The 57,671-nt window shown below is 66.4% G+C and carries 49 protein-coding genes, 1 tRNA gene and 1 pseudogene (2 of these 51 running past the window's edge); 25 read left to right on the forward strand and 26 right to left on the reverse strand.

Going from position 1 to position 57,671, the window contains the following annotated elements; genetic code table 11:
• On the forward strand, window positions 1-355 hold the 3' portion of the coding sequence (locus ABQF30_RS12215; RefSeq protein ID WP_448463945.1) for a DUF4334 domain-containing protein. It extends 113 nt beyond the left edge of the window; 355 of the gene's 468 nt are visible here — the last part of the coding sequence; the start codon falls outside the window, past its left edge; its stop codon occupies window positions 353-355.
• Here the strand turns inward: ABQF30_RS12215 and ABQF30_RS12220 are convergent.
• Window positions 352-897, reverse strand: a complete 546-nt coding sequence (locus ABQF30_RS12220) for a TIGR03086 family metal-binding protein (protein WP_448463947.1) — start codon at window positions 895-897, stop codon at window positions 352-354. The genes ABQF30_RS12215 and ABQF30_RS12220 overlap by 4 nt on opposite strands.
• A gap of 19 nt (window positions 898-916) precedes the next feature.
• Here ABQF30_RS12220 and ABQF30_RS12225 point away from each other — a divergent pair, with 19 nt between their 5' ends.
• A complete protein-coding gene (locus tag ABQF30_RS12225) occupies window positions 917-1,732 on the forward strand; it encodes a crotonase/enoyl-CoA hydratase family protein (RefSeq protein ID WP_448463949.1) in 816 nt (271 codons plus the stop codon).
• Here the strand turns inward: ABQF30_RS12225 and ABQF30_RS12230 are convergent.
• The gene (locus ABQF30_RS12230; RefSeq protein WP_448463951.1) at window positions 1,719-2,609 is read right to left on the reverse strand and encodes an NAD-dependent epimerase/dehydratase family protein; all 891 of its coding nucleotides are present in this window, start codon (window positions 2,607-2,609) and stop codon (window positions 1,719-1,721) included. The genes ABQF30_RS12225 and ABQF30_RS12230 overlap by 14 nt on opposite strands.
• On the reverse strand, window positions 2,610-3,026 hold the full coding sequence (locus ABQF30_RS12235; protein ID WP_448463953.1) for a hypothetical protein: 417 nt from the start codon (window positions 3,024-3,026) through the stop codon (window positions 2,610-2,612).
• Between the two features lie 166 nt (window positions 3,027-3,192).
• Here ABQF30_RS12235 and ABQF30_RS12240 point away from each other — a divergent pair.
• The 3 genes and pseudogenes from ABQF30_RS12240 to ABQF30_RS12250 form a co-directional block, all read left to right on the forward strand.
• Window positions 3,193-3,273 (forward strand): annotated as a pseudogene (locus ABQF30_RS12240) (GntR family transcriptional regulator); the annotation flags it as partial.
• A 347-nt stretch (window positions 3,274-3,620) separates the two neighbouring features.
• Entirely contained in the window at window positions 3,621-4,460 is an 840-nt protein-coding gene (locus ABQF30_RS12245; RefSeq protein ID WP_448463955.1) for an aminotransferase-like domain-containing protein, read from the forward strand.
• 95 nt (window positions 4,461-4,555) lie between these two features.
• Window positions 4,556-5,275 carry a cutinase family protein gene (locus ABQF30_RS12250; protein WP_448463957.1) on the forward strand — a complete coding sequence of 240 codons (720 nt, stop codon included), beginning with the start codon at window positions 4,556-4,558 and terminating at the stop codon, window positions 5,273-5,275.
• Between the two features lie 167 nt (window positions 5,276-5,442).
• On the opposite strand, the gene ABQF30_RS12255 is transcribed toward ABQF30_RS12250, so the two are convergent.
• Both ABQF30_RS12255 and ABQF30_RS12260 read right to left on the reverse strand, forming a co-directional pair.
• On the reverse strand, window positions 5,443-6,309 hold the full coding sequence (locus ABQF30_RS12255; RefSeq protein ID WP_448463959.1) for an MbnB/TglH/ChrH family RiPP precursor modification enzyme: 867 nt from the start codon (window positions 6,307-6,309) through the stop codon (window positions 5,443-5,445).
• Window positions 6,306-7,214, reverse strand: a complete 909-nt coding sequence (locus ABQF30_RS12260; RefSeq protein WP_448463961.1) for a TIGR04222 domain-containing membrane protein — start codon at window positions 7,212-7,214, stop codon at window positions 6,306-6,308. Before ABQF30_RS12260 ends, ABQF30_RS12255 begins: the two co-directional genes overlap by 4 nt.
• A gap of 129 nt (window positions 7,215-7,343) precedes the next feature.
• On the opposite strand from ABQF30_RS12260, the gene ABQF30_RS12265 reads away from it, so the two are divergent.
• On the forward strand, window positions 7,344-8,423 hold the full coding sequence (locus ABQF30_RS12265) for a bile salt hydrolase (protein ID WP_448463963.1): 1,080 nt from the start codon (window positions 7,344-7,346) through the stop codon (window positions 8,421-8,423).
• Between the two features lie 4 nt (window positions 8,424-8,427).
• Here ABQF30_RS12265 and ABQF30_RS12270 read toward each other — a convergent pair.
• Together ABQF30_RS12270 and ABQF30_RS12275 are read right to left on the reverse strand one after the other, a co-directional pair.
• Window positions 8,428-8,514: transfer RNA gene (locus tag ABQF30_RS12270), tRNA-Ser, on the reverse strand.
• Between the two features lie 19 nt (window positions 8,515-8,533).
• Window positions 8,534-9,046: a MarR family winged helix-turn-helix transcriptional regulator gene (locus ABQF30_RS12275; protein ID WP_448463965.1), complete on the reverse strand. Its 513-nt coding sequence runs from the start codon at window positions 9,044-9,046 to the stop codon at window positions 8,534-8,536.
• A gap of 67 nt (window positions 9,047-9,113) precedes the next feature.
• Here ABQF30_RS12275 and ABQF30_RS12280 point away from each other — a divergent pair, with 67 nt between their 5' ends.
• The gene (locus ABQF30_RS12280) at window positions 9,114-10,082 is read left to right on the forward strand and encodes an NAD(P)H-quinone oxidoreductase (RefSeq protein WP_448463967.1); all 969 of its coding nucleotides are present in this window, start codon (window positions 9,114-9,116) and stop codon (window positions 10,080-10,082) included.
• Here the strand turns inward: ABQF30_RS12280 and ABQF30_RS12285 are convergent.
• Window positions 10,079-11,275: a cysteine desulfurase-like protein gene (locus ABQF30_RS12285; RefSeq protein ID WP_448463969.1), complete on the reverse strand. Its 1,197-nt coding sequence runs from the start codon at window positions 11,273-11,275 to the stop codon at window positions 10,079-10,081. The two genes, ABQF30_RS12280 and ABQF30_RS12285, sit on opposite strands and share 4 nt — an antisense overlap.
• Window positions 11,276-11,730: 455 nt before the next feature.
• On the opposite strand from ABQF30_RS12285, the gene ABQF30_RS12290 reads away from it, so the two are divergent.
• The 4 genes from ABQF30_RS12290 to wzm are packed head-to-tail and all read left to right on the forward strand — an operon-like array spanning window position 11,731 to window position 14,769.
• Complete coding sequence (locus ABQF30_RS12290) at window positions 11,731-12,249, forward strand: bacterial proteasome activator family protein (RefSeq protein WP_448463971.1); 519 nt, start codon at window positions 11,731-11,733, stop codon at window positions 12,247-12,249.
• Window positions 12,250-12,255: 6 nt separating this feature from the next.
• Window positions 12,256-13,053, forward strand: a complete 798-nt coding sequence (gene wzt / locus ABQF30_RS12295) for a galactan export ABC transporter ATP-binding subunit Wzt/RfbE (protein ID WP_448463973.1) — start codon at window positions 12,256-12,258, stop codon at window positions 13,051-13,053.
• Window positions 13,043-13,942 (forward strand): galactofuranosyltransferase GlfT1, encoded by a 900-nt coding sequence (glfT1, locus tag ABQF30_RS12300; protein ID WP_448463975.1) that lies wholly within the window; start codon window positions 13,043-13,045, stop codon window positions 13,940-13,942. The genes wzt and glfT1 overlap by 11 nt, the downstream gene beginning before the upstream one ends.
• Window positions 13,939-14,769, forward strand: a complete 831-nt coding sequence (gene wzm / locus ABQF30_RS12305) for a galactan export ABC transporter permease subunit Wzm/RfbD (RefSeq protein ID WP_448463977.1) — start codon at window positions 13,939-13,941, stop codon at window positions 14,767-14,769. The genes glfT1 and wzm overlap by 4 nt, the downstream gene beginning before the upstream one ends.
• Here wzm and ABQF30_RS12310 read toward each other — a convergent pair.
• Window positions 14,757-15,167 (reverse strand): pyridoxamine 5'-phosphate oxidase family protein, encoded by a 411-nt coding sequence (locus tag ABQF30_RS12310; RefSeq protein ID WP_448463979.1) that lies wholly within the window; start codon window positions 15,165-15,167, stop codon window positions 14,757-14,759. The genes wzm and ABQF30_RS12310 overlap by 13 nt on opposite strands.
• Window positions 15,168-15,236: 69 nt before the next feature.
• Here ABQF30_RS12310 and ABQF30_RS12315 point away from each other — a divergent pair, with 69 nt between their 5' ends.
• The 4 genes from ABQF30_RS12315 (at window position 15,237) to ABQF30_RS12330 (ending at window position 18,553) form a co-directional block, all read left to right on the forward strand.
• Complete coding sequence (locus ABQF30_RS12315; RefSeq protein WP_448463981.1) at window positions 15,237-16,637, forward strand: HNH endonuclease signature motif containing protein; 1,401 nt, start codon at window positions 15,237-15,239, stop codon at window positions 16,635-16,637.
• Window positions 16,638-16,678: 41 nt separating this feature from the next.
• A complete protein-coding gene (locus tag ABQF30_RS12320) occupies window positions 16,679-17,020 on the forward strand; it encodes a TFIIB-type zinc ribbon-containing protein (RefSeq protein ID WP_448463983.1) in 342 nt (113 codons plus the stop codon).
• Window positions 17,021-17,109: 89 nt separating this feature from the next.
• Entirely contained in the window at window positions 17,110-17,718 is a 609-nt protein-coding gene (locus ABQF30_RS12325) for a gamma carbonic anhydrase family protein (protein ID WP_448463985.1), read from the forward strand.
• Window positions 17,719-17,734: 16 nt separating this feature from the next.
• Window positions 17,735-18,553 (forward strand): alpha/beta fold hydrolase, encoded by an 819-nt coding sequence (locus ABQF30_RS12330; protein WP_448463987.1) that lies wholly within the window; start codon window positions 17,735-17,737, stop codon window positions 18,551-18,553.
• Window positions 18,554-18,573: 20 nt separating this feature from the next.
• Here the strand turns inward: ABQF30_RS12330 and ABQF30_RS12335 are convergent, their stop codons facing one another.
• Together ABQF30_RS12335 and ABQF30_RS12340 are read right to left on the reverse strand one after the other, a co-directional pair.
• On the reverse strand, window positions 18,574-19,326 hold the full coding sequence (locus ABQF30_RS12335; RefSeq protein ID WP_448463989.1) for a phosphotransferase family protein: 753 nt from the start codon (window positions 19,324-19,326) through the stop codon (window positions 18,574-18,576).
• Window positions 19,327-19,344: 18 nt separating this feature from the next.
• The gene (locus ABQF30_RS12340; protein ID WP_448463991.1) at window positions 19,345-19,815 is read right to left on the reverse strand and encodes a carboxymuconolactone decarboxylase family protein; all 471 of its coding nucleotides are present in this window, start codon (window positions 19,813-19,815) and stop codon (window positions 19,345-19,347) included.
• 49 nt (window positions 19,816-19,864) lie between these two features.
• Between ABQF30_RS12340 and pdxR the strand changes: the two genes are divergently transcribed.
• Window positions 19,865-21,277, forward strand: coding sequence for a MocR-like pyridoxine biosynthesis transcription factor PdxR (gene pdxR, locus ABQF30_RS12345; protein ID WP_448463993.1), 1,413 nt, complete (start codon window positions 19,865-19,867; stop codon window positions 21,275-21,277).
• On the opposite strand, the gene ABQF30_RS12350 is transcribed toward pdxR, so the two are convergent.
• Genes ABQF30_RS12350 through ABQF30_RS12360 form a run of 3 tightly spaced genes read right to left on the reverse strand, consistent with a single transcriptional unit; the run spans window position 21,274 to window position 22,772 of the window.
• Window positions 21,274-21,918 (reverse strand): disulfide bond formation protein B, encoded by a 645-nt coding sequence (locus ABQF30_RS12350; protein ID WP_448463995.1) that lies wholly within the window; start codon window positions 21,916-21,918, stop codon window positions 21,274-21,276. The two genes, pdxR and ABQF30_RS12350, sit on opposite strands and share 4 nt — an antisense overlap.
• A gap of 4 nt (window positions 21,919-21,922) precedes the next feature.
• Window positions 21,923-22,087, reverse strand: coding sequence for a DUF5993 family protein (locus ABQF30_RS12355; protein WP_448463997.1), 165 nt, complete (start codon window positions 22,085-22,087; stop codon window positions 21,923-21,925).
• Window positions 22,088-22,145: 58 nt separating this feature from the next.
• On the reverse strand, window positions 22,146-22,772 hold the full coding sequence (locus ABQF30_RS12360) for a trimeric intracellular cation channel family protein (protein WP_448463999.1): 627 nt from the start codon (window positions 22,770-22,772) through the stop codon (window positions 22,146-22,148).
• A gap of 48 nt (window positions 22,773-22,820) precedes the next feature.
• Between ABQF30_RS12360 and ABQF30_RS12365 the strand changes: the two genes are divergently transcribed.
• The 9 genes from ABQF30_RS12365 (at window position 22,821) to ABQF30_RS12405 (ending at window position 39,912) form a co-directional block, all read left to right on the forward strand.
• Window positions 22,821-23,216, forward strand: a complete 396-nt coding sequence (locus tag ABQF30_RS12365; protein ID WP_448464944.1) for a GtrA family protein — start codon at window positions 22,821-22,823, stop codon at window positions 23,214-23,216.
• 24 nt (window positions 23,217-23,240) lie between these two features.
• Window positions 23,241-24,623 (forward strand): decaprenylphosphoryl-beta-D-ribose oxidase, encoded by a 1,383-nt coding sequence (locus ABQF30_RS12370; RefSeq protein WP_448464001.1) that lies wholly within the window; start codon window positions 23,241-23,243, stop codon window positions 24,621-24,623.
• A gap of 100 nt (window positions 24,624-24,723) precedes the next feature.
• Window positions 24,724-25,128: a Fur family transcriptional regulator gene (locus ABQF30_RS12375; RefSeq protein ID WP_448464946.1), complete on the forward strand. Its 405-nt coding sequence runs from the start codon at window positions 24,724-24,726 to the stop codon at window positions 25,126-25,128.
• A 34-nt stretch (window positions 25,129-25,162) separates the two neighbouring features.
• Window positions 25,163-27,370 (forward strand): catalase/peroxidase HPI, encoded by a 2,208-nt coding sequence (gene katG / locus ABQF30_RS12380; RefSeq protein WP_448464003.1) that lies wholly within the window; start codon window positions 25,163-25,165, stop codon window positions 27,368-27,370.
• A gap of 124 nt (window positions 27,371-27,494) precedes the next feature.
• Complete coding sequence (locus ABQF30_RS12385) at window positions 27,495-28,286, forward strand: decaprenylphospho-beta-D-erythro-pentofuranosid-2-ulose 2-reductase (protein ID WP_448464005.1); 792 nt, start codon at window positions 27,495-27,497, stop codon at window positions 28,284-28,286.
• A complete protein-coding gene (locus ABQF30_RS12390) occupies window positions 28,286-30,154 on the forward strand; it encodes a galactan 5-O-arabinofuranosyltransferase (RefSeq protein WP_448464007.1) in 1,869 nt (622 codons plus the stop codon). The genes ABQF30_RS12385 and ABQF30_RS12390 overlap by 1 nt, the downstream gene beginning before the upstream one ends.
• Window positions 30,144-33,410 carry an arabinosyltransferase domain-containing protein gene (locus ABQF30_RS12395; RefSeq protein ID WP_448464009.1) on the forward strand — a complete coding sequence of 1,089 codons (3,267 nt, stop codon included), beginning with the start codon at window positions 30,144-30,146 and terminating at the stop codon, window positions 33,408-33,410. The genes ABQF30_RS12390 and ABQF30_RS12395 overlap by 11 nt, the downstream gene beginning before the upstream one ends.
• 56 nt (window positions 33,411-33,466) lie before the next feature.
• Window positions 33,467-36,733, forward strand: a complete 3,267-nt coding sequence (locus ABQF30_RS12400; protein WP_448464011.1) for an arabinosyltransferase domain-containing protein — start codon at window positions 33,467-33,469, stop codon at window positions 36,731-36,733.
• Entirely contained in the window at window positions 36,730-39,912 is a 3,183-nt protein-coding gene (locus ABQF30_RS12405; protein WP_448464013.1) for an arabinosyltransferase domain-containing protein, read from the forward strand. Before ABQF30_RS12400 ends, ABQF30_RS12405 begins: the two co-directional genes overlap by 4 nt.
• 92 nt (window positions 39,913-40,004) lie before the next feature.
• Here the strand turns inward: ABQF30_RS12405 and ABQF30_RS12410 are convergent, their stop codons facing one another.
• The 12 genes from ABQF30_RS12410 to ABQF30_RS12465 all read right to left on the reverse strand — a co-directional run.
• Window positions 40,005-40,601: a dihydrofolate reductase family protein gene (locus ABQF30_RS12410; protein ID WP_448464015.1), complete on the reverse strand. Its 597-nt coding sequence runs from the start codon at window positions 40,599-40,601 to the stop codon at window positions 40,005-40,007.
• Window positions 40,602-40,876: 275 nt separating this feature from the next.
• Entirely contained in the window at window positions 40,877-42,454 is a 1,578-nt protein-coding gene (locus ABQF30_RS12415) for an acyl-CoA carboxylase subunit beta (RefSeq protein ID WP_448464017.1), read from the reverse strand.
• Window positions 42,451-47,829, reverse strand: coding sequence for a polyketide synthase Pks13 (gene pks13, locus ABQF30_RS12420; RefSeq protein WP_448464019.1), 5,379 nt, complete (start codon window positions 47,827-47,829; stop codon window positions 42,451-42,453). Before pks13 ends, ABQF30_RS12415 begins: the two co-directional genes overlap by 4 nt.
• A gap of 56 nt (window positions 47,830-47,885) precedes the next feature.
• Window positions 47,886-49,778: a long-chain-fatty-acid--AMP ligase FadD32 gene (gene fadD32 / locus ABQF30_RS12425; protein WP_448464021.1), complete on the reverse strand. Its 1,893-nt coding sequence runs from the start codon at window positions 49,776-49,778 to the stop codon at window positions 47,886-47,888.
• Between the two features lie 192 nt (window positions 49,779-49,970).
• The gene (culp6, locus tag ABQF30_RS12430) at window positions 49,971-50,981 is read right to left on the reverse strand and encodes a carboxylesterase Culp6 (RefSeq protein ID WP_448464023.1); all 1,011 of its coding nucleotides are present in this window, start codon (window positions 50,979-50,981) and stop codon (window positions 49,971-49,973) included.
• Window positions 50,982-50,999: 18 nt separating this feature from the next.
• Window positions 51,000-51,473 (reverse strand): DUF732 domain-containing protein, encoded by a 474-nt coding sequence (locus tag ABQF30_RS12435; protein WP_448464025.1) that lies wholly within the window; start codon window positions 51,471-51,473, stop codon window positions 51,000-51,002.
• Between the two features lie 54 nt (window positions 51,474-51,527).
• Window positions 51,528-52,430 carry an alpha/beta hydrolase-fold protein gene (locus tag ABQF30_RS12440; protein WP_448464027.1) on the reverse strand — a complete coding sequence of 301 codons (903 nt, stop codon included), beginning with the start codon at window positions 52,428-52,430 and terminating at the stop codon, window positions 51,528-51,530.
• Window positions 52,431-52,595: 165 nt separating this feature from the next.
• The gene (locus ABQF30_RS12445; RefSeq protein ID WP_448464029.1) at window positions 52,596-53,597 is read right to left on the reverse strand and encodes an esterase family protein; all 1,002 of its coding nucleotides are present in this window, start codon (window positions 53,595-53,597) and stop codon (window positions 52,596-52,598) included.
• A gap of 452 nt (window positions 53,598-54,049) precedes the next feature.
• Window positions 54,050-56,107, reverse strand: coding sequence for a terminal beta-(1->2)-arabinofuranosyltransferase (gene zomB, locus ABQF30_RS12450; protein WP_448464031.1), 2,058 nt, complete (start codon window positions 56,105-56,107; stop codon window positions 54,050-54,052).
• Complete coding sequence (locus ABQF30_RS12455) at window positions 56,085-57,026, reverse strand: decaprenyl-phosphate phosphoribosyltransferase (protein ID WP_448464948.1); 942 nt, start codon at window positions 57,024-57,026, stop codon at window positions 56,085-56,087. Before ABQF30_RS12455 ends, zomB begins: the two co-directional genes overlap by 23 nt.
• 54 nt (window positions 57,027-57,080) lie before the next feature.
• Complete coding sequence (locus ABQF30_RS12460; RefSeq protein ID WP_448464033.1) at window positions 57,081-57,641, reverse strand: phosphatase PAP2 family protein; 561 nt, start codon at window positions 57,639-57,641, stop codon at window positions 57,081-57,083.
• A gap of 1 nt (window position 57,642) precedes the next feature.
• Window positions 57,643-57,671 carry the 3' portion of a glycosyltransferase gene (locus ABQF30_RS12465; protein WP_448464035.1) on the reverse strand. Its footprint extends 1,909 nt past the window's final position, so 29 of the gene's 1,938 nt are visible here — the last part of the coding sequence; the start codon falls outside the window, past its right edge; it ends in the stop codon at window positions 57,643-57,645.

Below are 57,671 nucleotides of genomic sequence, written 5' to 3' on the forward strand. Positions count from 1 at the left end.
GATCGGTGAATGGCAGGGCGGCGAGTTTCAGACCGGGCACCCGGCCAACGGATTCATGAAGCGGCTCAACTGGTTCGGCAAGACCTTCAACTCGGCCACCGACGCCAAACCGCTTGTGTGCCTGGATGGCGACGGCAACAAGTTCTCCAACACCGAGGCCATGAACGGCGAGGCAAGCCTGTGGCTCGAGGAGTTCCGCGGCCAGGTGACGGCGACCATGGTCTACGACGGCAGGCCCGTGCACGACCACTTCAAGAAGGTCGACGACAACACCGTGATCGGCATCATGAACGGCAAGGGCGCCGTTGTAGACGGACGCTACCTGTACTTCTACCTGCAGCGGGTCAACTCTTAGCCCGTCGGCCGGCGACCGGTGAACGCCACCAACCGGTCCAGCGGCGACGCGTCGTCCGCGACCTCGACCGGGTCGTCGAAGCCGGCGCGCACGCGTCCCTCGGGCGTGATGATCTCGCGCACCCAACCCAATACGCATTCCGAATGCTCGTCGGGCACGTCCATCGGCTGCCCGGTGGCCTCGGCGTAATCCCAGGCGTGCACGAGGAATTCCAGCGACATGATCCGGGCCATCATCGCCGCCGGTGCCTCACCCGGCCCGAACGGCACAGTGCCCTCCAGCCCACGTCGTCGCCATGCCGCCACAGCGGGCCGCGCCGCGCTGATCACTTGATCCTCGACCGACGCGTCGCGGTCTCGTTCGGGGATCTCAGCTCCGGCCGCAGTGCCGATCAGGGTGATGGAGTTCATCAGGTGGTCCGTCAACGCGGCCACGTCGAATTGACTGCAGGGCGTCTGACTGGGCAGATCGTCAGCAGTGATGCCGTGCAGCACGCGTTGCAGCACGTCGAGGGTCGCCTCGGCGCTATCGAGTTCGTCCATACTCGGTAGTGTCCCCTGCATGTCTGACACGTACGAGTCCGTCACCGTCGAAACCAAGGATCAAGTCGCGCAAGTGACCCTGATCGGGCCTGGTAAAGGGAATGCGATGGGGCCGGCGTTCTGGGCGGAGCTGCCCGACGTGTTCGGCACACTGGACGCCGATCCCGACGTTCGGGCGATCGTGCTCACCGGGTCCGGGAAGAACTTCAGCTACGGCCTCGATCTGCCGGCGATGGGCGGTGAGATGCCGGGCCTGGACGCCGGCGCCAAGGCCCGTGCCGAGTTCCACAAGAGGCTGCAGAAGATGCAGGGTGCGATCACCGCGGTCGCCGACTGCCGCACGCCCACCATCGCGTCGATCCACGGCTGGTGCATCGGCGGCGGAGTGGACCTGATCAGCGCGGTGGACATCCGCTACGCGAGCGCCGACGCGAAGTTCTCGGTGCGTGAGGTGAAGTTGGCCATCGTCGCCGACGTCGGCAGCCTGGCCCGGCTGCCGCTGATCCTGACCGACGGCCACCTGCGCGAGCTGACGTTGACGGGCAAGGACATCAATGCGGCACGGGCCGAGAAGATCGGTCTGGTCAACGACGTCTACGACGACGCCGAGGCCTGCCTGGCCGCCGCACATGCCACCGCCACGGAGATCGCCGCCAACCCGCCGCTGACCGTCGCCGGTGTGAAGGACGTGCTCGATCAGCAGCGCATCGCCCGGGTGTCGGAGAGCCTGCGCTACGTGGCCGCGTGGAACTCGGCGTTCCTCCCGTCGAAGGATCTGGCCGAGGCGGTCACCGCGATGTTCCAGAAGCGGCCGCCGCAGTTCACCGGGGAATAGGCGTCCAGCCGAGTTCGGCCTTGGCTTTCGCGTTCGACAGCGGCAGCCAAGCCGTCCCGAATGCCGTTGCCGCATACGGTGCGACCAGCCCGGCCAGCCGCCGTGGCATCGGCCAGGGCCGCGGCCGGCTCAACTTCGCGTTGAGTTCTCGGATGTAGCCGCCGAAGGACTGGGGCCGGTCGTCGACGATGTTGTACATCTCACCGCCCCGGCCCTTTTCGAGTGCATCCGCCGTCGCGCGGGCGACGTCGTCGATGTGCACCCAGGAGAGAATCCCTGTGCCGGTCATCGCGGGCACCAGCCACCACTTCGCGAGCCGGCGGAACAGGTCGTCGTGCGTGACACCGGGTCCGTAGAAGACGCCGTAGCGCAACACGATTCCGCCGGCATTGAGCACGTTGCGCTCCATACCGCGCAGCGCGGCGAGCATCTCATCGCCACCGGGTGGCGGTGGACCCGGATACGGGTCGGTTTCGTCCATCACGTCCGGTCCGCTCGGACCGTAGCCGTAACCGAAGATCACCGATTCCGCGACCACCCGACGCACGCCGGCGCGTTGGGCGGCGGCGACCAAGTTCCCCGCCCCGCGGCTCCACAACTCCTTGGCCGGCTCGAAATCCTTGATCCGCGTGGGCCCCAGCTTCGGCAGCGTGGTCAGCAGACTCACCACCGCCTCGGGCCTGAACTCGCCCACGACGGCGTCGATCTGGCCGGCGTCGAGCACATCGGCTACCACCGGCTTTGCGCCGGCCCCGGAAATCTGCGCGGTCTTGGCTGCCGAGCGGGTCACGCCGATCACCTCGTGGCCCCGCGCATTGAGCTCCCGCAGCAGCGGGATTCCCGGAACACTGGTCGCCCCTGCCACCAGAACACGCATCTATCTGACTCCTGCCTTCTCGTCGGACATGCTCCCGCGCAATGCAATTGCGAGCAGCACGGTGGTGACCACCAACCCGCCCGCCTCCAACCAACCGATCCAGCTGCCGGCTGCGTGGTTGGTGTCAACCAGGTGGCTCAGGGCATGCAGAGCCCAGTGCGCGGTCGCGAAAGCCAGCGCGGGCACCCGCCAGCCCTGCCGACGGACCGAAGCAAGCAGCAGCAGACCCAGCGGCAGTTCGAAGGAGGCGTTGTCGAATATGTAGTGGTCGTTCCGGACACCAAAGGCGCCAAGGGTTTCGAAGAACGTGCCTGGTGCCACCAACATGAACAGCCCGAGGCACACCGAGTAGATGCCGAACACCACCAGCACCACCTCGGCGTAGCGCGAGCGTGTCTGCGTCGCCCTGATCGCCATATCTCCACGCTAGACCACCAGTGGACTCCGAGTAGGCTCCACTTTTGTGACAATTTCGGGTACCACTTCGGGTCCGGAACTACTGGTCGAACTGGACCGCAATCGTCGGGATCCGTTGCACCGCCAACTGGCCGACGGACTGCGCGACGCCATCCGCTCCGGCCGAATGTCACCCGGCGCCCGTCTGCCGTCCACGCGAGTGCTGGCCGCCGATCTCGGGGTGTCGCGCCGACTGGTGGTCGAGGCATACGGACAGCTCACCGCCGAAGGATTCCTGCACAGCACGCAGGGTGGCGGCACCCGCGTCGCTGCGGTGGCCGCCGCACCGGGATCGTCGCGCAGTGCGTCCGAGGTTCATCCTCGTTTCCTCATCGATTTCGGCCCTGGCTCACCGGATCTCGCCAGCTTTCCCCGGCAGGCGTGGCTACGGGCGCTGCGCCAGGGTTTGGCCGAGATCGAATCGAGCGCGTTCGGATACGTGGCGCCGCACGGCCTGCCGACGACGCGCGCCGCGGTTGCCGATTACCTGCGGCGCACCAGGGCGTCGTCGCCGATCCGAGACGCATCGTGCTGTGCTCGGGCGCCACCCAAGCTGTGGCACTGCTCGGTCGGTGCGCAGACGGGCCGCTGGCCATGGAGGACCCCGGCTTCTGGTTACATCGGAAGGTGCTGCAGCACAACGCCGTCGAGCCACTCCCCGTTCCCGTCGACGTCGATGGGCTTGATGTCCGGACACTTGCCATGAGCAAAGCTGCCACGGTGCTCACCACGCCGGCCCATCAATCACCGACCGGCGTGGTGTTGTCCGCCTCCCGTCGGACCGCGCTGTTGGAGTGGGCACGCGCCGGGCGACTGATCATCGAGGACGACTACGACGCCGAGTATCGCTACGACCGGGCACCGGTGGGCGCGTTGCAGGGCCTTGCACCCGACCGCGTCGTCTACGTCGGATCGACGAGCAAGACGCTGGCACCCGGCCTGCGGATCGGCTGGATGGTGCTGCCCGAGCATCTCGTCGCGCCGGTCCGGGCCGCCAAAGCCCTTGCCGATACCGGGAGTTCGGTGATGGATCAGATCGCGTTCAGTCAGTTTCTGACGTCGGGTGCCTACGACCGGCACCTGCGCCAGATGCGACGACGCTATCTGACCCGACGCAACCTCCTGCTCAGCGCGCTGTCGCGGGACCTACCCCAGGCGACGGTGCTGGGCGCAGCCGCCGGAGTGCACCTCACCGTGCGGTTCCCGGCCGGGTTTCCGGTCGACGAACTGGTGCGCCGAGCGACCGACATGCGCCTGCGGGTCGAACCGTTGGCACCGTGCTACGCCGATCCGGCCGCCGCACCGCCGGGGCTGATTCTCGGCTACGCCAATCTCACCGAAGCACAGATCCAGACCGGGGTGCAGATGCTGAGCCAGGCGGTTCCGCGACTGTAAGGTAAGCCACACCGACGACCGGTTTCAGATGATGCGGACCGTGGAAAATGTGCCTACGGTTAGTGGAGCTAGAGATTCCGAACGAGGCTGAGGGGTTGACATTGGGTGCCTTCAGGGCGGGACCGCTGCGACTTGCCGCAGCGATTGCGACGGTTGTATCGGCATCGACGGCGTTCAGTTCATTGATCGCCGCTCCCATCGCAGGTGCTGCGCCGCCCTGTCCGGATGTGCAGGTGGTGTTCGCGCGCGGCACCTTCGAACCGCCCGGTGTCGGCGGAACCGGACAGGCGTTCGTGGATGCCCTGCGCAACAAGCTCGGCGATAAGACGGTCGATGTCTACCCAGTGAATTACCCTGCGTCCCTGGACTTTCCGCGAGCCGCCGACGGTGTCATCGATGCCAGCAACAAGATCCGTGACACGGCGGCACAGTGCCCCGATACCAACACCGTGCTCGGCGGTTTCTCGCAGGGCGCCGCAGTGGCGGCATACATCACCGCCGACACCGTGCCCGCGAACTTCGTCCTGCCGCCGGGGATCACTGGTCCGATGCCGACCGAGGTGGCCGATCACGTCGCAGCGGTGACACTGTTCGGAAAGCCGTCGAACGGCTTCATGAACACGATCCAATCCACCGCACCGCCGATCAACATCGGCCCCCTGTACGCGGACAAGACGGTGGACCTGTGCATCGACCAGGATCCGGTCTGCTCACCGACCGGTGGCGACGGAGGCGCGCACAGCCTCTACGCAACCAACGGCATGGTGGATGAAGCCGCGGCCTTCGTCGCGCAACGGGTGCAGGAACCGGCGTAGCCAACCGGGCCGACGGGCCGCGGCAGCCGAATGCGCGTCGCGCTTGTGCCGGCATACCTCGCTGGCCGCGGCCACTGCCGCTGGATCGAAGCCCGGCGGGACCGGGCCGCCTGCCACCAACGCCCGCACCAGCGCCTCCTGGCTCCGCGCCAACGCGTCGTGCTCCGTCATGTCCATACCGCCCGTGCCCCGCTGGTGATCGCCGCGGCTCCCGCAGCCGCGGCGATCGCATCGAGCTCGTCGAACAGTTCGGCAGCAGGCGGGTAGCGTCCGTCGCGCTCCAGCATGACCGGGGTGTCAGCCCGCTCCCGCAGCGCCGTGACCAGTTCCAGCACCTCAGGCGGAGTCCGAGCGGTGTGGGTGTCGTGGTAGAAGTCGTCTCCCTCCCGACCGCCCGCGACGTGGCAGTAGGCCACCTGTTCCGCCGGTAGCCGCGCCAACTCACCTTGCGGATCACGCCCACGGTTGCGGGCGTTGGCGTACACGTTCGCCACATCCAGCACCAGCAGCACGCCGGTACGGTCCACCAACTCCGTGAGGAACTCGGACTCGGTGAGATCCGACTCCGGCCACTCCAGGAAAGAGGCGATGTTCTCCACCGCCAGGGGCACCGCCAATTCGCGTCGGGTGCGGTCGATGTTCGCCGTCAACACGTCGAGGGCCTCCCGGGTACGCGGTACCGGTAGCAGGTGCCCGGCCTCGATCCCGCCTGCCCGGACGAAGGCGATGTGTTCGCTGACGACCGGTGCGCCGAGAGCTTCGGCACAGGCCGCCAACCGCCGTACCCGCTTGGGCTGCACCGGTTCGGCACCGCCCAGCGAGAGCGCGACACCGTGCGGGATCACCGGTACGCCGCGGGGCGCCAGCTCGGCCAGTGCCGGATCGGGTCGGGCTTGTCGGCGGCGGACGGGTATCGACTCGGCGATCACCTCGCAGAACCCGGGCCGCAGATCAGCGATCACTCCGGCGATCTCACGTCGCCAGCCGATGCCGACATCGCCCAGCGCGGGCACAGTGCGGCTCGCGGTGATCATCCGCCGCACCCGCCGCAACCTCCGCAGCCGCCACCACAACCGCCACCCCCGTCGCCGCCGCACGACGCGCCACATCCGGTGCCGTCGGTGCCGCCATCGGATGAGCCCCCGGCCAGTTGCACCGAGGTCGAGTACTCGGCGTCAATCGCCCACAGTGCACCGGTACCGAACAAAGCCACCGACAGCGCCACAGCAGCAGGACCGTAGGTGTCGAAGGCGGGCTGCTTCGTCGGCTCCAGATACGCCAGTCGCTTCTGCTCGGCGGTGAGCAGCCGACGACCCGCACGGGTGAGTCGATCCACTTTGAGCAGGCGGGGAAGCACCAGAAACCCGTACAGCAGCGTGACGATCACCATGACCACGATCTGCGCCAAGAGATCCAGGTCTTCGGACACCCCGGTTGCCAAGTACACGCAGTAGCCGATGCCGAGCACCATGACCACGATCGACGGCGCGGCGCCCCAGCGCATGCGTGTTCGCTCGGCCCCGGTCCGCACCAGCCCGCGCTCGCTCAGTTGGTCTTCGAGGGCGGCGAGCTCGTCCCGGGATGACGCGAACACCCCCGGCACGGTGTGCTTCGGATCGTCAGCGACCGATTTCAGCACCTGCCCGCTGAACCGGTCGATCTGCGGGCTGTGCACCGCGCGGTCCACCCGCCCGTTGCGGGTAATCCGGCCGCTGGCCCGCAGACCCGCCAGCGCGGCCACCACCGTGGCGACCTCCGACCGCAGGAAGGCGAGTTCAGTCGGGTTGATCGGTTCGGTCACCGCTCGTCGCCGCGGTGTGGTGGCGATCCGCCAGATCGCCCCGAAGACCGCTGTCGCCGCCAACGCGATCAGATACCTGTACCCCGCCCCGGTCAGCGCCGCGGCGTACCAATCGATCAGCTCCTCGATCCACAACACATTTACCTCCCGGTGTTCAGGTCGGATCATCGTGCTGGGGGCCGGCCGCTACCGGTCACAAGTTTCGAGTGGGTCGCAGGCATCGTCGAGCAAGACCGACCGGTCCCCGACATCGATAGGGTCACTCGCATGTGCACGCGAGTCATCTGGCCGGACACCGGCGACAAGACGGGGAACTCGGTCCTTGTCGGCAGGAACATGGACTTCCACAAGGACCTGATGACCAACCTGTGGAAGCAGCCTCGCGGCGTCGAGCGCGACGATGCGGATTCGGGGAAGCTCACCTGGACCTCGAAGTACGGCAGCGTGGTGGCGACGGCCTTCGACATCACGTCCGTGGACGGGATGAACGAGGCGGGTCTGGCGGGGCACATCCTGTGGCTGGCCGAGTCCACCTACGGTGAGCCGGACGACTCGCGTCTGCAGCTCGGTCAGGCCATCTGGCTGCAGTACTTCCTGGACAACTTCGCCACCGTCGCAGAGGCCGTCGCCTGGGTCGCGGAGACCCATGTCCAGGTCGTGCAGATGGACGATCCCACGGGCGGTGTCCGCCCAGGCCTGCACCTGGCACTCGACGACGCGACCGGCGATTCGGCGATCATCGAATACGTCGACGGGCACGCCCGGGTGTATCACTCGAAGGACTACAGGGTGATGACCAACTCACCGACGTTCGATCGTCAGCTGGAGCTGGTGAAGTCGTTCACCGGCCTCGGCGGCGACCTGCCGATCCCGGGCTCCACCCTGGCCAGTGACCGCTTCGCCCGGGCCACCTACTACGCCGGGCGCCTGCCCACCCCGAACACCCAGGTGGAGGCGATCGCGGCCATGTTCTCGGTGATCCGCAACGCCGCGCAACCCTTCCGCATCCCCGACCCGGGCAAGCCCGACGCCTCACAGACCATCTGGCAGACCGTGCTGGACCTGACCAGCAAACGGTATGTGTACGAGTCCACCACCCGGCCCAACATCGTGTGGGTCGACCTGGCGGACCTCGACTTCTCCGCGGGCAGCCCGCAGCTCAAGCTCGACCTCACCGGCGAGCTCGCGATCGAGGGCGGCATCGCCGGCAACGTCGCAGGCAAGTTCGAGGACAAGGGTCCGATGACGTTCTTGTCCGTGAAGACAATAGAGGCACTCGAAGCGACCGCAGCGAAGCCGGAGGGCACAACGGCCACCTCAGCGCCTGGTTCCCGAAACCGCCTGTGAACAGCGGTGGCGGAGGGATTTGAACCCCCGGACGGTGTTAGCCGTCTCTCGCTTTCAAGGCGAGTGCATTAGGCCGCTCTGCCACGCCACCGCCGACAAGAGTACGGCCTTCACACCCGGCCGAGCTTGGCGGGCGGGGCTCCATTCTTCAACGCGGTACTGATACGACGGCAGTTCTCGCCCATCGCGGCGATCTGCGGACGCGACAACCGGCCGAGAAAGTGTGCACGCACGCCCTGCCCATAGGTCACCATGGCCTCGCGCACCGCGGTCCTACCGTCGTCGGTGATCGTGGCGATGACTCCGCGACCGTCATCGGGGCTGGCGCACCGGGTCACCAGATTCTGCACTTCGAGCCGGCGGATCTGCCGGGTGACCCGGCTCGGCAAGGACATCAACCGCTCCGCAAGATCGCCCATCCGCGCCGCACCGGTCGGTGACTTGTCGAGGATGTCCAGCAGCCGTACGTCGTTGAGCGTCAGGTGATGCGCGTCAACCAGTGTCCTGTTCAACGTCGCATACAAGCGCAACGCCGAGTCGAGGTAGTTCTGCCATGACCTCTCCTCGGCGATATCGAGACCCGGCATATCCCCTGCCGTACGCCCCGCAATCATCCCCACCATGCGCGCAATCGTAAGGGACAGCAGTGTTGCTGCGCGGGGGAAATCCCAGGGTTGTAGCGTGCGATAAATGCATGCAATCGCAGTGGCCGCTGATGGCCGGCTGACCTGGGAAAATGCCGCCGACGTCAATACAGCAAACGGCGAGATACTGATCAAGGTTGACACCGCTGGAGTCAACCGCGCGGACTTGCTCCAGGCCGCCGGAAAATACCCACCCCCACCGGGGACGAGCGACGTCATAGGTCTTGAGGTTTCAGGCACGGTTGCCGAGCTGGGCGGAGGCGTCACCGGTTGGTCAGTCGGGCAACCAGTGTGCGCATTGCTGGCCGGTGGTGGCTATGCCGAGTACGTGGCGGTGCCTGCCGCACAGGTGCTGCCGGTACCCGAAGGCGTCAGTCTTCGCGACGCCGCCGGCCTACCCGAGGTCGCCTGCACGGTGTGGTCCAACGTCGTGATGACAGCCGGGTTGTCGGCCGGGCAGCTCGTGTTGCTGCATGGTGGCGGGAGCGGTATCGGCACCCACGCCATCCAGGTCGCCCGTGCGATCGGCGCCCGGGTCGCGGTGACCGCCGGCTCCGCCGAAAAGCTCGATGTGTGCCGCGAGCTCGGCGCCGACATCGCCATCAACTACCGCGAAGACGATTTCGTCGAGCGCGTGCGGGCGGAGAACGGCGCGGACGTGATCCTCGACATCATGGGCGCGGCGTACCTGGACCGCAATGTCGACGCCCTCGCTGTCGGCGGGCGACTGGTGATCATCGGCATGCAGGGCGGCGTCAAGGCTGAGCTGAACATCGGAAAGCTCCTCGGCAAGCGTGCCGGAGTCATCGCCACCTCGCTGCGGTACCGCCCGGTCGACGGACCGGGCGGCAAGGGCGAGATCGTCCGGGCAGTCCTCGACAATGTCTGGCCCATGATCGCCGACAACCGCGTCAAGCCGATCATCGGCGCGGAGCTGCCCATCGAGCAGGCCCAACGGGCTCACGAACTGCTTGAGTCGGGTGAGGTGTCGGGCAAGATCCTGCTGAGTGTCTAACCCAACGACGCCAGCGCGCGCACCAACTGGTCCACCTCGGCGGTGGTCGAATAGTGCGCGAGCCCAACGGTGACCGCGCCGCCGATGTCGTTGACACCGATGACGTCGAGCACGCGGGAACTGGCGTTGGAGATCGCCAGGATGCCGTTGTCGGCCAGGCGCTGCACCACCCGCTCGGCCGGCACGTCGCGCACCGCGAAGCTCAGCACCGGAATCCCCGCTTCGGGACTGCCGATCACCATCACCAGCGGCAGCGAGCGCAACGCGGACAACAGGTACTCGAACAGCCGGGTCATGTAAGCCCCCGCCGATTGCATTGAGACAGCAAGCTTTTCGCGTCGGCTGCCGTAAGCCGCCTCGTCGAGGGTCGAGAGGTATTCGATGCTGGCCACCACCCCGGCCAGCAGGCCGAACTGGTGCACGCCCACCTCAAGGCGCGCCGGGCCGGTCGCATACGGATTCAACGACACCGACCCGAACGAGTCGATGAGCGACGGATCCCGGAAGACGAGGGCACCGATCGGCGGGCCGCCCCACACCACGGTGTTCAGCGCAACCACGTCGGCGTCGATCTCGTCGAGGTCGAGTAGCCGGTACGGGGCCCCGGCCGAATGATCGACCACCACCAGCCCACCCACCTCGTGAGTGAGTTTTGTGACCTCACGCAAGTCTGTGACGGTGCCGAGGGTCGATGACGCCGATGCGATTGCCACGAGCCGGGTCGGCTTGTCGATCAGCCCTTCCCACTGCCATGCCGGCAGCTCACCGGTCTCGATGTCGACCTCGGCCCACTTCACCTTGGCGCCGTATCGATTCGCGGCGCGCAGCCACGGGGCGATATTCGCCTCGTCGTCAAGCCGCGTCACCACCACCTCGTAGCCCAGCCCGACCCGCGCCGAGGATGCCTCGGCCAGTGAAGTCAGCAGGTGGGCCCGGTCCGGCCCGAGGACAACGCCGCGCGGATCCCCGTTGACCAGATCGGCGACGGCCTTGCGGGCAGCGGTGAGGACGGCAGCGCTGCGGCGTGCCGACGGATGCGGGCCGATAGTCGTCGAAACCGATCCACGGAAGGCGGTCGAGACCGTCGTAGCGACCGAGTCGGGAACCAACATGCCGTTCTGCGCATCGAAATGCACCCACCCATCGCCCAAAGATGGGTGCAAGCCGCGCACCCGGGCGACGTCGTATGCCATGCCAGCCACCTTAGAGCGTCCGCGAATATCACAAACCGAAGCGATTTGGTGAGCGCCCGATCGCGCGTTTCCGCAACCGAGGCATTGCTCGGAACCGGGTCGCCCTGGGCAGCCATACTAGTCCAGTGGGCTTCGGGTTCGGAGTGCTAATCGCACTGATGTTGCTGATTCTCCCGGAATGCTCCTCGCACGGCCGGTAGCGCTGTTGAACTCGTGGCCTGCATTGTTTGCCGCTCCAGCGCTCAGCGGGTTGGCGGCCGGGCTGCGGAGGGTGTTTGCCCGCAACGGGCGGCCGCCGCAGGGGCCGGACTGTCGCCGGTTCGTCTTCTGGGCCTACGCTGACGACGCCGACGCCGATCCTCGGATCGCCCACGGTCGTGGGAGAAGATCTACGACAAGGGTGCGGACTGCACTTACCGCTGATGCGGTGACAAACACGAGACGACTGGAAGGCCATGACCATCAACCCGGACGACGACAACATCGAGATCCTGACCGACGCGGCTGGTGAGAACGCTATCGACGCCGATGCCGACGGCAAGTCGCTGACCGACCTCGTCGAGCAGCCGGCGAAGGTGATGCGCATCGGGACCATGATCAAGCAGCTGCTGGAGGAGGTCCGGGCCGCGCCGCTGGACGAGGCCAGCCGCAACCGGTTGCGCGACATCCACCGGACCAGCATCAGCGAGCTCGAGGAGGGCCTGGCGCCCGAGCTGCGTGAGGAGCTGGAGCGGCTGACGCTGCCGTTCACCGAAGACAGCGTCCCGTCCGACGCCGAGCTGCGCATCGCCCAAGCCCAGCTGGTCGGCTGGCTGGAGGGCCTGTTCCACGGCATCCAGACCGCCCTGTTCGCCCAGCAGATGGCCGCGCGCGCCCAGTTGGAGCAGATGCGCCAGGGAGCGCTGCCACCCGGACTGCAGGCACCGGGCGGTCAGCGCGGACCGACGCATCCCGGCACCGGGCAGTACCTGTAGGTCGTAGTGTCTGACCCCCACATCTCGACACGCAACGCGTGGGTCGAGTTCCCCATCTTCGACGCCAAGTCGCGCTCCTTGAAGAAGGCGTTCCTCGGCAAGGCGGGCGGCGCCATCGGGCGCAATGAGTCCAACGTCGTCGTCATCGAGGCACTGCGCGACATCACCATGTCGTTGGAGATGGGCGACCGGGTCGGCCTGGTCGGGCACAACGGCGCGGGGAAGTCGACGCTGCTGCGGCTGCTGTCGGGTATCTACGAGCCCACCCGCGGCTCGGCCACCGTGACCGGCAGGGTGGCACCGGTGTTCGATCTCGGTGTCGGCATGGACCCCGAGATCTCCGGATTCGAGAACATCGTCATCCGCGGGCTGTTCCTCGGGCAGACCCGCAAGCAGATGATGGCCAAGGTCGACGAGATCGCCGAGTTCACCGAACTCGGCGACTACCTGGCGATGCCGCTGCGCACGTACTCCACCGGTATGCGCGTGCGGCTGGCGATGGGCGTGGTCACCAGCATTGACCCGGAGATCCTGCTGCTCGACGAGGGCATCGGTGCGGTTGACGCGGAGTTTCTCAAGAAAGCGCAGACGCGATTACAGAGCCTGGTCGAACGATCCGGAATCCTGGTGTTCGCAAGCCATTCCAACGAGTTCCTGGCCCGGCTGTGCAAGACCGCGATGTGGATAGACCACGGCACCATCAAGATGACCGGTGGGATCGAGGACGTCGTCCGCGCCTATGAGGGCGATGACGCCGCGCGTCATGTCCGTGAGGTGCTGGAGGAAAACACGCGTGGGGCCTGACGTGGTCTGCGCTGTGGTGGTCACCCACCGGCGTCCCGAGCTGCTCGCCAAATCGCTGGACGCGGTGGTGGCCCAAGAGCGCAGACCCGACCACCTGATAGTCGTCGACAACGACAACGACTCTGCGGTGCGCGACCTGGTCGAAGGCCAGCCGGTGCCGTCGACGTATTTCGGATCGCGTCGAAACCTCGGCGGTGCAGGCGGTTTCGCGCTCGGCATGCTGCACGCGCTGGCCTTGGGCGCCGACTGGATCTGGTTGGCCGACGACGACGGCCGACCCGCCGACGCGACTGTTCTGGGCACGCTGCTGGCCTGCGCCGAGCAGTACAGCTTGGCTGAAGTATCGCCCATGGTGTGCAACCTCGACGATCCCAAACGGCTGGCGTTCCCGCTGCGCCGCGGCCTGGTATGGCGCCGGCTGGTCAGCGAGTTGCGCACCGAGAGTGACGGAGATCTGCTGCCAGGCATTGCCTCGCTGTTCAACGGGGCACTGTTCCGCGCCGCGACCGTGGAGGCCGTCGGGGTTCCGGATCTGCGGCTGTTCGTCCGCGGCGACGAGGTGGAGCTGCATCGCAGGTTGGCCCGCTCCGGGCTGCCGTTCGGAACCTGTTTGAGCGCAAGCTATCTGCATCCGTGCGGCACCGACGAGTTCAAACCGATCCTCGGCGGGCGGATGCACACCCAGTACCCAGACGACGAGACCAAACGTTTTTATACCTACCGCAACCGCGGGTATCTGCTGTCCCAACCGGGGATGCGCAAGCTGCTGCCGCAGGAATGGATCAGGTTCGGCTGGTACTTTCTGGTGTCCCGCCGCGATCCCGCCGGGCTGCGCGAATGGATTCGCTTGCGGCGGTTGGGTAGACGCGAGAGGTTCTTCACAAAATGACCTTCACTGACGCGGCCGCGCAGTCCAGAACGATGAGCCGGGCTTGGCGCGATCTGTCCGAGGGCTTCGGCAAACGCGAGCTATGGCTGCATCTCGGCTGGCAGGACATCAAGCAGCGCTACCGTCGCAGCGTTCTCGGACCGTTCTGGATCACCATCGCCACCGGCGCGACGGCCGTGGCGATGGGCGTGCTGTACTCCAAACTCTTCAAGCTGGAACTGTCCGAACATCTGCCCTATGTGACGCTCGGCCTGATCGTGTGGAACCTGATCAACGCCTCCATCCTCGAGGGCGCCGAGGTGTTCATCGCCAACGAGGGGTTGATCAAGCAACTGCCGACGCCGCTGTCGGTCCACGTCTACCGGCTGGTGTGGCGGCAGATGATCCTGTTCGGCCACAACATCATCATCTTCGTGATCATCGCGATGATCTATCCCAAACCGTGGAAATGGACCGATCTCGCGGTCATCCCGGCGCTGGGACTGATCATGCTGAACTGCGTGTGGGTGGCGTTGTGCTTCGGCATTCTGGCCACCCGCTACCGCGACATCGGTCCGCTGCTCGCCTCGCTCGTGCAGCTGCTGTTCTTCATGACGCCGATCATTTGGAACGAGTCCACGCTGCAGCAGCAGGGTGCGGGATCCTGGGCCAAGATCGTCGAACTCAACCCGCTGCTGCATTACCTCGACATCGTGCGGGCTCCGCTGTTGGGTGCCGACCAGGAACTGCGGCATTGGCTGGTGGTGTTGGCACTGACGGTGATCGGCTGGACCCTGGCCGCGCTGGCGATGAAGCAATACCGGGCCCGCGTGCCCTACTGGGTCTGAACCGGCCCGAATGTGAAGTAGCGGCCGGAGATCTCCTTCGGCGTGATTCGCACGTAGCGCCGCTTCTCGTTCGCCGTCCAGGGCAGCAACTGCGCCCGCTCCGCGTCGGCGATCTCCTCCGGTGTCTCGAGCATCTCCGCGGTGCCGCGCACGATCACACTCCAGCCGTTGAGGATGTTGTGGTCATCGGCTTCGAACAGCACCTTGTCACTCATCAACGCGGTGATCAGCTTGGTGCCCTCCGCCGTCCGGAACAACACCGTGCGGTGCTGTACGACGAAGTTGACCGGGAAGATCTCGATCCGGGTACCGATCGTGGCGACGAAGCGGCCCAGCGCGACGCTCGAGAGCAGATGCCAGCTCTCATCCTCCCCCAGGACCGACGCGGGGCTCGTCATGGGCCAACACTAGCTGCGCGACGCTTCCTTTGCTGGACATACTTCGTTTCGTGAGGTAGATTCGAACATATGTTCGATGTTTCGAGCACGCCACACTTGCTCGACATAGCCAGTGACGAGCAACGCGCTGAACGGTCGAGCGCGGCACGGAAGCTGATCGCAGTGGGCCGGTTCGCCTTGCAGCGCATGAACGAACAGTCGGATGATCAGGGTCTTTGGTGCGTTGACGGCTGGGACGTGATTGCCGCCGAGGTCGGTGCCGAACTGGGCATCAGTCGTGGGCGCGCGTCCTCGCAGATGGGGTACGGCAAGACGCTCATCGAACGCCTGCCGCGGCTCGCGGAGGTATTCGTGGCCGGCGACGTCGATTTCCGGGTGTTTGCCATCATCGACTACCGCACTGCGCTGATCACCGATCGCGACGTTCTCGCCCGGATTGACGCCGCAGTCGCCCGCCGCGCGCCCAACTGGAACAAGCAATCTGATGAGAAGGTGGCCCAGGCTGTCGACTGGCTGGTGATTGAACACGACCCCGATGCCATCAGGGTCGCCCGCCAGTCCGACGCTAACCGGCACATTGAGATGGGCGAGCCCCAGAACGGAATGGTCGAAATCTGGGGCAGCGTGCGCGCATCCGACGCCGCCGCCATGGATCGACGGCTCAACGAGGTTGCCATTACTGTGTGCGGCGACGACCCCAGAACCAAGCGGCAACGTCGGTCCGATGCGATGGGTGCGGTGGCCACTGGCCAGTCGTCGCTGGCCTGCAACTGTGGATCCGCGGACTGCGCTGCCGCCGCCACCTCCGCCAGCTCCACCGGAGCGATCGTCATCCATGTGCTCAGCGAGGCAGCCACCATCGAGGGGCACAGTGACCAGCCGGGGTTCGCTCCCGGGCTCGGCACGGTGCCCGCCGAGACGGTCCGAGAGTTCGCGAAGCACGCCAAGGTCAAGCCGGTTGTCCACCCCGGCGATTCTCCGGCTGAACCGCAGTACCGGCCGTCGGCGGCACTGGCCGAATTCGTGCGTTTCCGGGATTTGACATGCCGGTTCCCCGGCTGCAACTGCCCGGCAGAGTTCGCCGACATCGACCACACTGTGCCATACCCGTTTGGGCCCACGCATCCGTCAAACCTCAAGCTACTCTGCCGTTTTCATCATCTGATGAAAACCTTTCACACCGGTCGCAACGCGTGGGGCGACAGTCAACTGCCCGACGGCACAGTCATTTGGAAGTCGCCCGGCGGTCGGACGTATACGACCCAGCCGCACGGCGCGCTGTTCTTCCCGCAGTTGGCCGTACCCACCGGCGAGCTGATCCTTCCGGCTGCGCCCAATCTGTCCGATCCTGCGAGGGGGTTGGCAATGCCGACCCGGCGAAGAACCCGGGCACAGGAGCGGGCGGCGCGCATCCAGTGGGAGCGCGGGTTGAACCGCGCCCGACAGGAAGCGGACCCCCCGCCCTTCTAACTCACCGGCACTTCATCGGGGGTTCGTGCGTTAATGGCGATATGAGCATCCCGCCATACGAACCGCCGAAGCCGCCCTCGAAGCACGGCAGCGCGAACACTCTCCTGTGTCCGAAGTGCGCCGGCGTCATGAAGACCTATGAACGCAACGGCATCCACCTGGAGCAGTGCGACACGTGCCGCGGCATCTTCCTGGACTTCGGTGAGCTTGAGTCGCTCACCCAGATGGAGAGCCGGTTCGTGCAGGCCGCTCCCCCGCCGCCGCCGGTCCAGCAGGGCTACGGACATTCGGGCGGCTACTCGGACTACGGGCCGGGCTGGGGCCACCGCGGCAACAAGCATTACCGCAAGCAGGGCTTCGGCCGGCTGTTCTTCTCCAGCTGAGGCTGCGAACCGACCGACGCAGACGCCTCCTCGTATGGTGGAAAACAGCCCCGCTCAGATATGAAGCCATACGTCGAGAGGCGCTGTTCATGCTGCTCGAACACCAAGGCAAACGCCCCAGCATCGATCCGACCGCGTATGTTGCGCCGACAGCAGTCGTCTGCGGAGATGTGACGATCGGTGCCAGAACACACGTCTCCTATGGCGCGGTGATCGAGGCACACGGTGCGCCGGTGCGCATCGGCGCACAGTGTGTGGTTCGCGAGAACCTCAACATCCGCAGCACGAGCCGGGACCCGGTCGAGATCGGCGACTATGTCCTGATCGGACCGCATTCGTCGCTCAAGGGCTGCACGGTCGAGAACGAGTGCTTCATCGCAACGGGCGCCAAGATCTATCAGGGAGCAAGCGTCGGACGGCACACAGAGATCCGGATCGACGGCGTCGTCCACGTTCGCACTGTCCTGCCGCCCACTTCGCTCGTTCCGATCAAATGGATCGCCGTCGGTGACCCCGCCCAGATCTTCCCGCCCGACAAACATGACGAGGTCGACGCGATCCTCAGCAGGATGGACTTCTCCCAACAGGTCTACGGGATGGAACGCCAGCCAGGCGGTGGTGTCGACATGGACATGAAGGAGCTCACCCGACGCGAGACAACCGGCCTCGCCGATCACCGCGACGATCGGCAGTTGTAGCGCGTGACATCCACTGATGATCCCGGATCTGCCCGAACCTAGGTACATCGTCGTGAACGGGATCCGTCTGGCCTACACAGACACGGGCGATGGGCCGGCCATCCTGTTCATCCACGGGTTCATGTTCAACCATTCGATGTGGCGTCATCAGGTCGCCGCGCTCGACGGTTGGCGACGGATCGCACCCGACATACGCGGCATGGGACTGAGTGACGCTCCGATCGGCGGCTACGGCATGGACCTCTACGCCGACGACCTCGCGGCCCTGCTCGACGCACTCGATGTCGACCGCACCGTGCTCTGCGGCCTCAGCATGGGCGGCTACGTCGCCTTGGAATTCCTTCGCCGCCATCGCGAGCGGGTGACGGCGCTCATCCTTCTTGACGCGCGGGCGGAAGCCGATACAGCGGAACGGAAGTCGAGCCGAAATGACATGATCGCCCGAGTACGAAACGGCGATACCGACTCGCTACCGCAAGAACTCGCATCGGAGTTCCTGGCAGACAGCGCGCCGGCCGAGGTCAGACGGCAGCTTGAAGAGATGATGGACCGCACGCCGGCGGCAGGGATCGTTGGAGCGCTCGAGGCCATGCGCGACCGCCCTGACAGTCGGTCGTTGCTTCAGTCGATCGTGAACCTGCCGACGCTGCTCCTGATGGGCAGCAACGACAGGCGAACACCGCGGGGCTCGGTACGTGCGCTAGCCGATCAGATTCCGAACGCAATGTTCACGGTGATCCCGGGCGCAGGTCACGTCCCTCCGCTCGAGAACGCGGAGGAGACAACGGAAAGCCTCCGTCGTTTTCTCACCGGGCTCAACGCCACGGAGCTCTGACTTCGGGCAAGGCAGCACCATCAGGCCATGCGCGCACAAGCCGCCAGCAGCAGGTCGTCGTCGGGATCGTTGGCGGCGGCCTGGATGACGGCGGCACGCGCGAACGGTTCCAGGACCGGCCAGGGATCGCCGGCCGGCACTGCCGGGCCGCCCGCTGTGCGATAGGCGTCGAGAAACGTTTCCCAGTCCGTATCGGGGATCAACCCAGCCGCCCAGAACCCGGCCGGCCTGGCCAGGTCCCAGGCCGGATCCCCGATGCCGAGGTCGTCGACATCGATCAGTTGCCAGGCCTGGGACGGCGACAGCCGGCCCAGTTGGCCCAGATGGAAGTCGCCATGCACGAGAGTGCGGGGCCGGTCGGGCGAACCTGCCCGCCACAGCTGATCGGGCAAGCCGGCTGCGGCGCGCAGGATCACGTCGTTCCCCCGCGCCCGTTCGACGGCACGCCGGAGGCGGGCCGGCCACCCGTGGGGTGGCAGCCGTTCGGTGACAGGGAACTTGTGCAGCCTCGCCAGCAGCCGTGCGATGTCCGCCCACGGCACCGAATCCGGCTGTTGGGCAAGAGTTTCCACCAGTGGCCATCGAGTGCGTGAGCGGTCGCCCACCGGTTCTGGCGTGCGCGACAACGGGGTGAGCAAGACGTCGAGCTCCACAGCCATCCGTAACCGGGCGCGAAGAGCGCGCGGATCGGTACCCGGCCGGTGAAGTTTGTGCACGACGCCGTTCACGCCGTCGCCGTGCACCGTGATCTCTGCACCGGACCGGGTCTGCACCCTTCTAGTTTCTCGCGCTCAGCGCCGCGGCGGCGCCATCTTGATGGCCGCGTTGATGCGGTTCCAGGCGTTGATCGTGACAGCCATCGAAATGGCCTGCCCGAGCTCTCGGTCGGTGAACGCCGCGGCTGCCCGCGCATACACCGCGTCGGAAACCGCGCCGTGGCTCAAGTCGGTGATGGCTTCGGTCAGTGCCAGTGCGGCCTGCTCACGTTCGGTGAACAGGTCACCGGCCTCTGCCCAGACCGCGATCAGGGCCAGCCGCTGCTCGCTCTCGCCCTGCTTGCGCGCATCGTGGGTGTGCATGTCGAGGCAGAACGCGCAGTGGTTGAGTTGAGAGGCGCGGATCTTGATGAGCTCGCCGATGGTCGGGTCGAGATCCTTCGCCGCGGCGTTGGACAGCGTCATCATCGCGTCGTAGAGCTCCGGCGACGCCTTGTAGATCTTGAGCCGGTCATCGGTCTTGGCGGGTTCCAGGGTCTGTGTCATACCGACAACCCTAGACAGAAAAGTACCGTCTAGATGGTTCAATCCAGAGGTGACTTCACGGGCCAATTCCGGCAGTCGGGACCTGCACCTCGAATTGCGCACGGTCATCGAGCCGGGCAGCCGGACTGCCCGCGAGCAGCTCATCACGGCATTGCGAGAGGGTATCCGGTCCGGCCGCCTGAGCACCGACACGGCGCTGCCGCCGTCCCGCGTCCTGGCCGCCGACCTCGGACTGGCCCGCAACACGGTCGCCGAGGCGTACGCCGAACTCGTCGCCGAGGGCTGGCTGGCCTCTCGTCAGGGCGCGGGCACCTGGGTCGCCAGAAACGTTGCGCCCCAGCAAATCCCGAGGCCACGTCGGATACCTGGCGTCCCGAAACACAACTTGATGCCCGGTTCCCCCGACGTGTCGGAGTTTCCGCGTGCGGCCTGGCTGGCCTCGGCTCGCCGCGCCTTGACGAACGCGCCGGTGACCGCGTTGCGGATGGGCGACCCGCGCGGCCACCTCGAACTGCGCGAGGCGCTTGCCGAGTATCTCGGCCGGGTCCGGGGCGTGCGCACCACACCGGAGTCGATCGTCATCTGTGCCGGCGTGCGCGACGGCGTCGAACTGCTCGGCAAGGTCTTCGGCGGCGACCGGCCCATCGCCGTAGAAGCCTACGGGCTCTTCATCTTTCGCGACGCGCTGGCCGGACTGGCTGTCGGAACGGTGCCGATAGGGCTGGACGACGACGGTGCCAGCGTCAGCGATCTCGATGGCCTGGACACCCCGGCCGTGCTGCTCACCCCGGCACACCAGAACCCCAACGGCATGGCGCTGCACCCCGCGCGGCGCGCCGCCGTCGTCGAATGGGCGCTGCGCACCGACGGATACGTACTCGACGACGACTATGACGGCGAATTCCGCTATGACCGGCAACCCATCGGTGCGCTGCAGCCCCTGGATCCTGAGCGGGTGGTCTACCTCGGCTCGGCGAGCAAGAGCATGGCCCAGACGCTGCGGGTGGGCTGGATGGTGTTGCCGGAGGCGTTGATCGACCCGGTGATCGCCGCCGCAGGCGGGCAGCAGTATCACGTCGATGCCATCACCGCCCTGACCCTTGCCGACTTCATCAAGACCGGCGGCTACGACCGACACATCCGGCGTATGCGCAACCGGTACCGGCGTCGGCGTGACTATCTGGTGGCCGCACTGGCGGGGTTCGACGTAGGAATCCGCGGCCTGGCCGCTGGCGTCAACATGCTGCTCACGCTGCCCGACGGAGCCGAGCCCGAAGTGCTGCGCAGGGCCGGCGAGGCAGGGATCGCGCTGATGGGGCTGTCGATCATGCGGCACCCGCTCGCCGGACCCGAGGTTCCCGACCCCGACGGAGTCATCGTCGGCTTCGGAGGCCCAGCCGAGCATGCCTTCACTCCCGCCGTCGAGGCATTACTCAACGTGCTACGAGCTACCGCGATCTAGCCGGGCAGTATGCAACCCTCGTTCAGGATGCCGAGGTCGTAGAAAATCTGATAGCACGCCGGGTCGTCCGGCAGTTTCCAATGGAAGCCCTCCAAAAGGAAGACCGCCACCAAATTGATGACGATCACCGCGCCACAGAACCAGATCGCCAGTTTGCCGACGGTCCGATAGGACGCCGGAATGTGTGTTGCCGCGGTCGAATACGAGAACGTGAACACCACACCGATAACCGCCACGGCAGCCGTGAATAACACCCACGACCAGACGTATAGATGTAACCCCAAAAATGCGCCGGCGTAGCCGGGATCACCGGGCAGAATATGCAGCATGGTCTGGCGCCATGCAGTGAATCCGCCACCAATGCTGGCAACAATCGCCATGCCCCAACCGACCATGTAATCGCGCGGCTCGATCACGCCGTCCATGCCTTTGCGCACAATGTAGACGCCGCCGAGTGCTGCCAGCGTCATGAACATTCGCTGCAGCATGCACAGAGGACACGGATACTCCCAGGCAAAGAACTGGAAGGCGAGCCCGCCGCAGATGACGCCTGTCCAGCCGATGATGAAAACGACCGCAAGCCAGTACTGAATACTGCCGAGGGCATTACGACTTACTTCGGTTTCCGGAAGACTCGTCATGGTGTCACCACGTCAGTCCGAGGCCGAGACTGCTCGTGATGTGGACTTTCAAGAATGCGCAACACACGATCATGACGATCCACCAAGAAGCGATGATCACCCTGCGAGACCGCTGTTTATACATCAGCACCAACGCGCCCAACATTCCGGCGAATATAATGGTGTCCATACGCCAGGATGCTACGACGGTTTTTCGGTAATCATCTGCATTTGCACGCTGAGAAAATTCAGGAATCCCAACCCGCGATTAGGTCGGAAGGACCGGTGGGCAGCCGCCAGTGGAAATACAGCCCGGCCAGCCGCAGCAGCGTAGCCAGTGCCGTACCCACGGCCAAACCGACCCATTGCGGGCCGAAGTAATCAATAACGGCGTACGCCGTCGCCCCGATCATCGCCGGAACCGCGTACAGATCGTCCGGTCCCATCAACAGTGGAATCTCCCGGGCCAGCACGTCGCGGATGATGCCGCCGCCGATCGCCGTGGTCATGCCGATCAGCACTGCCGCAAACCAACTGGCGTCGTGGTCAACCGCAATCGCGGCGCCGGAGGTGGCGAAGAACCCCATGCCGACAGCATCCAACGAAAGCACGATCCGCCTCAGCCTGACGAAAATCCTCGCGATGAGGGTGGCCACCGCCGTGGCGATCAACGCCACAGTGATGTTGTGCCATTGCTGAATCGAGGTGGGCGGATGGATGCCGAGGAACAGGTCGCGCACCACCCCGCCACCGACACCCGTCATCACACCGAGCGCGGCGATACCGAACAGGTCGAAACCCTTGCGGATCGCGACCATCGCGCCCGATGACGCGAACACCGCGATACCGAGGTAGTTGAGCACCAACTGCAGCACACTCGCACGGTAGGCGCTCGCTAAGCTGCCCGGGTGGCCGAACCTGTCATGTCGCCGAACCTGAGTTTGAAGACTCAGGCGTTCCGGTTCCTTGTGACCGGCGGATTGGCGGCGATCGTCGACTTCGGCCTGTATGTGGCGCTGCTCGCGGCGGGTCTGCATGTCAACGTCGCCAAGACGATCAGCTTCATCGCCGGGACCACCACGGCCTACCTCATCAATCGGCGCTGGACGTTCCAGGCACCGCCGAGCAAGGCCAGGTTCATCGCGGTCTGCGTGCTGTACGCGCTGACCTACGCCGTGCAGGTCGGCATCAACTACCTGTTGTACATGGCACTGGACGAGAAACCGTGGCGGGTGCCGGTGGCATTCGTCATCGCCCAGGGGACCGCGACCGTCATCAACTTCGTGGTGCAGCGCGCGGTCATTTTCCGGTTGCGCTGAGCTGGCGCGGTACCCTTTCTGACGATGCCGAACACCGAGATCCCGACCACCACCAAACGCCTGACGGGCTGGGCCCGCACCGCGCCCACCGTCGCGCAGGTGCTGTCGACCGATGACCCTGAGACGGTCGTGAAAGCCGTTACGCGAGCGGCAGAGAGTGGCGGCCGCGGTGTGATCGCCCGCGGTCTCGGACGGTCCTACGGCGACAACGCCCAGAACGGCGGCGGCCTGGTCATCGATATGACCAAGCTGAACGTGATTCATTCGATGGATACAGACAGCCACCTGGCCGAGGTCGACGCCGGCGTCGACCTCGACTTTCTGCTGCGGTCGGCCTTGCCCAAGGGTTTGTGGGTGCCGGTCCTGCCTGGCACGCGCCAGGTGACGGTCGGGGGCGCGATCGCCTGCGACATCCACGGCAAGAATCACCACAGCGCAGGCAGTTTCGGCAACCACGTGCGATCGATGGAGTTGCTCACCGCCAGGGGCGAGGTGCTCCACCTGACCCCGGACGGCGAGAATTCGGACATCTTCTGGGCCACGGTCGGAGGCAACGGACTGACGGGCATCATCCTGCGGGCCACCATCGCGATGACCCCGACGGAGACGGCCTACTTCATTGCCGACGGCGATGTGACGGAGACCGGTGACGAAACGATCGCCTTCCACAGTGACGGCAGCGAGTCCAACTACACCTACTCCAGCGCGTGGTTCGACGCGATGAGCGGTCCGCCCAAGCTCGGACGGGCGGTCATCTCGCGTGGGTGCCTGGCCAAAGTCGACCAACTCCCAACCAAGCTGCAGAAGCAACCGCTGAAATTCGATGCGCCGCAATACTTCACGGCGCCCGACATCTTCCCCAACGGCCTCGCCAACAAGTTCACCTTCGGGACGATGACCAAGCTGTGGTTCAAGATGGGCAAGACGTATCGCGGCCAGGTCCAGAACCTGACGCAGTTCTACCATCCGCTCGACATGATCGGCGAGTGGAATCGGGCCTACGGCACAGCGGGTTTCACTCAGTACCAGGTGGTGGTGCCCACCGATGCACTCGATGAATTCCGCTACATCATCAAGGCCATCCAGGCCAGCGGTCATGTGTCATTCCTCAACGTGTTCAAGCTCTTCGGCCCAGGCAACCGGGCTCCGTTGAGTTACCCGATGGCGGGCTGGAACATCTGCGTCGACTTCCCGATCAAGGCTGGGCTCAACGAGTTCCTCAGTGACATGGACCGCAGGGTCCTGGAGTTCGGCGGCCGGCTGTACACCGCCAAGGATGCCCGGACCACCGCCGAGACGTTCCACGCCATGTACCCGCGCATCGATGAGTGGATCGCGGTACGGCGCAAGGTCGACCCCGACGGTGTCTTCGCCTCTGATATGGCCCGCCGGCTGGAGCTGCTCTAGCGTCTGACCTGCGCTGGAAGCGGCGAGAACTTTATTCTTGACTAATTCCAGAAAAGCAGTAAGACTTCTTTCCGTGACCACGACTGCGGACCTCCAGCACATGCTGAGAGGCGCCGACATGCGTGTGACCCGCCCTCGGGTGGCAGTACTCGGTGCGGTGCACGCGCATCCGCACGCCGACACGGATTCGATCATCCGTGCCGTACGGGAAGAACTGCCCGAGGTGTCGCATCAGGCCGTGTACGACTCGCTGCATGCGTTGACCGCAGCGCGCCTGGTGCGGCGCATCCAGCCGTCAGGCTCCGTGGCTCGTTATGAGTCACGGATCGGCGACAACCACCACCACGTCGTATGCCGATCGTGCGGTGCCATCGCCGACGTCGACTGCGCGGTCGGGGCAGCCCCCTGCCTGACCGCGTCCGAGGATCACGGCTTCTCGATCGACGAAGCCGAGGTCGTCTACTGGGGCACCTGCCCCGAATGCTCCACCGCGCCAAGAAGATAACAACCCTTAACCGACAGCCCCGGAAAGGATTTCCATGGCCGAAACACACCCCCCGATTGGTGAGGCCCAAACCGAGCCCGCCGAAACCGGCGGTTGCCCGATGCGCATCAAGCCGCCCGTCGAGGGTGGCAGCAACCGGGATTGGTGGCCCAATGCGGTCAATCTGAAGATCCTGCAGAAGGATCCCGAGGCCATCAATCCGATGGACGAGGGATATGACTACCGCGAAGCCGTGCAGACGCTCGACTTCGAGCAGTTCCAAAAGGATTTCGACGAGCTGTTGACGAACTCGCAGGACTGGTGGCCCGCCGACTTCGGCCACTACGGTCCGCTGTTCGTCCGGATGTCATGGCATTCCGCGGGCACGTATCGCGTCGAGGACGGCCGCGGCGGCGGTGGCAAGGGCATGCAGCGCTTCGCCCCGCTGAACAGCTGGCCGGACAACGTCAGCCTGGACAAGGCCCGCCGCCTGCTGTGGCCGCTGAAGAAGAAGTACGGCAAGAAGATCTCGTGGTCTGACCTCATCGTCTACGCAGGCAACCGGGCGATGGAGCACATGGGCTTCAAGACCGCGGGCTTCGCGTTCGGCCGCCCGGATTACTGGGAGCCCGAGGAGGACATCTACTGGGGCGCCGAGGCGGAGTGGCTCGGCTCGCAGGATCGGTACGCCGGGGCCAACGGTGACCGGACCAAGCTGGAGAACCCGCTGGGCGCCAGCCACATGGGCCTGATCTACGTGAATCCGGAAGGCCCCGAAGGCAATCCGGATCCGGTCGCCGCGGCAATCGACATCCGCGAGACCTTCGGCCGGATGGCGATGAACGACATCGAGACCGCCGCGCTGATCGTCGGTGGCCACACCTTCGGCAAGACCCACGGTGCCACCGAGGTCGAGAATGGCGTGGAGCCCGAAGCGGCACCGCTCGAGCAGATGGGCCTGGGCTGGAGCAACTCCGGCGTCGGCAACGACACCGTCAGCAGCGGCCTCGAGGTGACCTGGACCCACACTCCGACCAAGTGGGACAACTCCTTCCTGGAAATCCTCTACGGCAACGAGTGGGAGCTGTTCAAGAGCCCGGCCGGCGCCAACCAGTGGAAGCCCAAGGACAACGGCTGGGCCAACTCGGTTCCGATGGCGCAGGGCACCGGCAAGACGCACCCGTCGATGCTGACCACCGACCTGTCGATGCGGATGGACCCGATCTACGGTGAGATCACCCGCCGCTGGCTGGATCACCCCGAAGAGCTGGCCGAGGAGTACGCCAAGGCCTGGTTCAAGCTGCTGCACCGCGACATGGGACCCGTCACTCGTTACCTCGGTCCGCTGGTGCCCCAGCAGACCTGGCAGTGGCAGGACGTCACCCCCGCCGGCAACGCCAACCTGTCCGCCGCTGACGTCGCCACCCTCAAGGCTGCGATCGCGGAGTCGGGTCTGACTGTGCCGCAGCTGGTTTCGACCGCGTGGAAGGCTGCGTCGTCGTACCGCGACAGCGACATGCGTGGCGGTGCCAACGGTGGCCGCATTCGGCTGCAGCCGCAGCTGGGCTGGGAGGCCAACGAGCCCGACGAGCTGGCTCAGGTGATCAGCAAGCTCGAGGAGATCCAAACGTCGTCGGGCATCAACGTGTCGTTCGCCGACATCGTCGTGCTCGCCGGCAACGTGGGTATCGAAACCGCCGCCAAGGCAGCAGGTTTCGACGTCGAGGTGCCGTTCACCCCGGGTCGTGGCGACGCCACTCAGGAGCAGACCGACGTCGAGTCGTTCTCCTACCTGGAGCCCAAGGCCGACGGCTTCCGCAACTATGCGGGCAAGGGCCTGCAGTTCCCGGCCGAGTACCACCTCATCGACCGGGCCAACCTGCTGAACCTGTCGGCGCCCGAGATGACGGTGCTGGTCGGTGGCCTGCGGGCGCTTGACACCAACTTCGGCGGCACCAAGCTCGGTGTGCTCACCGACAAGCCGGGGCAGCTGACGAACGACTTCTTCGTCAACCTGACCGACATGGGCGTCAAGTGGGAGCCTTCGCCGGCTGACGACGGCACCTACGTCGGCAAGGACCGTGCCACCGGCGAGCAGAAGTACACGGCCAGCCGTGTCGACCTGCTGTTCGGCTCGAACTCGCAGTTGCGGGCACTGGCCGAGGTGTACGCGGAGGACGACGCGAAGGAGAAGTTCGTCAAGGACTTCGTCGCGGCCTGGGTCAAGGTGTCCGACGCCGACCGCTTCGACGTCAAGAAGTGACAGCCTGACGCTGAATTACCTGGACGCCCAGGTCGGCCTGTTGGCCGGCCTGGGCGTTCGGCCGTTGCAGGAGTGCCACACGGTACCCTCGTCACGATGTCCCCGAGGCTTGGAGCTGCGCTAGATGGTGTTCGACGCCGTAGGTAACCCCCAGACGATTCTGCTGCTCGGCGGCACCTCTGAGATCGGGCTGGCGATCTGTGAGCGCTATCTGCGCAATGCCTCGGCCAAGGTGATCCTGGCCGCACTGCCCGATGACCCGGGCCGCGACGACGCCGCGGCCCAGATGCGCAAAGCCGGTGCCAGTTCGGTGGAGGTCATCGACTTCGACGCCGTTGACACCGCAAGCCATCCCGCGGTGATCGACAAGGCCTTCGCCGGCGGTGCCGGCAATTCAGCATCAGCCGAGAAAGACGTGGATGTGGCCATCGTCGCATTCGGCCTGCTCGGCGACGCCGAGGAGCTGTGGCAGAACCAGCGCAAGGCCGTTCAGATCGCCCAGATCAATTACACCGCAGCGGTTTCCGTAGGTGTCCTGCTCGGCGAGAAGATGCGTGCGCAGGGCTGGGGCCAGATCATCGCGATGAGCTCGGCCGCCGGTGAGCGGGTACGACGGTCCAACTTCGTCTACGGCTCCACCAAGGCCGGCCTCGACGGCTTCTACCTGGGCCTCGGTGAAGCCCTGAAAGAGTACGGGGTTCGGGTCTTGGTCATCCGGCCCGGCCAGGTGCGCACCCGGATGAGTGCCCACGTCAAAGAAGCACCGCTGACCGTCGACAAGGAGTACGTCGCCGATCTGGCGGTCACCGCGTCGGCGAAGGGCAAGGATCTGGTCTGGGCGCCCGGTGCGTTCCGGTACGTGATGATGGTGTTGCGGCATATCCCGCGGCCCATCTTCCGCAAGCTCCCCATCTGATGCCTGCGGCGTCCCGCGTACTCGGCCAGATGCTGATCGCCGTGCTGATCGCCTCGGCGGTGGCCGGGATCGCGATCGCGGCGATCGCCCGGGTGGAATGGCCGGCGTACAACACCTCCAACCAACTGCACGCGCTCACCACGGTGGGGCAATTCGGTTGCCTGGCAGGGCTTTTCGCGGCGGGCCTGATCTGGCGGCGGGGGCGCCGGACGCTGGCCCGGTTGGCCGCGCTGATATTCGTGTCCGCGTTCTCGGTGGTGACGCTGGCGATGCCGCTGGGCGCCACCAAGCTGTACCTGTTCGGGGTTTCGGTCGACCAGCAGTTCCGCACCGAGTACCTGACCCGGTTCGCCGATACCCCCGGCCTGCACGACATGACCTATATCGGGCTGCCACCGTTCTACCCGGCAGGCTGGTTCTGGATGGGCGGCAGGATCGCCGCGGCGACCGGCACGCCGGCGTGGGAGATGTTCAAGCCGTGGGCCATCGTCTCCATCACCATTGCCGTGGCGCTCGCACTCGTGTTGTGGGCGGCCATGATCCGTTTCGAGTACGCGCTCATCGTCACAACGGCGAGCACCGCGGCGATGCTGGCGTACGCCTCGGCCGAGCCGTACGCCGCCATCATCACCGTGCTGTTGCCGCCCATTTTCGTGTTGGCCTGGTCGGGCTTGCGCGGGCATACGCGCGCGGGTGGGTGGGCGGCGATCGTCGGCGTCGGGATCTTCCTCGGGATCGCCGCACTGTTCTACACGCTGCTGCTGGCCTACTGCGCCTTCACGCTGACGATCATGGCGGTGGGCCTGGCCGTCGCCCGCCGGCATTGGGACCCGCTGCTGCGCCTGGCTGTCATCGCGGTGATCTCCGGAGCGATAGCACTGCTCACCTGGGCCCCGTACCTGCTGGCCGCGCTGCGCGGCGAACCGGCCGAATCCGGCACCGCCCAGCACTATCTGCCCGACGCGGGTGCGTCACTCGAGTTCCCGATGCTGCGGTTCACCCTTCTCGGTGCCCTGTGCATGGTGGGCACCTTGTGGCTGGTGGTGCGCGCGCGGTCGTCGACGCGGGCGGGCGCGCTGGCCATCGCCGTGCTTGCCGTCTACGCCTGGTCGCTGCTGTCCATGCTCACCACGCTCGCAGGCACCACGTTGTTGTCGTTCCGCTTGCAGCCCACGCTCACCGTGCTGCTGACCACCGCAGGCGCGTTCGGGTTCGTCGAGGCGACGCTGGCGATCGCGCGGCGCTACCAGCCTTCCAGCGGGCATCGAGTCGTCGTCGCGGCGACTGCGCTCGGAGTGATCGGAGCCGTCACCTTCAGCCAGGACATCCCCGACGTGCTGCGGCCCGACATCAATGTGGCCTACACCGACACCGACGGCACCGGCCAACGAGCGGATCGCCGACCTCCGGGGGCCGAGAGGTACTACCGCGAGATCGACGCCAAGATCCTCGACGTCACCGGCGTGCCCCGCAATCAGACCGTGGTGCTCACCGCCGACTACAGCTTCCTGTCCTACTACCCCTATTACGGGTTCCAGGGGTTGACGTCGCACTACGCCAACCCGCTGGCACAGTTCGACAAGCGGGCCGAGGCCATCGAATCGTGGGCCACGCTGACCAGTGCGGACCAGTTCATCAAAGCGCTCGACGAACTGCCGTGGGAACCGCCCGAGGTGTTCTTGATGCGGCACGGCGCGAACGACACCTACACACTGCGGTTGGCGTCCGACGTGTACCCGAACCAGCCCAATGTGCGGCGCTATCACATCCAATTGGACTCGGCGCTGTTCGACGATCCCCGGTTCGAGGTGTCCGACGTCGGACCGTTCGTGCTCGCGATCAGGAAGCCGACACCCGATGGCCATTAGTTCCGACGCAGATGCGCCGTTAGCATCAAAGCCCGTGACCGCTGTGGGCCGCAACCACCACACCGCGCGTTTCATCGCGATCGTCGCGGGCTTGCTCGGTGTCTTGATGGCCGTGGCGACTCCGCTGCTCCCGGTGAAGCAGACCACTGCCGAACTCAACTGGCCACAGAACGGCGTCTGGCAGAGCGTCAACGCACCGCTGATCGGCTACGTGGCCACCGACCTGACCATCACGGTGCCGTGCCAGGCGGCCGCCGGCCTGGCCGATCCCCGGGATCGGGGCCGTTCGGTACTGCTGTCGACCGTGCCCAAACAGGCCCCGAAAGCCATCGACCGCGGCCTGCTGATCGAGCGCGTCAACGACGATCTGCTGGTCATCGTCCGCAACACCCCGGTGGTCAGTGCGCCGCTGGACCAGGTGCTCAGCCCGGCCTGCCAGTCGCTGACGTTCACCGCACACGCCGACAAGGTGACGGGCGAGTTCGTCGGCCTCACCCAGGGCCCCGACGACGAGAACCCGGGGGAACCGTTGCGCGGCGAGCGCGGCGGCTACGACTTCCGCCCCCAGATCGTCGGCGTCTTCACCGACTTGTCCGGGCCGGCCCCGGAGGGCTTGAACCTCTCGGCCACCATCGACTCGCGGTACAGCACCGCTCCCACGCTGCTCAAGATGCTGGCGATGATCATCGGGGTGGCGATGACCATCATCGCGCTCGGCGCTCTGCACGTGCTGGACTCCGCCGACGGAGTGCGGCACCGCCGCTTCCTGCCGCCGCGCTGGTGGTCGCTGACGCCACTGGACGGGCTCGTCACGGCGGTGCTCGTGTGGTGGCACTTCGTCGGCTCCAACACCGCCGACGACGGCTACATCCTGACCATGGCCAGGGTGTCCGAGCACGCCGGCTACATGGCCAACTACTACCGGTGGTTCGGCACACCGGAAGCGCCGTTCGGTTGGTACTACGACCTGCTGGCGCTGTGGGCGCACGTGTCGACCGCGAGTGTGTGGATGCGGTTGCCGACGCTACTGATGGGTCTGGCGTGTTGGTGGGTGATCAGCCGCGAGGTCCTCCCCCGCCTCGGTCACGCGGTGAAGACCAACCGAGCCGCGGCGTGGACAGCGGCAGGCATGTTCCTGGCATTCTGGTTGCCGCTGAACAACGGGCTGCGCCCAGAGCCGATCATCGCGCTGGGCATCCTGTTGACCTGGTGTTCGGTGGAGCGCGGAGTGGCCACCAACCGCATGCTGCCGGTGGCCATCGCGATCATCATCGGCGCGCTGACGCTGTTCTCCGGCCCCACCGGCATCGCCGCGGTGGGTGCCTTGCTTGTGGCCGTGGGACCACTGAAAACCATTGTGGCCCGGCATACTTCGCGATTCGGCCATCTCGCACTGCTGGCCCCGATTCTGGCGGCCTGCACGGTGACCATCGTGCTGATCTTCCGCGATCAGACCCTGGCCAGCGAGCTGCAGGCCAGCACCTTCAAGTCCGCGGTCGGTCCGAGCCTGGCCTGGTTCGACGAGCACATCCGCTACTCACGGTTGTTCACCACCAGCCCGGACGGCTCGGTCGCGCGCCGGTTCGCTGTCCTGACTCTGCTTCTGGCACTGGTGGTTTCGGTGGCGATGGCGCTGCGTAAGGGCCGCATCCCAGGCACCGCGGCCGGGCCGAGCCGACGCATCGTCGGTATCACGATCATCTCGTTCTTCGCCATGATGTTCACCCCCACCAAGTGGACCCACCACTTCGGCGTGTTCGCCGGCCTGGCCGGATCGCTCGGTGCGCTCGCCGCCGTCGCAGTCACCGCGGCGGCCATGAAATCCCGGCGCAACCGGGCGATGTTCGCTGCTGCCGTGCTGTTCGTGATGGCACTCTCGTTCGCCACCGTCAACGGCTGGTGGTACGTGTCCAACTTCGGCGTGCCTTGGTCGAATTCCTTCCCGGAGTGGAAGTTCGGGTTCACCACGGTCCTGCTGGCGCTCGCGGTGCTGGCCCTGCTGGGAGCGGCCTGGTTCCACTTCAGCGGCCGCGACAAGTCTCCGGACGGCCCGCAGCGCCGATGGCAACGGATCGTGCAGTCACCGCTGGCCATCGCGGCGTGGGCGCTGGTGATGTTCGAAGTGCTGTCGCTGACGCTGGCCATGACCGACCAGTACCCGGCCTGGTCCGTCGGGCGCTCCAATCTTGAGGCGCTCGCCGGCAAAGGCTGCGGGCTGGCCAACGACGTCATGGTCGAGGAGAACGCGAACGCCGGCATGCTGACACCCGTCGGCGAGCCACCCGGCGAGGCACTCGGCGCGGTCACCTCGCAGGGCTTCGGACCCAACGGCATCCCGTCGGACGTCTCCGCCGACCCGGTGATGGATCAGCCCGGCTCCGACAACTTCGCCGACTCCGACTCCGAGACCGCGAACGGGGCCAACGGCACCGAAGTCGGCACCGAGGGCGGAACCACCGCAGCAGCAGGCGTCAACGGATCCCGGGCGAGGCTCCCGTACGGACTCAATCCCGCCAGCACCCCGGTGCTCGGGAGTTGGCGCGCCGGCACGCAACAACCCGCGGTCATGCGCTCGGCCTGGTATCGGCTACCCGACCGCGATCAGGCCGGCCCGTTGCTCGTGGTGTCCGCGGCGGGACGGTTCGATCCCGGCGAGGTCGTGGTCCAGTGGGCCGACGATGACGGGGTCGCCGCCGACGAGCCCGGCGGCGGCATCGGCTTCGCCGACGTCGGCGCGGCTCCGGCGTGGCGCAACCTGCGCGCGCCGCTGGCGGCCATCCCGCGCGAAGCCACCCACATCCGCCTGGTGGCCTCCGACGACGACCTTTCGCCGCAACACTGGATCGCGCTGACCCCGCCGCGTATCCCGGAGCTGCGCACCCTGCAACAAGTGGTCGGTTCGCAGGATCCGGTGCTGCTCGACTGGCTCGTCGGCCTGGCCTTCCCCTGCCAGCGACCATTCGGGCATCAGTACGGCGTCACCGAGGTGCCCAAGTGGCGGATCCTTCCGGACAGGTTCGGCGCTGAAGCCAACTCTCCGGTGATGGACTACCTCGGCGGCGGACCGCTCGGAATCTCCGAGCTGCTGCTGCGCCCATCTTCGGTGCCGACCTATCTCAAGGACGACTGGTTCCGTGACTGGGGATCTCTGCAGCGGTTGACGCCCTGGTATCCGAATGCCGAACCGGCCCGCCTGGACCTCGGGACCACGACGCGCAGTGGGCTGTGGAGCCCGGCGCCGCTGCGGCTGAGCTGAGGTAGGTCGGCAGGGGAAACCGGCCTTCACATCGTGGTCGCATAACATCGAGCCTCGTGCCATCCCGTGAACCAAACGATCGAGTTGTCGGCATCGCACGCCTGATCGCCGTCCTCGCAGGTATCGCGGGTGTGGTGTTGTGCGGGCTCGTGCCGCTGTTGCCGGTCCAACAGACCACCGCGACCATCCAGTGGCCGCAAGGCACCGGCACCGACGGCAACGTCACCGAGGTGACCGCCCCGCTGGTAGCGGGTGCGCCCAAATCACTCGACGTCACGATCCCGTGCCGCACCGTCGCCACGATGCCTCCCGACGGCGGGGTGGTGTTCTCCACGAACCCCGCGGGCGGCATCGAAGCCGGCCGCAACGGCATGTTCGTTCGCGCCAACGCCGACGTCGTCTACGTGGCGTTCCGCGACACCGTCGCCGCCGTCGCCCCCAGAGACGCAGTGAACTCCGGCGCCTGCAGCGAGATCCGCGTGTGGGCCAACGTCGGTGCGGTCGGCGCCGACTTCGTCGGCATTCCCGGCGCCACCGGCACCGTGTCACTCGACAAGCGGCCCCAGGTCACTGGCGCATTCACCGACCTTGAGGTCGCGCCGCAGCCGGGTCTTTCCGCGCGGGTGGACGTCGACACCCGGTTCATCACCTCCCCGAGCCCGCTGAAGCTGCTCGTGATGGTGCTCGGCGTCCTGTGCGTGGTGGCATCGATCGTCGCGCTGATCCTGCTCGACCGTGTCGGCGGCCGGCGGCCCCCGCGCAGCCGTGGCCGCGTCGGGTTGTGGACCTGGCTGACCGACGCAGGCGTGATCGGCGGTCTGCTCGTCTGGCACGTCGTCGGCGCCCTGTCCTCCGATGACGGCTACAACCTCACCATCGCCCGGGTGTCCTCGGAGGCGGGCTACTCCGCCAACTACTACCGCTACTTCGGTGCCACCGAAGCACCGTTCGACTGGTATCAGAGCGTCCTGGCCCAGTTGGCGGCGTTCAGCACCGACAGCGTCTGGATGCGGGTGCCCGCAACGGCAGCGGCGATCGGGACGTGGCTCATCATCAGCCGCGCCATCCTGCCAAGGATCGGCAGGCGCGTGGCGGCCAACCGGGTGGCGGTATTGACCGCGGCCGCGACGTTCCTCGCGGCGTGGCTGCCTTTCAACAACGGATTGCGGCCCGAACCGCTCATCGCGTTCGCGGTCGTCGCGGTGTGGATGCTGGTCGAGAACGCCATCGGGACGCGGCGGTTGTGGCCCGCGGCCGTCGCGATCGTCATCGCGATGTTCTCCGTCACGCTCGCCCCGCAGGGCCTGATCGCGTTGGCCCCGCTGCTCGTCGGCGCCCGCGCCATCGGACGCATCGTGGCCGCGCGCCGCGGCAGCGACGGCATCCTGGCCTCGCTGGCCCCGCTCGCCGCATCCGCTGCGCTGGTCTTCGTCATCGTGTTCCGTGACCAGACGCTGGCCACAGTCGCCGAGGCGGTGCGCATCAAATACGAGGTGGGGCCGACCATCCCCTGGTACCAGGAGTTCCTGCGGTACTACTTCCTCACTGTCGAGGACAGTGTCGACGGCTCACTGACCCGCCGGTTCGCGGTACTGGTTCTGCTGCTCTGCGTGGTCGGGCTGATCATGGTGCTCCTGCGACGCGGTCGGGTGCCCGGCGCCGTCAGCGGACCCGTCTGGCGGCTGGCGGGTTCGACGGCCATCGGACTGCTGCTGCTGACGCTCACGCCGACGAAGTGGGCCGTGCAGTTCGGCGCATTCGCCGGCCTGGCGGGAGCCATCGGCGGGGTCACGGCATTCGCGTTCGCGCGCGTCGGACTGCACAGCCGCCGCAACCTGGCGCTGTACGTGACCGCGCTGCTGTTCATCCTGGCCTGGTCGACGTCGGGCATCAACGGCTGGTTCTACACCGGCAACTACGGCGTTCCGTGGTTCGACAAGCAACCGGTCATCATCGGCTTCCCGGTCACCACGATCTTCCTGGTGTTGGCCATCGCGGGCGGCCTGCTCACCGGCTGGTTGCACTTCCGGATCGACTACTCCGGCCACACCCAGGTCGCCGACACCGGCCGCAACCGCGCGCTCGCGTCGACTCCGCTTCTCATCGTCGCCACCATCATGGTGGTGCTGTCGGTGGGTTCGATGCTCAAGGCGACGGCCGGCCGCTACCCCACCTACACCACCGGCGCGGCCAACCTTGCGGCGCTGCGGTCCGGGCTCTCCGAGGACAGTTGCGCCATGGCCGACGCCGTTCTCGTCGAGGCCGACCCCAACGCAGGCATGCTGCAACCGGTCCCCGGTCAGAGCTTCGGCGAGTACGGCCCGCTCGGCGGCGAGGATCCCGTCGGATTCAATCCGAACGGCGTCAGCGACACCCTCGAGCCCGCAGAACCGGTGGCGGCCAATCCCGGCACCGTCAACTCCGACGGCCCCGTCGACAAACCCAACATCGGTGTCGGCTACACCGCAGGCACCGGCGGCGGCTACGGCCCCGAGGGCGTCAACGGATCCCGGGTGTTCTTGCCCTTCGGCCTCGACCCCGAGCGGACTCCGGTGATGGGCAGCTTCGACGAGAACACGACGGCTGCCGAGGCCACCTCGGCCTGGTACCAGCTGCCGCCACGCACGCCCGACCGGCCGCTGGTAACCGTCGCCGCCGCAGGCGCCATCTGGTACTACGAGGAAGATGGGTCGTTCAATTACGGCCAGTCGCTCAAGCTGCAATGGGGTGTGACGCGGCCAGACGGCACGTATCAGGCACTCAATGAGGTGCAGCCGATCGACATCTTCCAGCAGAAGGCGTGGCGCAACCTGCGCTTCCCTTTGACCACGGCACCGCCCGAGGCCAACGTCGCGCGCATCGTCGCCGATGACCCGAACCTGTCGGAAGACCAGTGGTTCGCCTTCACGCCGCCGCGAGCGCCGGTGCTGCAGACCGCCCAGCAGTTCCTCGGCAGCCAGACCCCGGTGCTGATGGACATCGCCACCGCCGCGAACTTCCCGTGCCAGCGGCCGTTCGCCGAACGTCTCGGCATCGCGGAGGTGCCGGAGTACCGCATCATCCCGAACTTCAAGCAGATGGTGGCGTCGTCGAATCAGTGGCAGTCCGCCGCCGACGGCGGGCCGTTCCTGTTCATCCAGGCGCTGTTGCGGACCGAGGCGATCCCGACGTACCTGCGCGACGACTGGTACCGGGACTGGGGCTCGCTTGAGCGCTACATCAGGGTGGTGCCGCAGAATCAGGCGCCCGACGCCGTCATCGAGGAAGGGTCGACGCGAGTGTTCGGTTGGAGTCGCGGCGGACCGATCAGGGCCCTCCCATGAGCGGCGACGTCAGGATCGCGCGCTGGGTCGCCACGATCGCCGGTCTGCTCGGTTTCGTGGCCGCCGTGGCGACGCCGCTGCTGCCCGTCACGCAGACGACGGCCACGCTGAACTGGCCCCAGCAGGGCCAGCTGACCAATGTCACCGCGCCGCTCATCACGCAGGCCCCGGTGAGCCTCACTGCGACGGTCCCCTGCGCGGTCGTGCGCGACATGCCGGCCGACGGTGGCCTGGTGTTCGGCACCGCACCCGCCGAAGGCCGTGACGCCGCGCTCAACGCGATGCTCGTCAACGTCACGCAGTCACGCGTCGACGTCATCGTGCGCAACGTCGTCGTCGCCAGCGTGAACCGGGACCGGGTCGCCGGTCCCGACTGTCAGCGCATCGAGATCACGTCGACGACCGACGGCACCTTCGCCGATTTCGTCGGACTGACTCAGGTTTCCGGCGACGACGCCGGTCAACCGCAGCTCACCGGCTACGACGACCCGAACCTGCGCCCCGCCATCGTCGGGGTGTTCACCGACCTGACCGGGCCTGCGCCGCAAGGGCTGTCGATGTCGGCGGTCATCGACACACGGTTCACCACCCATCCGACGGCCCTCAAGCTCGCGGCGATGCTGCTGTCGATCGTCTCGACCGTCGTCGCCCTGCTCGCGCTGTGGCGTCTGGACCGGCTGGACGGCCGGCGCATGCACCGCCTGATCCCGACCCGCTGGCGCACGTTCACGCCCGTTGACGTCGTCGTTGTCGGTGGTTCGGTGCTCTGGTACATCATCGGCGCGAACTCCTCCGATGACGGCTACCAGATGCAGATGGCCCGCACCGCCGACCACGCCGGCTACATGGCCAACTACTTCCGGTGGTTCGGCAGTCCAGAAGATCCGTTCGGCTGGTACTACAACCTGCTGGCGCTGATGACGCACGTCAGCGACGCCAGCATCTGGATCCGCCTGCCGGATCTGGTGTGCGCGTTGATCTGCTGGCTGCTGCTGTCGCGAGAGGTGCTGCCTCGACTCGGGCCCGCCGTGGCGGCCAGCAGGCCCGCACTGTGGGCGGCCGGGCTGGTGCTGCTGGCGGCGTGGATGCCGTTCAACAACGGCCTGCGCCCAGAAGGCCAGATCGCCACCGGTGCGCTGATCACCTACGTGTTGATCGAACGGGCCATCGTCTCCGGCCGCATGACACCGGCCGCGCTGGCCACGCTGACCGCGGCGTTCACCCTCGGGATCCAGCCGACCGGCCTGATCGCGGTGGCCGCGCTGCTCGCCGGCGGCCGACCGATCCTGCGCATCGTGATGCGCCGCCGCCGCGTCGTCGGGACGTGGCCGCTCATCGCGCCGCTGCTGGCTGCAGGCACGGTGATCCTGGCCGTGGTGTTCGCCGACCAGACATTCGCAACGGTGCTGGAGGCCACCAGGATTCGCACGGCAATCGGCCCCGCTCAGGAGTGGTGGACCGAGAACCTGCGCTACTACTACCTGATCCTGCCGACCACCGATGGCGCGATTTCGCGACGCGTGGCATTCGTGTTCACCGCGATGTGCCTGTTCCCGGCGCTGTTCATGATGTTGCGGCGCAAGCGCGTCGCGGGGGTGGCACGGGGCCCGGCCTGGCGACTGATGGGCATCATCTTCGCCACCATGTTCTTCCTGATGTTCACGCCCACCAAGTGGATTCACCACTTCGGGCTGTTCGCCGCCGTGGGCGGTGCGATGGCCGCGCTCACGACCGTCCTGGTGTCACCGGCGGTGCTGCGGTCGGCGCGTAACCGGATGGCGTTCCTGTCGCTGGTGTTGTTCGTGCTGGCGTTCTGCCTCGCGTCGACCAACGGTTGGTGGTACGTCTCGAACTTCGGTGTGCCGTTCAACAATTCGGTGCCCGAAATCGGTGGTGTCACGGTCAGTGCGGTGTTCTTCGCGCTGTCGGTGATCGCCGCACTGTGGGCGTTCTGGTTACACGTGTCGGGACGCGGTGAGTCTCGTGTCGCCGATCGGTTGACCGCAGCACCCGTCCCGTGGGCTGCCGGTTTCATGGTTCTCGTCTTCATCGCGTCCATGGTGATCGGTGTGGTGCGCCAGTATCCGACGTACTCCAACGGGTGGGCCAATGCTCGCGCATTCGCCGGCGGCTGCGGCCTGGCCGACGACGTCCTGGTCGAACCCGACTCCAACGCAGGCTTCCTGGCCGCCCTGCCCGGCAATTACGGGCCGCTCGGCCCGCTGGGTGGAGAAGGCCCGACGGGCTTCTCCCCCAACGGCGTTCCCGACCGCATCATCGCCGAAGCCATCAGGCTCAACAACCCGCAGCCGGGAACCGACTACGACTGGACTCAGTCCGTCAAGCTGGACCGGCCCGGCATCAACGGCTCCACCGTGCCACTGCCCTATGGCCTTGACCCGGCGCGCGTCCCGATCGCCGGCACGTATTCGCTTGAGGCACAGCAGGAGAGCAAGCTGGCATCGGCGTGGTATGAGCTGCCCGCCGCCGACGATGCTCATCCCCTTGTGGTCATCACGGCCGCGGGCACGATCACGGGAACCAGTGTCGCCGAAGGCCTGACGACCGGCCAGACCGTCGAACTCGAGTACGCGCGTCGCGGACCTGACGGCGCACCCGTGCCGGCAGGACGGGTCAAGCCGTACGACGTCGGCCCGACGCCGTCGTGGCGCAACCTGCGCTACCCGCGCGCGGAAATCCCCGCCGATGCCGTGGCAGTACGGGTGATCGCCGAGGACCTGTCGCTGAGCCAGGGCGACTGGATCGCCGTCACGCCGCCGCGCGTGCCCGAGGTCCGGTCCGTGCAGGAGTATGTCGGATCCTCCCAGCCCGTCCTCCTCGACTGGGCGGTCGGATTGGCGTTCCCGTGCCAGCAGCCGATGCTGCACGCGAACGGGGTGACCGAGGTGCCGAAGTTCAGGATCTCGCCGGACTACTACGCAAAGCTGCAGAGCACCGACACGTGGCAGGACGGCATCAACGGCGGCCTACTCGGCATCACCGACCTGCTGTTGCGGGCTTCGGTGATGTCGACGTACCTGTCGCAGGACTGGGGCCAGGACTGGGGCTCGCTGCGCAGGTTCGACACCATCGTCGATGCCCAACCCGCACAGATCGAGCTCGGCGAGGCCACCCACAGCGGGCTCTACAAGCCCGGCCGGATCCGCATCGGCCCGTAAGTACCCCCATTGTTTGCGCGACCGTGCGCGTCTGTTGCCCGACACACCGTGTTTAGGCAGCAGTTCGCGCACGCTCGCGAGGGATGACCGCGCTAGATGTGCTGCTTTGCGTCCTCGTACGAACCGGTGGGTGCGGAGTCGTCGCGGCTGTAGACAAGATTGACAACGCCGGTGCTGAAGGCCTTGGAGCTCAACAGTTTCAGCGGGATGGTCTGGCCTTTCTCGAACAGCCGCATGCCCTTGCCGACCACGATCGGATGCACCAAGAGGTGCAGCTCGTCGAGCAGGCCGGCGGCCAGTAGCTGACGTACCACCGACACGGATCCGCTCATCGCGATGTCCCCGCCGTCCTCGTCCTTCAGCGCGGCGACCGCTTCAACAAGATCGCCCTTGAGTTGTTCTGAATTGCGCCAGGTGAATTCGAGATCGTGGTGGGAGACGACGATCTTGCGGGCATCGCCGAGCTTCTTGGCGAACTCGGCGTCCTCACCGCCCTCGGCTTCCCGGTCGGGCCAGGCCTCGGCGAAGCTGTCATAGGTGTCTCGGCCCAGCAGGATGGTGTCGGCAGCGCCCAATTGCGCATCGACGGCGGCACCCATCTCGTCGTTGAAATACGGGAAATGCCATTGGTCGGGCGCCTCGACGACGCCGTCAGCTGCGATGAACAAGCCTGCGGTGATCTTTCTCATGCAGGTACGACCTTGGCGGGCCACAGAACTCATCGCCACGCCCAGCCAACAACGGTGGCCTGTGGGCTACCTGTGGACAAGGCTGACGCGGGTGGGCAGTCGCCGCAGTTCAGACAACCACGAGCCGCTCAAAGCAAAGTCACGCTGGCGCGCGACGAGCGTGCGCGGAATGCTGACCGAACACGGCGCGCCTGGCAGCAGACACGCACGCTCGCGGGGCTAGGGGCTAGGGGCTAGGGGCTAGGGGGCTCGCGGGGCTACGGGGCTAGCGCTCGTTAGATGGGTGTCAGGCCGTGCTTGCGCTGCACGCGCTGGTGGTTTTGCTTGTCCCGCAACAGGTGTAGTGACTTGCGCAGCAGCAGCCGGGTCTCGTGCGGCTGGATGACCGCGTCGATGAAGCCGCGCTCGGCAGCGATCCACGGCGTGGCCATGTTGAGGTTGTAGCCCTCGATGAAGTCGGCGCGGATCTTCTGCACCTCGGGCGCGGTGGGATCCGGGAACCGCTTCACCAGAAGCTGCGCAGCCCCTTCGGCGCCGATCACCGCGATGCGTGCGGTCGGCCAGGCGAAGTTCAGATCAGCCGACAGCTGCTTGGAACCCATCACCGCGTACGCGCCGCCGTAGGACTTGCGGATGGTGATGGTCACCTTCGGTATGTCAGCCTCGACCACGGCGTTGAGGAAGCGGCCGCCGCGCTTGATGATGCCGCCCTTCTCCTGCTCGACACCGGGGAGGAAGCCGGGGGTGTCGACCACGAAAACCAAAGGCAGGTTGTAGGAGTCACAGAACCGGACGAAACCGGCGGCCTTGTCCGACGCCTCGTTGTCGATCGCACCGGACATGTGCATCGGCTGGTTGGCGATCACGCCGACCGTATGCCCGTCCACGCGGGCGAACGCGGTGATCATCGCCTGCCCCCGCTGCGCTGCAACGTCGAAAACGTCGCCGTCGTCGAAGATCCGCAGCAGGATCTCGTGCATGTCGTAGGCCATGTTGTCGGCGTCCGGCACGATCGAATCCAGCTCGAGATCGTGCGGGGTGACCTCAGGCTCCAGACCCGGATTGACGACGGGCGCGTCGTCAAAGGTATTGGCGGGCAGGAAGCTCAGGTAGTCGCGGACATACTCGAATGCCGCCTTCTCGTCCTCCACCACCTGGTGGATGTTGCCGTAGCGGGCCTGGGCGTCCGCGCCGCCGAGCTCATCGAGGCTGACGTCCTCACCGGTGACATCCTTGATGACGTCCGGGCCGGTGACGAACATGTAGCCCTGATCGCGCACCGCGACGACGAGATCGGTCTGGATCGGCGAATACACCGCTCCGCCAGCACATTTGCCGAGGATGATGGAAACCTCCGGCACCATGCCACGCAGCAACTCGTGGCGCCGGCCCAGCTCGGCGTACCAAGCCAGCGAGGTCACCGCGTCCTGGATGCGGGCGCCACCGGAATCGTTGATGCCGATCATCGGGCAGCCGACCATGGCCACCCACTCCATCAGCCGAGCGACCTTGCGGCCGAACATCTCACCGACCGTGCCCTGGAACACCGTCTGATCGTGGCTGAACACGCCGACCGGGCGGCCGTTGATGGTGCCGTGACCGGTGACGACACCGTCGCCGAACAATGCGTTCGGATCACCGGGGGTCTTGCACAGTGCGCCGATCTCCAGGAAGCTGCCCGGATCGAGCAGCGCATGGATGCGGGCACGCGCGCTCGGGATGCCCTTCTTCTCCCGTTTGGCGATGGCCTTCTCGCCGCCGGGTTCCTTTGCCAGCTCCAGCTTTTCGCGAAGTTCGGCAAGCAGTTCCGCGGTTGTCTTCGGGGGGTGGGTGGGGGTTGCTTCAGTCGTCACTTCGGCTCGCTCTCAGCTTCGATACGGTTCAGCGCCTCGCTCATGTGCGCACCCACCTTGGCAATGTACGGCTCATCGATGGCCTGGATGTGCTCACCCCCGATGTGCACCACCTCGAGGTCCGAGACGAATTCGCCCCAGCCGCCATCGGGCTGACGCGTGGCATACGCGGGCTCGAACACGATCGCGTCATCGTGGTAGCGATCGGCCATGTAAAGCGTGACGTGCCCGTCGTACGGCTGGATCTCGATCGTGTCGAGTGCGCGATTGTCCAGGTACGACGTGCGCTGGTGCTCGATGATGCCGCCGGGGATCTGCACCCCGCTCTCCTTGATGATGTCGAGCACGAACCTGACCTGACCCTCGTCGTCGAGTTCTTCGAGCTGCTCGTACGGGATCTCGGGGATCTCGACATTGAAGGTGCGCTCGGCAAATCGGGCGTAGCGGTCCCAGCGCTTGCGCATCTCCTCCTTGGTCTGAGGAATCGGCTCGCCGGGGCGCACGCAGTCGATCAGCCCGACGAACCGCACGTCGGCGCCGGCCTGCTTGAGGCCGATCGCACACGCGTAGGCCAGCGCCCCACCCAACGACCAACCCGTCAGCACAAACGGACCGCTGTGCATCTCCAACAACTTCGGCACGTACTCGGCGGCCCGCTCCTCGATGGAGCCCTCGACCCGCTCGATGCCGTACACCGGGGTGTCCGCAGGCAGCCGCTTCATCAGCGGTTCGTAGACGACCGTCGACCCGCCGGCCGGATGAAACACGAAGAGGGGGACGCTCGATGAGCCTTCTCGTGGTGCCCGCAGCGTGCGGACGAACCCGTCGACCACGCCTTCCTCGAGCTGATCGCGGACGGTGGTGGCCAACTCCTCGATCGTCTTCGCCGATTTCACGTCGTCGACCGTGATGATGCCTTCGGCACGTTCGGACAACCGGGCCGCCATCTTCTCGGCCGACGCATCGTCGAGTGCGGGCAGCTCATTGAAGATGCCGCCCGGCGACTTGCCGGTGACGATCGCCCACGTCGCGAACGTGACGCGTTCCGCAGCGTCACGCGGCGGCACGTCTGCGCCGAGGGCTTCGGTGACGGCCTCCTGGGTCAGCACCTTGGCAGCTGCCGCGGCGGCAGTCGCATTGCTCGGGCCGGCGGGAGCCGACGGCCCGGACGGATCCGTAGGCGGCGGCGGGAGGGCCGGGCCGTCTGGATCGGTTGGCGGCGGCGGGATCTCGAGCTTCAACTCGCCATTGTCGGCGTTGTCGGCCAGCTTGGCTTCGAGCTCGGCTACGGTGCTGGCCCCGCCCATGAGCTCGGCCTGCGCCGCGGCGATCTCCTCAGCCGTCTGCCCCTTCTGGGACTCGGCGAGTTGATCGACCTCGTCGCGGTGCTCGATCGCGTACTTGATCAGCGACTCGACGTTGTACAGGTTGGCGTCGCGCACCGCCGTCAGCTGGATGGGCGGCAGGTCGAAGTCGTACTCGACGCGGTTCTTGATCCGCACCGCCATCAGCGAGTCGAGGCCGAGCTCGATCAGCGGCACCTCCCACGGCAGGTCCTCGGGCTCGTAGCCCATGGCACCGCCGACGATGGTGCCCAGCCGCTGCGCCACGGTCTCCCCGGACTCCGGCGACCACTTGGCAAAGCCGGCACCGAGATTGGCGCCCTGGGTGAGGTTGTCGGAGAGGATCTCGACGTCTTCGTCTGCCTCCGGCACAGCCACCTCGGCGACCTCGGCCGCCGGTGCTGTCGAGCCGGCGCCGACCGCGGTCGGCAGTGCCGACGCCTGCCCGCCGCGGGTCACCAGGGCGTCGTAGACGAGAGTGAACGACTCCTCGATCCGCGCATGCACCTGCACCGTCGCACCACCGGGATGCCGCGTCAATGTGGTGACGAGCCTTGCGCCCTCGGCGGGCACCGCGCGCTGCTCGAACGCCGTCAGCTTGGCGTCCGGAAGAACCTGTACGGCAGCGGCTTTCACCAACGCAGCGAGATCGCCCGCGCCCTTGGGCACGTACTCCCACACGTGCCGGCCGTCCGGCATGGCGACGTGGTTGCCCGGCATGACCGCCGAACTGTCGCCGGTGAAGTGCGCATCCAGCCAGTGCTGCTTGCGCTTGAACCGGGTCGGCGGGATGTTCGCGAAGTCCAGTGCACCTGCCAGGCCGGTGGACCGCCGCGGGAACAGGGTCCGGAAGTCCAGGTCGTGGCCGTGCACGAACAGCTGCGCCATCGCCGAGGTCATCGACTCGACCTCGTCCTGCTTGCGGGCGAGCGTGGCCACCAGCTGTGCGTCGTGCAGCCCGGCCGAAGCCGTTGTCAACCCAACCTGCATGAGCGCCACCGGATTCGGCGCCAGCTCCAGGAAGGTGGTGTGGCCGTTGTCGACCGCGTTGCGGATGCCGTGGGTGAAGTAGACGCTGTGCCGCAGCCCCTTCTTCCAGTAGTCGACATCGTGGATGGGGTCACTGCCCGCGCGGATCAGGCTGCCCTCGTGCACAGTCGAGTAGTAGGCGATGGTCAGCGGTTTGGGCTCGATGCCCTGCAGTTCGGCGGCCAGCTCACCGATCAGTGGGTCCATCTGCTGGGTGTGGCTGGCGCCCTTGGTCTGGAATTTGCGGGCGAACTTGCCCTCCGCCTCGGCCCGCGCGATGATCGCGTCGATCTGCTCGGGCGGGCCGCCGATGACGGTCTGAGTCGGTGCGGCGTACACACAGACCTCGAGGCCCGGATAGTCGGCGAAGACCGTCTTGATCTCGTCGGCCGAGTACTCCACCAATGCCATCAGCCGGATGTACTCGCCGAACAGCATCGCCTCGCCCTCACCCATCAGGTGAGCGCGCGAGCAGATGGCGCGGGTGGCGTCGGCCAGGCTCAGCCCCCCGGCGAAGTAGGCCGCGGCGGCCTCACCGAGCGACTGTCCCACCACCGCAGCGGGTTTCGCTCCATGGTGCTTGAGCAGCTCACCGAGCGCGATCTGGATGGCGAAGATCACCGTCTGGACCACTTCGATGGGGTATTCGCAGGTCTCGTTGGTGTAGTCGACCGAGTCGTCGAGGATCAGCTCGACGATCGAATAGCCGCGTTCGTCCTGGATGTGGGCATCGACCTTGTTGATCCACTCGGCGAAGATCGGGTCACGCAGGTACAGGCTCTTGCCCATCTTGCGGTGCTGCGCACCGAATCCGGCGAGCACCCAGACCGGTCCGTTGGTGACCGGGCCGTCGGCGCTGATCACCGTCGGGTGCTGCTTGCCCTCGGCAACCGCCCGCAGGCCCTTGACCGCCTCGTCGTGGTCGTGAGCGAGCACCACTGCGCGGGACCGGCCGTGGTTGCGCCGCGACAGGGAGCGCCCGATCGATTCGAGCGACGAAGCCCGGCCCTCTTCGCTGTCGATCCAGTCGGCAAGCTCGGCCGCAGCGGCCTTCTTGCGTGAGCTCAGGAACGCCGAGATTGCCAGCGGGATTACTGAAGACGGCTTCTCTCCGGCCTTTTCGGCCGCTTCGAGCTCTTCGCGCGCGATCTCCAGCAGACGCTTGGCCTCATCGGTCAAGCCGGGAAGTTCGTGGCTCGCCTCGTCATAGACCGGGTACTCGTCGGCCTCGGGCTCATCGTGCACGAACTCGCCGTACTCGTCCATCCGCACGCCGCCGACATAGACCGCGTCAGAGTCGGCGGTCTCGGTGTCCTCAGCGACGGGCTCCGGCTCCGGTTCGGGCTCAACAAGATCCGAGGGCAGCACCTCGCGCAGCACCAGGTGGGCATTGGCCCCGCCGAAACCGAACCCGGACACACCCGCGATCGCGCGGCCGCTGTAGCGCGGCCAGTCGCTGACGGTGTCATTGACCTTGAGGTGTTCTTTGTCGAAGTCGATGTAGGGGTTGGGCCCCGCGTAGTTGATCGACGGCGGCAGCTTGTCATTGGCCAGCGCCAGCGTCATCTTGGCCAGGCTCGCCGCACCTGCGGCCGACTCCAGGTGACCCACATTGGATTTCACCGCACCCAGCAGGGCGGGCTTGTCCGCCTCGCGGCCCCGGCCGATCACTCGGCCGAGCGCGTCGGCCTCGATCGGGTCACCGAGAATGGTTCCGGTGCCGTGCGCTTCGATGTAGTCGACGTCGCGCGGATTGATCCCGGCGTCCTTGTAGGCCTTGCGCAACACCGCTTCCTGCGCATCGGGATTGGGCGCGAGCAGGCCGTTGGACCGGCCGTCGTGGTTGATGGCACTGCCCGCGATCACGGCCAAGATCTGGTCGCCGTCGCGACGGGCATCCGACACCCGCTTGAGCACCAGCATGCCGGCGCCCTCGGAACGGGCGTAGCCGTCGGCGTCCGAGGAGAACGACTTGATCCGGCCGTCGGGCGCGAGCACACCGCCGACCTCGTCGAAACCGACCGTCACCATGGGGGTGATCAACGCGTTGACACCACCGACGATCGCCACGTCGGCCTCACCGGAACGCAGCGCCTGCACACCCTGGTGGGCGGCCACCAGCGAACTGGAGCATGCGGTGTCGACCGCGACCGACGGGCCACGGAAGTCGAAGAAGTACGAAACCCGGTTGGCGATGATGGAACTCGCCGTACCGGTGATGGCATAGGGATGAGCGATCGTCGGATCGCTCATCGCCAGGAAGCTGTAGTCGTTGATCGAATTACCGACGTACACACCGACACTGGTGCCGCGCAGGCTCGACGCCGGGATGCGCGCGTGCTCAAGGGCTTCCCACGTCAGCTCGAGCGCCATGCGCTGCTGCGGGTCGATGTTGTCGGCTTCCATCTTCGACAGCGCGAAGAACTCGGAGTCGAAACCCTTGATGTCGGACAGGTAGCCGCCGCGGGTGCGGGCCTTGCCGACGCGCTCGGCGATGCGTGGCTCGTCGAGGAACTCCTCCCACCGGCCGTCGGGCAGATCGGTGATGCAGTCCTTACCGGCGAGCAGGGCCTCCCACATCTCGTCGGGGGTGTTCAGGTCGCCAGGGAAGCGGGTGGCCACACCGACGATCGCGATGTCCTCGACGTCGCGGTCACGGGACCAGTCCTCGTTCTCGTCGACCACGGGCTCCGGTTCGCCCTCGATGATCACGGTGGCCAGCGACTCGATCGTGGGGTTGCGGAACACCACCGTGGCGGTCAGCGTGACACCGGTGAGGTCCTCGATGTCGCTGGCCATCGCCACCGCATCGCGCGAGGACAGGCCGAGCTCGACCATGGGGACGGACTCGTCGATCGCGTCTGCCGATTGCCCGGTCGCATTGGCCACCCACTTGCGTAGCCACTCGCGCATCTCGTTGACGCTCATGTCCGGGCGGGATCCCGGTTGGACCGCGGGCTCGGTAGTCTCTGGAAGATTCGAATTGCTTTGTGCTTCATCCATGTTCAGGTCACCTTCGAGCCAGTCGGCGGCTTCCGCCGCCGTGAGAGTGGGTCCGGTCAGTCCGTCGCATCGGGGAACGCGTTGGCCACCTTGCCGCTGCGCAGGCTGCCGTCCAGGTAGGCGGAACGGCAGGCGCGGCGGCCGATCTTGCCGCTGGAGGTGCGCGGAATCGCACCGGCGGCCGTGAGCAGCACGTCGCGCACGGTGACGCCATGGCGCACCGCGATCGCCGCGCGGATGTCGTCGGTGATCGGGCCGACGTCGAGCTTGTGCGCACCGGGCGCACGCTCGGCGACGATCACCAACTGCTCGGATGTGTCGTTCAGGTCGCGCTTGAGCCCCGAATGGGTGTTCTCGAACACCTCGTCGGGCAGCTGATTGGCCGGCACCGAGAATGCCGCCACATACCCGGTGCGCAGTGCCTTGCTGGACTCCTGTGCCGAGTACTCCAGATCCTGCGGGTAGTGGTTGCGGCCGTCGATGATCACCAGGTCCTTGACGCGGCCGGTGATGTAGAGGTCGCCGTCGTAGAAGGCGCCGAGGTCGCCGGTGCGCACCCAGGTCGCGTCGTCGGCTGCGCCTTCGGCATGCGACGGGTTGGTCCGCGACTTGAGGATGTTTTGAAAAACGTCAGCAGACTCGTCCGGTTTCCCCCAGTAGCCGGTGCCCATGTTCTGGCCGCTGATCCAGATCTCGCCGATCTGGCCGTCGGGCAGTTCGGTGGCCGACTCGTGATCGACGATGGCGGCCCACTCGGCGATGCCGACCTTGCCTGCGGACGCCTGCGCGACGGCCTTGGGCGAATCGGCGTCGACCTCGACGATGCGGCCGGTGTTCAGTTGGTCTCGGTCCACGGTGATGATCTTCGGTTCTTCGGCCGCCAACGTGGTCGACACCATCAATGTCGCCTCGGCCAGTCCGTAGGACGGCTTGATGGCCTTGGGCGCAAACCCGAACGGCCCGAACGCATCGTTGAACCGGCGGACGGTCGCCGCCGAGATCGGCTCGCTGCCGTTGAGCACAGCCTTGACGTTGGAGAGGTCGAGCTCCGGCCCGCCTTCTTTGGGGACGCCGCGAGCTGCCGCGTGGTCGAAGGCGAAGTTCGGGGCCACCGAGATCACGCCACCTGTGTCGTCGGGCTTGCGGGCCATCTCACGGATCCAACGTTCCGGGCGGCGCACGAACGCTGCCGGGGTCATGAAGGTGAAGTAGTGACCGATCATCGGGGCGATCAGCCCGGTGACCAGACCCATGTCGTGGAAGAACGGCAGCCAGGACAGACCGCGGTCGCCCTCCTCGCCTTCGAGTGCCTCGACGATCTGCACGATGTTGGTGGCCATGTTCAGGTGGGTGATCTGCACGCCGGTCGGGATCCGGGTCGACCCCGAGGTGTACTGCAAGTAGGCGATGGTGCTTTCGTCGACGTCCTCGTACGGGATCCAGGTGGCGGCGACGTCGTCGGGAACCGCGTCGACGGCGATCACGCGCGGCCGCTGGTTGGCCGGGCGGCTACGGAAGAACTTGCGCACACCTTCGGCAGCCTCTGTGGTGGTCAGGATCGCCGTCGGGTGGCAGTTGTCCAGCACTGCGTGCAGTCGGCCGACGTGCCCCGGTTCGGACGGATCGAACAGGGGGACGGCGATGCGGCCGGCGTAGAGAACGCCGAAGAAGGCGATGAGGTAGTCCAGGTTCTGCGGGCACAGGATCGCGACGCGGTCACCGGGCTGAGTGACCTGCTGCAGCCGGGCGGCGACCGCCTTGTTTCGAGCGCTGAACTGGGCCCACGTCAGATCCCTGGCCACTCCGTCGCGTTCGGTGGAGAAGTCGAGGAACCGGTAGGCCAGTTTGTTGCCACGGACTTTCGCCCAGCGTTCCACGTGTTGGACCAAGCTGGCGCCATCAGGAAACTTGATCTGACCGTTCTTGATGAACGGGTTATGGAACGGCATATCACTCTCCTGTCAGAGCCGCAAATGTTGCGTTGTCGCACGTGAGACACGGTGCATCGCGGCCACTCGACCGGCCGTACGTACCCAAACCGGGAAGATCGTACCGGCTCCTCGCATGCGCGAAGCTCTTAGTTTTCTCTTAATGTTAAGGGACCGTGGTTGCCCCGGCCAAATCCGACGCGCAGCGCGTCGTCAATGGTGTTTCGGATGCGGAGCGTTCTCGACCAGGTTCTTGGCCCAGTTCAGCGTCCACTGCGTGGCCGTCTGGCCATTCTCCACCCAGAACTGCGGAGTGTTGTACAGCGCGTGCACCGGGCCCGCCGCGCTTCCGGACAGCGTCTCCAGCGTCTTGGGCAGGTTGAGGATCGAAAATGCTTCCTCGGGTGCCGAGCAGATCAGGTCACCCGCACCGCAGATCTCGAAGGTGCGGTCGTTGAGGGCGCCGAACCCGCCGGGGCGCGGACCGGTCATCGCCAGACCGAGCGCCGAAAGCGTCGGCACCTCGTGCAACGTGATCTCGGCGCCCTGGCCGACCGGATTGGGGCCGACGTCCTGGCCGACCCCCATCTGCCTGCGGCCGTCGGCGATCAGGGTCACGCCCAGCACGAGGTCCTGGTCCACCGGGCCCCGGCCATTGCCGATGTCGCTGGCGAGGTCGCCGCCGATCACGGCGCCCTGCGAGAACCCGGCGATCACATAGCTGGTCAGCGCACAGCGCTCGTTCATCTCGGTCATCGCCTTGACCGTGGCGCGGGTGCCCTCGGCGCGGCTGTCGTTGTACGACATCTGCTTGTCGGCCGAGAACGGGTTATGGAACTGCGCGGTGTAGGGCACGGTGTACACCTGCACGCGCTCGGGGCCGAACTGCTCGGCCACCGGCCGGCTGATGTGGGACATCAGCGACAGCGGAAATTGCGTCGGGTTGAACGGGTCGTCGGTGGGCGACGACTCCCAGGTGCCGGGGATCGAGATCATCATCACGTCCGGGCAGTCCGCCGGCTGGGATTCCGGGCGCGGCTTACGCGTCGTGGGCGGCACCGGCACGCCGGCCGGCGGCTGGGCGCTGGGCGGCACCGAAGGAGTGTCCGGACGACGCATCACCACGACCACAATGGCCACCACGAGCACCACCACGAGCGCCATCGCGCCTGCGGCGATCAGGGCCAGGATGCGGTGGCGCTTCCGCCGAGCGTTTTTTGCCATGGATTATTCGTGCTCCTGCTAGCAGAGTCGTTCAGTTGCGATGCGGATGTAGTCGGAGGTGGCGGAGTCGACCCCACCGGGCAGCTTGCCCTCCTCCGGGTGAGCGGCGCGCACATCGCTGCGCACCAGCGGCAGTACAAAATCCCACACCGCCTGATCATTCTGCTTGGCAGCCCTGGCCTGACACACATAGGACCCGATCGACAGCGCCAGCAAGTCACTCGACGGCGTGACGCCGGCGGCCCGCAGCGCGTCGAGGTAGCCCTGCTGCTCGCTGTTGACGACCAGTTTGCCGGTGCGGCCCTGCTGCGGCAGCGCCGCCATGGACGGCAGTACACCGGCCTGCGCCTGCGCATCGGTGATTTGCGAGGATGGCAAACTCAGTGGCGACATGATGTCACGGCCCGCATCGCACCCGGTGAGCAGCGACGCAGCGGACACCGCGATGGCCGTCGCGATGACCGGGGCGGCCGACCGTACCGTGTGCTGCACGACTCCACCGTACCGGGTACCCAAAAGTGCCCGGCTACAGCTGATTCGCGGCTTCTACTGAATTGTGGCGACCAGTTCGCCCGACATAAGCGCCAGCTGAGGCGCCCAGCTACCCCAGTCGTGCTGACCTGCCGACGGGAAGTCGAAGTGCCCGTTGCTCCCGCCGACAGCGCGGTAATGCTGGTAGAAGGAACGGTTGCTGCCTTGGGCCTGATCGCAATAGCCGATCATCGCGGCCGGGTCACTGCATGAAAGGGCGCCGGGGCTGAACACCCACAACCGGGTGTTGGCATCGGCCAGCAACTGCACATGCACGTCGGGGTCGCGCCATTTCCAGCGACCGAACTGTGGCGGGCCCCACATCCGGTTGGCATCGACATTGCCGAACCGGGCCAGCCCGGCGGTGATCGCGCCGTTGAGGGCGGTGGCCGACGGCGTCAGGAAACCCGACAACGACCCGGCGAACCGGAACCGGCCCGGGTGGAAGGCGGCCAACGTCACAGCCGCGGTACCGCCCTGCGCCGCACCGACGACGCCGTGCCCGCCCGGCGCCAGACCCTTGTTGGCGGCCAGCCAGTCGGGCAGCTCAACCGACAGGAAGGTCTCCCACTGCCTGCTGCCGTCCTGCTCCCAGTTGGTGTAGAGGCTCCAGGCCCCACCGGCCGGCGCGGCCACCGAGATACCGCGGCCCGCCAGCGTGCTCATCGCGTGGCCCGCGTTCACCCAGTTGCTGACATCCGGTGCCGCGTTGAACGCGTCGAGCAGAAACACCGCGTGCGGTCCGCCGCCCTGGAACGCGACCGGGATGTCGCGGCCCATGGCTGCCGAAGGCACCATCAGATATTCGACAGCATCGGCACGGGCCGGCGCTCCGGTCGCCGTGGACGCGGTCCACAGACCGGCGGCCAGTACGACCGACAGCAGCGTCGCTCGCATCAGACTCAACGCACGCCTCATCCTCAACCCCTCTGCATCCGATGGTGGCTCGGCAAGCCTCGCTCCAGGCCGGGTGACTCCCGCGTCGTAGTGAACCACATCGCCGCGACGGCTGGCCCCGGAAACGGCTGACGGCGGCGACCCAGTGGGTCACCGCCGTCAGCGTCAATTCGTTCCGGCTGCTTACTACGCAGTCGGGGTAGCGCCCAACACGCGCTGCAGGTCAGGCTTCATCGCCTGCAGCTGCTGGCCCCAGTAGGCCCACGCGTGCGTGCCGCTCTGCGGGAAGTTGAACACCCCGTTCTTGCCGCCTGCCTCGATGTACTTCTCCTGGAAGGTCGAGTTCGTCCGGCAGACGAAGCCCTCGAGGAACTTCGCAGGCATGTCGGCGTGGCCCAACTCGCCGGGCTTGCCGTTACCGCAGTACACCCAGATGCGGGTGCCGAGACCGGCCAGGGTGGCGACGTTCTCAGTCGGGTCGTTGGCCTTCCAGGCCGGATCGTCCGACTTGCCCCACATGTCTTCGGCCTTGTAGCCGCCGGCGTCACCCATCGAGACACCGATCAGCGTGGGCCACCAACCCTCGGACGGGTTCAACGTGCCCGACAGCGACGCGGCGTAGATGAACTGCTCCGGATGGCGGGCAGCGAGCATCAGCGCGGACGAACCGGCCATCGACAGACCGACCACGGCACTGCCGGTCGACTTGACGTCACGGTTGGCTGCGAGCCAGGCCGGCAGCTCCTGAGTAAGGAAGGTCTCCCACTTGTAGGTCTTGCAGCCGCCGTCCTTGCTGCCGCACGCCGGCTTGTACCAGTCGACGTAGAAGCTGGACTGGCCACCGACGGGCATCACGACCGACAGGCCGGAATCGAGGAACCACTCGAACGTGGGGAGTTCGATGTCCCAACCGCTCTGATCTTCACGGGCGCGCATACCGTCGAGCAGATACAGCGCGGGAGAACCCGGCCCACCGCTCTGGAACTGCACCCGAATGTCGCGGCCCATCCCGGCCGACGGAACTTCCAGGTACTCCACCGGCAATCCAGGTCGCGAGTAGGCTCCAGCGGTCGCCGAGCCGCCTACGACGCCTACCAGGCCAGGCAGTAGGGCCGCGACCGCGACCGCAACCGTCAGCCGGCGCGACAGACCTGCCGCTGCGCCGCGCATCTTCCCAACGAACTTCATTCCGCTCCCTATCTCATCTCTTATCTGTCGAATTCCACATGCCGATTTACCCCGACGTATTCGGCTCACGTGCCCGTGTAGTCAACCACACGTCCGCGTGACGTTTCTCTACTGCAGTTGCCGTCCCTGATCTCCGCTCAGCCGTCGAGTGCTCCGATCAGGTCTGGTTCGCGGGCGCTGCGCCGGGCTTCCTTGCGGCCGCCGGCCTCGGTGTACGCGTCCTGAAAGTGCTTGTCGCTCTTCACCGGCTACCGTTCGCAACGATTCTCGACACCTGTCTGACGGTGCGCTTCCATGCCAACCGTGGGCAACAACACAATCACCGGGATGCGTCCGTCCCGCTTTTCGCGCAGCATCCACACCGGAAGTTGTCAACATCGGTGGTTCTTACCCGTCCGTTCGTATGTCGAGGGCACTTGCCCGTCTGGGTATCGACGCGACGTGGCCGGGCGTTACGGACCGGTCGCGGGCATGCCGTTGTACGGGGGCTGTTTGGGTTCGGGAATGTCGAGCCCGCAGCGGTGCAACTCGTAGAGCGGCACCCGGTCGATCCGGTACTTGGTGAACTCGTAGGCATGCACCAGGTTTGACAGGAACAGGCGCGGGGTCAGCTTTCCCCGCACCGAGTTCAGCACCACATCGGTGGCCGGGCACTTCAGCGCCGCCTCGGCTTGGATGATCCAGTCCTCGTCCAGATAGGGCGGAATGAAGGGATGCTCCTTGAGGAAGGGCCCCTCGGCCACCGCCCAGTCCGGGAACAGATTCTTGTCGTGACCGATGCGCCCGTCGGTCAACCGTTGGGTATGCGCCGCAAGCGGATTCGCCAGGCCGATCTGATCGATGACCCGGACATCGAGTCCGACATTCATGCCCAGCATGCCGAGGTTGGTGAAAAACACCGTGTGCGGAGGCTTCAGGTTCTTCCTGACCTCCGGTGGGAGATCAGGCGGTGGCGGAATCGCAGGCACCACCTCCCACTGGTCGTAGTTGCCCGCGGGCAACAGCAGCGCACCGTCCGGGGTGTTGTTGAGCGCGGTCAGCACCGCACGCATCCGGGGATAGTCCAGATAGTCGGCGGCGGTCAACGGGTGCGCGTGCCCGGTGGCCTGCGAGTAGAACCGGCGCTCGTCGACGATGCCGGAGTAGGTGACGCGGGTGGCATCGGCCCCCATACCGGACGAGTTCGCCGCCCAGATCGACCAGCCCACGATCGAGGCCCACAGCACACTGGTCGCAGCGGCCAGCAGGTAGCCGGTCTCGCGGGTGAACTTCGTGCCGTCGGGTAGCACCACGGGGATCACCGCGACAGGTGCCAGCATGCAGAACAGCGGAGTCAGCAGGACCCGGCCGTGCATGAAGTCACCGCCCTGACGCACCCAGTAGATGCCCTGCAGCAAGCCGCTCAACACCATGAAAACGACTACGGCGGGCGGACTCTGGACGGTTCGCGCCAACCGGCCGTAGCCCTGGGGTACCTGACGGCGCACCCACCACGGCCGGGTCCGGGTGGCCAGCAGCACCACTGCGAGCACTGCTAGCAGCACCGCGGGAACCCACAGCAGGTAGGGCTGGTTGAAGTTCGTCAGGTAGACGAAACCCTGCGACCATTTCGAACCCGAGGCATCCTTGGCCACCGCGGTGCCCGGCACGAGCAGGGCGTAGTAACCCATCCGGAAGATCTGGTAGGCCACCGGAAGCAATCCACCGGCCACGATGATCAACACCCGCCGCCGCCAGCCGCGAGCCGCCACCAGCATCATGACGAGCGCGCCCCCGCCGATGAGTGCCAACTCGGGGCGGATCAGCACACTCAGGCCCGCCACGGCGGCCAGCGTCCCCTCGAAGAACCGGCCGGTCACGTTGCGCGGTCCGGCATCGCGCGGCTGGGCCGGGTAGGCCCGCAATGCCTGCGACCAACACACCAGCATCCACCACAGCAGGCCGAGATAGGCCAGCACCAAACCGTTTTCGAGGCCCGAGGTGGCGAAGTCGCGAGCCGGCGGCACCGCGATGTAGACCAGCGCACCGGCGGGCAACAGCAGCGCCCGTCGGCCCTGCAGGCTCGGCGCGTAGAGGCGGCCGGTGCCCAGCATCACCATTGCGACCCCGAGAATGCTGAGTCCGAACGCGAGGTAGAGCACCACGTACTCCAGCCGCACCGGGCCGCCGATCCAGGCGCCGAACGTCACCAGATACGTCCACACGGTCGAGGTGTTGGCCTCCACGCGCTCGCCGGCATTGAACACCGGGCCGTTGCCGGCCAACAGGTTTCGCACGGTCCGCAGGACGATCAGTCCGTCGTCGGCAATCCAGCGGCGCTGCCAGGCACCCCAACCGAACAACCCGCCGACCACTAGCACGCTGACCCACAGGCTGATCCGGACGGAGATGTCGTAGGGGAACGCAGGCAAGCGCGCCAGGCGTTCGGAGATGCCGCCGGTCCGCCGGCTCTGGCCGATCTCGCCGGCCCGCCGGACGATCAGCCGGTCAGCTGAAATAGATGGCAGCACCGATGGTTCCGATCCACACCAGGAACAGGACCTGCAGCACCCGGTCTTTCAGCGCGATCTCCTCGGGCTCGCCGGCTATGCCACCATCGATGTCAACCGCGTAGCGCAGGATCGCGACAGTCCACGGGACCATCGTGATCGCGTACCACGACGCGTCCTGCCCGTCGAGGCTGAGTGGATCATTCGCGGTATCGCGGCCGAAGGCCCACAACCCGTAACAGACCACCACCGCGGTCGCCGACAGCGTCCACACGAACCGCAGATAACTGCTCGTGTAGCGCTCCAGCGACTTACGGATCTTGGCTCCGGTGCGCTCCGAGAGCTGTAGCTCGGCGAAGCGCTTACCGGCCGCCATGAACAACGAGCCGAAGGCCATCACCAGCAGGAACCACTGCGACAGCGGGATATCGGCGGCCACGCCACCGGCGATCGCGCGGATCAAGAAGCCCGAGGACACGATGCAGATGTCCAACACTGCCTGGTTCTTCAGGCCGAAGCAGTAGGCCAGTTGGATCACCAGGTAGACGGCCATCACCACAGCCAGATTCGGGGTGAGCCACCACGCGATGAGCAGCGCGGCCACGCCCAGCACGACTGCGAGCGTGTAGGCCATCCACTCCGGCACCACGCCCGCAGCGATGGGCCGGAACCGTTTTGTCGGGTGGGCCCGGTCGGCCTCGACGTCGCGCGCGTCGTTGACCAGATAGATCGACGACGCGGCGAGACAGAACACCACGAACGCGACGGAAACCTTGAACGCGAGGTCGGCGTAGTCGTATTCGATACCGCTGCCGACCGCGGCCAGCGGCGCCGCCAGCACCAGCAGGTTCTTCACCCACTGCCGCGGACGTACTGCCTTGACCAGACCCGCGGGCAGATTCTTCGGCGGACCAGCCGTCGGCTGCGCTTCCTCACTCATGTGGGTTGTGCTCATCGTTGTTCCGCTCCGTTGCGACCCGCTCACTGACGCTCATCAGTCTCCTTCGGCCCGGCACCGGGCAGAATCCGAGATCCTACCGACCGTGTTTCCGGCCACAGTTCCCACGGCTTTACCCACGATGGTCCCGACGACCACCCCGGTCAGTACATCGGTCGGATAGTGCACGCCCAGCACCAATCGCGACAGAGCCATCGGCGGCACCAGCAGCGCAGGCGCAGGCAGACCGGTGGCCCGAGCCAGCAGCACCGCAGCGGCGGTGGTCGAGGTCGCATGCGCCGACGGAAAACTGAGCCGGCTCGGCGTACCCACGTTGACGGCGATGTCGGGATGGTTTGGCCGCTCCCGCCGCACGACCCGCTTGATCAGCACCGCGGCGGCATGCGCCACAAAGGCACCGACGCCGACCGCGATCCAGGACTTGCGCCGCGCCGGCTGAGCCAGCGCACCCGCCGCGGCCAGGGCAACCCAGCCCGCACTGTGCTCGCCGAAATGCGACAGTGCCCGCGCACCGGCCAGCACTCCCGGCCTCCCGGCCAATGCCGACTGCACGGCGACCAACACGGCGTCTTCGCCGCGCGGCGGAGCTTCGGACATATCAGACTTTCTCCGCCGACTCGACGAGGA

The organism is Mycolicibacterium sp. XJ870 (genome assembly GCF_053483975.1).

Excerpts from the sequence above, each read along its gene's own strand:
- ABQF30_RS12310 (WP_448463979.1), bottom strand. The coding sequence starts at position 15,167 with ATGACGAGCCCCGCGTCGGTCCTGGGGGAGGATGAGAGCTGGCATCTG.
- ABQF30_RS12395 (WP_448464009.1), top strand. The coding sequence starts at position 30,144 with ATGGCCATTAGTTCCGACGCAGATGCGCCGTTAGCATCAAAGCCCGTG.
- ABQF30_RS12320 (WP_448463983.1), top strand. The coding sequence starts at position 16,679 with ATGAGCATCCCGCCATACGAACCGCCGAAGCCGCCCTCGAAGCACGGC.
- ABQF30_RS12235 (WP_448463953.1), bottom strand. The coding sequence starts at position 3,026 with ATGGCGATCAGGGCGACGCAGACACGCTCGCGCTACGCCGAGGTGGTG.
- ABQF30_RS12275 (WP_448463965.1), bottom strand. The coding sequence starts at position 9,046 with ATGGTGGGGATGATTGCGGGGCGTACGGCAGGGGATATGCCGGGTCTC.
- katG (WP_448464003.1), top strand. The coding sequence starts at position 25,163 with ATGGCCGAAACACACCCCCCGATTGGTGAGGCCCAAACCGAGCCCGCC.
- ABQF30_RS12280 (WP_448463967.1), top strand. The coding sequence starts at position 9,114 with ATGCATGCAATCGCAGTGGCCGCTGATGGCCGGCTGACCTGGGAAAAT.
- culp6 (WP_448464023.1), bottom strand. The coding sequence starts at position 50,981 with ATGGCAAAAAACGCTCGGCGGAAGCGCCACCGCATCCTGGCCCTGATC.
- ABQF30_RS12285 (WP_448463969.1), bottom strand. The coding sequence starts at position 11,275 with ATGGCATACGACGTCGCCCGGGTGCGCGGCTTGCACCCATCTTTGGGC.
- ABQF30_RS12440 (WP_448464027.1), bottom strand. The coding sequence starts at position 52,430 with ATGAGGCGTGCGTTGAGTCTGATGCGAGCGACGCTGCTGTCGGTCGTA.
- ABQF30_RS12330 (WP_448463987.1), top strand. The coding sequence starts at position 17,735 with ATGATCCCGGATCTGCCCGAACCTAGGTACATCGTCGTGAACGGGATC.
- ABQF30_RS12325 (WP_448463985.1), top strand. The coding sequence starts at position 17,110 with ATGCTGCTCGAACACCAAGGCAAACGCCCCAGCATCGATCCGACCGCG.
- ABQF30_RS12355 (WP_448463997.1), bottom strand. The coding sequence starts at position 22,087 with ATGGACACCATTATATTCGCCGGAATGTTGGGCGCGTTGGTGCTGATG.
- ABQF30_RS12455 (WP_448464948.1), bottom strand. The coding sequence starts at position 57,026 with ATGAGTGAGGAAGCGCAGCCGACGGCTGGTCCGCCGAAGAATCTGCCC.
- ABQF30_RS12225 (WP_448463949.1), top strand. The coding sequence starts at position 917 with ATGTCTGACACGTACGAGTCCGTCACCGTCGAAACCAAGGATCAAGTC.
- ABQF30_RS12370 (WP_448464001.1), top strand. The coding sequence starts at position 23,241 with ATGCCGAACACCGAGATCCCGACCACCACCAAACGCCTGACGGGCTGG.
- ABQF30_RS12220 (WP_448463947.1), bottom strand. The coding sequence starts at position 897 with ATGGACGAACTCGATAGCGCCGAGGCGACCCTCGACGTGCTGCAACGC.
- ABQF30_RS12390 (WP_448464007.1), top strand. The coding sequence starts at position 28,286 with ATGCCTGCGGCGTCCCGCGTACTCGGCCAGATGCTGATCGCCGTGCTG.
- ABQF30_RS12340 (WP_448463991.1), bottom strand. The coding sequence starts at position 19,815 with ATGACACAGACCCTGGAACCCGCCAAGACCGATGACCGGCTCAAGATC.
- ABQF30_RS12315 (WP_448463981.1), top strand. The coding sequence starts at position 15,237 with ATGTTCGATGTTTCGAGCACGCCACACTTGCTCGACATAGCCAGTGAC.
- ABQF30_RS12410 (WP_448464015.1), bottom strand. The coding sequence starts at position 40,601 with ATGAGAAAGATCACCGCAGGCTTGTTCATCGCAGCTGACGGCGTCGTC.
- ABQF30_RS12230 (WP_448463951.1), bottom strand. The coding sequence starts at position 2,609 with ATGCGTGTTCTGGTGGCAGGGGCGACCAGTGTTCCGGGAATCCCGCTG.
- ABQF30_RS12375 (WP_448464946.1), top strand. The coding sequence starts at position 24,724 with ATGCTGAGAGGCGCCGACATGCGTGTGACCCGCCCTCGGGTGGCAGTA.
- ABQF30_RS12445 (WP_448464029.1), bottom strand. The coding sequence starts at position 53,597 with ATGAAGTTCGTTGGGAAGATGCGCGGCGCAGCGGCAGGTCTGTCGCGC.
- ABQF30_RS12385 (WP_448464005.1), top strand. The coding sequence starts at position 27,495 with ATGGTGTTCGACGCCGTAGGTAACCCCCAGACGATTCTGCTGCTCGGC.
- ABQF30_RS12255 (WP_448463959.1), bottom strand. The coding sequence starts at position 6,309 with ATGATCACCGCGAGCCGCACTGTGCCCGCGCTGGGCGATGTCGGCATC.
- wzm (WP_448463977.1), top strand. The coding sequence starts at position 13,939 with ATGACCTTCACTGACGCGGCCGCGCAGTCCAGAACGATGAGCCGGGCT.
- ABQF30_RS12460 (WP_448464033.1), bottom strand. The coding sequence starts at position 57,641 with ATGTCCGAAGCTCCGCCGCGCGGCGAAGACGCCGTGTTGGTCGCCGTG.
- fadD32 (WP_448464021.1), bottom strand. The coding sequence starts at position 49,778 with ATGCCGTTCCATAACCCGTTCATCAAGAACGGTCAGATCAAGTTTCCT.
- ABQF30_RS12350 (WP_448463995.1), bottom strand. The coding sequence starts at position 21,918 with ATGACGAGTCTTCCGGAAACCGAAGTAAGTCGTAATGCCCTCGGCAGT.
- ABQF30_RS12290 (WP_448463971.1), top strand. The coding sequence starts at position 11,731 with ATGACCATCAACCCGGACGACGACAACATCGAGATCCTGACCGACGCG.
- ABQF30_RS12265 (WP_448463963.1), top strand. The coding sequence starts at position 7,344 with ATGTGCACGCGAGTCATCTGGCCGGACACCGGCGACAAGACGGGGAAC.
- pks13 (WP_448464019.1), bottom strand. The coding sequence starts at position 47,829 with ATGGATGAAGCACAAAGCAATTCGAATCTTCCAGAGACTACCGAGCCC.
- ABQF30_RS12365 (WP_448464944.1), top strand. The coding sequence starts at position 22,821 with ATGTCGCCGAACCTGAGTTTGAAGACTCAGGCGTTCCGGTTCCTTGTG.
- ABQF30_RS12405 (WP_448464013.1), top strand. The coding sequence starts at position 36,730 with ATGAGCGGCGACGTCAGGATCGCGCGCTGGGTCGCCACGATCGCCGGT.